This window comes from Streptomyces sp. NPDC058335 (assembly GCF_042723915.1).
In the GTDB taxonomy this organism is placed as follows: Bacteria; Actinomycetota; Actinomycetes; order Streptomycetales; family Streptomycetaceae; genus Streptomyces.
Map to the genome: position 1 here is coordinate 160,175 of NZ_JBHXHX010000014.1, position 56,639 is coordinate 216,813.

A 56,639-nucleotide genomic window follows, 5' to 3' on the forward strand; every position below is an offset into this window, starting at 1 on the left:
TGCTGGCGGCCGGCTGACGCGAACGGGCCGCTCCCACCGCTGTCAGGTGCGGTGGGAACGGCCCGTTCTGCCCAGGGGGACCCGGTGCCGAAGAAGCGGCCTAGTGGTGCCGGGCGCCGACCGAGAGGGCGCCCGTCACCTTTGCCGCGCCGGTCAGGTCGTACACGACGGCGCCCGTGGACTTCTTCCAGATGGTGATGCGGAAGGTGTCCGGCGCGTCCGTGGCGGTGACGCGGAAGGCGTAGCCGGCGGTGCCGGCGACGGTGCCGGAGCCCTCGAGGACGGCCCGGGAACCCGTGACCACCAGCCAGTCGAGCGCGGTGGAGCGGAACTTCAGCCGGGCCGGGCCGAAGTCGAAGGTGACCCGGCCGGTCGGCGTGGTGGCACCCGTGCGGTAGTCGGCGGCCAGGGAGAAGGCCGCCTTGCCGGCGAGCGCCGCGTCGGCCGGGTAGGCCCCGGCGGGGGAGGCGACGAGGCCCGCGCCGGCCGCGGGGCCCGCTGCACGGTCGTACACGATCAGCTCGGGGAGCGTCGTGCTGTCCGAGGCGCCCTCGTCGTCCGTGACCGTCACCACCGGGCGGTGGATGCCCGCCGCGGTGTAGACGTGCGCCGCCCGGCAGCCCGTGTCGGTGACCGTTCCCGGCACCGGCTTCGTGCCGTCGTCGAAGTCGACCACGCAGGTGTGGCCGTCGGAGGTGCCCGGGTCGGTGAAGCCGACGGTGACGGCGGCCCGCTGGCGGACGCTCACCGGTGACGTGGGCCCGGCCGCGGACGTGATCGCCGGGGCCGCGTTGGCGACGGTCACGGTGGCCGAGTCGGTGCCGCGGCCACCGGTGAGGGTCACCTCGTAGGTGCCGTCGTCGGTGCAGGTGACGGTGGTCTTCGCCGACTTGGCGTCCGCGAAGGCGCAGGGGGCGTCCTTCTCGGCCGTCCACTCGGCGGTGCCCGCGCCGGAGATCGTGCCGTTCAGACCGATCTTGTCGCCTTCCTTGCCGGAGGCGTCCGGGCCGGCGCGGACGATGCTGACCGGGTCGATGCTCCCCAGGGTGGGAACAACCTTCTTCAGCAGGCCGTCGGCGTCGAACTCCAGCTTGTCGATGGTCGTTTCGCGGTGCGTGCCGTCACCGCCCGGGATGGCGAAGCGGTGGTAGGCGACGTACCAGTCGTCGGTGTTCGGGACGTGGACCACCGAGTGGTGACCGGGGCCCTTGATGCCGAGTGAGAGGTCCTTCTGCAGGATCACGCCCTGCTTGGTCCAGGGACCGGTGGGCGAGGAGCCGGTGGCGTAGGCGACCTGGTAGTTCTCGTCACGTGTGTCGTTCTCCGACCACATGAAGTAGTAGGTGCCCTTGCGCTTGATGACGAAGGTGCCCTCGTTGTAGCCGCTCGGGGTGATGTCGGTGACCTTCGAGGCGTCGAAGGAGATCATGTCGTCGTCGAGCGGCACCACGTAGGCGCGGCCGTTGCCCCAGTACAGGTACGACTGGCCGTCGTCGTCCGTGAAGACCGCCGGGTCGATCATCTGACCCCGGTGGTCGCCCGCCTTCAGCAGCGGCTTGCCGAGCGCGTCCTTGAACGGGCCGGTGGGCGAGTCGGAGACCGCGACACCGATGTTCGCGTCGGCGCAGAAGTAGAAGTAGTACTTGCCGTTCCGCTCCTCCATGGCCGGCGCCCAGGCCCTGCTGTCCGCCCAGGAGACGTCCGGACCCAGGTCCAGGATGACGCCGTGGTCCTTCCAGTGGACGAGGTCGGTCGAGGAGTACGCCTTGAACTGCGTACCGCTCCAGCCCTCGAAGCCGTCGGTGGTGGGATAGAGGTAGAAGGTGTCACCGAAGCGGACGATGTTCGGGTCGGCGTTGAGGCCGGGGAGGACCGGACTCTTCATGATCACGGCCGAGACCGTCCAGGTGCGCTTCTTCCCGTCCGAACCCGTGACCTCGTACGTCACCGGCTCGGTGAAGTCGTGCAGGGTGCCGGAGGCGGGGCTGATGCTCGCGCCGTGGGCCAGGGTGAACTGCGGTGCCAGGGCGGTGACGTCACTGCCCTCGGTCAGCGGCAGGACGACCTTGTCGTCCTTGTCGTTGATCAGCGCGTCCACCTTGAGCGCCGGGTGGGTCGCCGCGGCGATGCCGGTGGTGTTGCCGCTGAGCTCCAGAACCTCGGCGGGCGTCAGGGCCCGGTTGTAGATCCGGAAATCGTCGACCTCGCCACCGAAGTACGGGTCCGGGGAGTACATGGACTTGCCGATGTAGCCCGTGTGGTCCTTGGCGGAGTCGTACAGCTCGGACGGCTTGATCGTGACGCCGTTCACGCGGGCCGCTTCGGCGCCGTCCACGTAGAGGATCGCCGTCTCGGTCGTCCCGTTCAGCGTGACGGTGATGTGCTTCCACTCACCCTGGGTGAGCTGCGAGCCGCCGATCATCTGCTTCTCCCCGGACCACGTGGCCTTCGTGATCGCGGAGAACAGCTTTCCGCCACCGTTGGAGGGGGTGGCGAAGAGGTACTTGTCGCTGTCGGGGCCGAGCCCGAACAGCCACTGGAAGTTGTCGCCGCCCTTCCACTTGACGTAGGTGGAGACGGTGACGCCGGCCGCGCCCTTCAACACCCCGTTGGGGATCTTCACGTACGGCGAGGCGGAGCTGCTGGAGCCGCCGGACATCTTGAACGAGCCGCCGTCCACGCCGGTCCCGAAGTCGGGCGTACGGACGTAGGTGCCGTGGTAGCCGTGGCCGCTGGAGTCGCGGGCGATGTTGCCGCCGGTCTCGTCGAAGCCGTAGTGCAGGAGCAGGTCGGCCGGGACGTCCGGCCCCTCGGCGGAGACCGTGACCTCGGCGCTGACCTCGATCGCCGCGTCGCCGGGCAGATCGCCCGTCACCGTGAAGGTGCCGGCCTGCGCGTACTGCGACTCGGCCACGTCCTCCCAGGTGACGGCGACGGGCCGCTTCGCGCCGTCCGCGTACTCGGCGATGACGGTGGCGGGCAGGACCGGGGCGTCACCGATGCGCGTCTCGACCTTGACGTCCTCGGCGCTCGTGACGATCTGGTCCGGCTGGTAGGTCGTCAGCAGCCGGTCGTACTCGGCCTGGGTGACCGGGAGCACGGTGCCGTGCCGGGGTTTGGACGGCAGGTCGTAGCCGGTGGACGGGGTCCATACGCCGGAGTCGAGGTCGGTCGTCTCGAAGGGTATGTAGCCGCGGCCTCCGAACTCGTCGAGGAACGCGTACCACTTCTCCTCGGTGTTCGACTTGAACACCAGCGGCCCTTCGGCGGCGCTCATGGCGCCCTTGCCGATGCCCTCGGCGACGGCCGTCCAGGAGGTGTCGAGGAGCGAGTCGCTCTTCTCCTCGAAGACGAACTTGCTGTTGGGGGTGGAGGAGGTGTTGTTCCGTTCGTCCTTGGAGAGGCGGAAGTACGTGCCGTCGTGCTGGATGACGGTGGAGTCGATGACCGAGTAGCCGCGGTCGATCCAGACCTTGGGCTCGCTGAAGGTGTAGAAGTCGCGGGTCGTCGCGTACATCATGCGGTTGTAGGTGTCGCCGGAGTGGTCGGCGTTCGCGTACAGCTTCGAGGCCCAGAAGACGACGTACTCGCCGAGCTGCTCGTCGTAGTAGGCCTCAGGGGCCCAGGTGTTGCCCGCCGAGTCGGGGGAGACCTTGACCAGGCGCTGGTCGGTCCAGTTCACCAGGTCGGTGGACTCCCAGACCATGATGGACTTGCTGCCGGTGCGCTGCGAGGCGTCCCAGTCGCCGTTGCCGTAGATCCGCAGGTCGGTCGCGATCTGGTAGAACTTGTCGCCCTCCGGGGAGCGGATGATGAACGGGTCGCGCAGGCCCTTCTCGCCGAGCGTGGAGGTCAGGACCGGCTTGCCGTCGTTCAACTCCCGCCACTTCAACGGGTCGTTGCCCTTGCTGAGGGCCGCGTAGAGCTGCTCGCCGTCCGAGGTGCCCTCGCCGGTGAAGTAGCTGAACATGTAGCCCTTGTAGGCCTGGGTCGCGGGCAGCTCGGGCACCTCGGCCGTGAAGGCGCGGGTGGTCTTCGCGTCGCCCTTGGTGACGGTCGCGGTCAGCTCGACGGTCGTGGCGCCGGCGCCGTGCGCCGGGCGGTGGACCCTACCGTCGTCGGCCACGACACCAGCGTTCGCGGAGGACCAGGCGACCTTGGTGCCGTAGGCGCCCGTGGCGGGCAGCGTGAGGTTGCCGCGTACGTCGTCGAGGTTGCGCACGGTGAGCGCCTCGGCGGCCTGCTCGGTGGCGGTCGTGTCGTCGAAGGCCGCCGGGATCGTGACGTCGAAGGTCTTGGTGTCGCTGACGGTGCCCTTCCGCAGGGTCGCCGTGAGCGTGGCCCGGCCGTCCGGTTCACCGGCGGCGGGACGGGTCACCGCGCCGGAGTCCGACACCACGGAGGGGTTGTCGCTCTTCCAGGCGATGGCCGAGCCGCCGGCCGTGCCGGTCTTCGGCAGCGTGAGGTCGGCGGTGACGCCGTCGGTGTCCCCGAGGCTGAGGGCGGCCTTGTCGTCGGCGACGCCCCGCACGGCCACGGGGAGCGCGAGCTGCTCGACCTCGGAGCCGGCCAGCGCCCGGTCGTAGACGCGGAAGTCGCGCATCCTGCCCTTGAACAGTTTGTCGCCGGAGTAGACAGACTTGCCTATCGCGTTGGCGGTGGTGGTGCCGGAGCCGATGGCGCCGGGGGTGATGGTGACCGCCGTGTTGCGGGCGACCTCCACCCCGTCCTCGTAGAGCACACCCGTGCCGCCGGTCTGGGTGTACGTGACGTGCTTCCACACCGCGCGGGTCAGGTTGTGCGAGTCGGCGGGCCTGGTCGTCTGCTCGGTCGACCAGTTGCCGGTCGCGACGGACGTGCGCAGGGAGTTGCCGGTGGTGAAGAGGTAACCGTTTCCGTTGCCGCCGCTGGAGTTGCCGAAGCCGTAGAGGAAGTAGGGCGTGCTCTGGGCCGCGTCGATGAGTACGTCCATCGAGACGGAGATCGAGTTCAGGCCCTTCATCACGTCGTTCGGCACCTTGACGTAGGTGTCCGAGCCGTTGAAGGCGAGCCCCTGGCCGGCGGCGGACCAGTCGGCGGTGCCCTGGACGGTGCCGTCGCGGCCGTGCCCGGAGGAGTCGGTGACACCGGCGGGCCCGTCGAGCGCGTACCGCAGGACGAGTCCGTCCGTGATGTCGGCAGCTTCCGCCGCCTGGGTGGAGGTCGCGGTGCCGGTGAGACCGAGCAGCAGGGAGGCGGCGGTCAGTCCGGCGAGGCGGCCCGCCCACCGTCTCGCGTGGCTGCGATGTCGTGGGGTGTGCGTCATTGTCGGCCCGCCGTTTCCGCTGTGTGACGTGGTGTTGCGAGAGTGTCAAACGGGGATCGGCACGGCGTCAATAGATCTCGAACAATGTCCGACAGGTCGAACATGGGGGTGCGGGGCACCGCCCGCCGCCTCGAGAGCCGTTGGGGACCCGCGCCGCAGTCCGCACCTCCGTGCGGGAGTTGAGCACCCGTGCGAGCCGGGGTCCCTCACCCGAGTGGCGTACGGGCCGCCATCGTGTGAGTGCGAGTGCAAAGGGCAGGCCTTCTGCGACGGTACGCGCGAGGGCGAGGAGCACGCCGGTGACCGACGTCTGTTTCAGGGCCGACTTCGCCTCGGCCCGCCAGTGGGCCGCGGGCCGCTCGTGGGCCTATCCCGGGGGCGGGCCCGTCAACCCCGACGACGACAAACTCGACCACCTGGTGGCCGACCCCGCCTACGCGCGCACCGGCACCTTCCGGGCCACCCGGCGCGCCGACGGTCTCTGGGACACCGGACTGCTCACCACGGAGGGCAGCGAGGAGGGCTTCACGGCCCGCACCGGCGACCGGCTGGAGGCCACGGTGCGGCTGCCCGTCGAGACCGGAGCCTGGCCCGCCATCTGGACCTGGCGCGACGGCGGCGAGGAGATCGACGTCTTCGAGTACCACCCCGACAACCCGGACCTGCTGGAACTGTCCAACCACGTCCGGGACACCCACCGCTACCACCGCGACGACGCCGTCCGCCCCGGCGGCTGGATCGACCTGGCCGTCGAGTTCGGCGCCCGCGACGTCGTATGGTCCCTGAACGGCACGGCCGTCTTCGCCGACCGGCGGGGCGTGGGCCGGCACTGGGAGGCCCACCTCATCGTCAACCTCTCGGTGTGCGCGGGCCGTTACCACCCGCCGCCCGACCCGGAGGTGACCGAGATGTCCTTCGAGGTGGCCGCGCTCACCGTCCGCCGGGACCCCTGCGCCTGACATCCCGGCGGCCCGGCCGGCGCGCGGGTCACGGTCCCACGGCCCGCGCCGGCCCGCCACCCGGGCGTGGCGGTCGGGGTACCGACTCCCCCGAATGGCCCGCCCCGGCGGGACGCGGGGCGGCCCGCGCGGTCTTCTGGAGGCACGCCCGACAGAAGGGACGAGCCGTGTACGAGATGAAGGTGGGCCTCGCGTCGGGTGGCGGTGAGCATGTGTGGCATGTGGTGGTCCCGCACCAGGGGACGAGCCTGTGCGGCACCGATGTCACCGCCACCGGCGCGACGGCCACGAACACCACCGACCGCCACTGCACCCCCTGCATGCTCCATTTGCAGACGCTACTGGACGCCGACCGGCACTGAACCGGCCGGCTGTCCCGCGGGACCTCCCGCGTCGCGCTTCCTCCCCCCGGGCCCTGCCGCCCGGGGGGTGCGGCCGACGGAGGGACGAAAAGGTGCGGCCACCCGCGACAGCACATCAGATGGGAGGCATGCGAAGGCCCATGACAGCGGCGTTCGGCCGCCTGCGTCTGTACGCGACCGGACTGCCGGTCGCCCTGTCCATACTCCTGTCCCTGCACCAGCCGATATCCCCGCCGTCCCCCGGCGAGTCACCCGGCACCCCGGCCCGCGGCACCGCCCACATGGGCATGGGCGTCGCCCTCCACGACGGCCGGACCGGCTCCCCCGACACCCGGGCGGCCGCCCAGCCCGAAGGCGTCGACGTCTCCAGCCACCAGCGCGAGGTCGCCTGGCCCACCCTGTGGGCCTCCGGAGTGACCTGGGCCTACGTCAAGGCCACGGAGGGGACCTACTACACCAACCCCTACTACGGCCGGCAGTACAGCGCTTCCCGCGCCGTCGGCATGATCCGCGGCGCCTACCACTTCGCGACCCCCGACACGACCGGCGGCGCCGCACAGGCCGACTACTTCGTCGACCACGGCGGCGGCTGGACCCACGACGGCACCACCCTGCCCGGCGTCCTCGACATCGAGTGGAACCCGTACGGCGACGCCTGCTTCGGCAGGACCCGGGCCTCGATGATCTCCTGGATCGCGAACTTCCTCGCCCGCTACAAGGCCCGCACCGGCCGCGACGCCGTCATCTACACCGCCACCAACTGGTGGACGCAGTGCACCGGCAACTACGCCGGATTCGGCGCCACGAACCCCCTGTGGATCGCGCGGTACGCCTCGACGCCCGGCACCCTCCCGGCCGGCTGGCCCCGCCACACCTTCTGGCAGTACACCTCCACCGGGCCCACCGTCGGCGACCACGACCGGTTCAACGGAACCCCGGACGGACTGCGGAAGCTGGCCACCGGCTGACCGCGCCGGGCCGGCGAGGCCCGCCGTCCAGAGCCCGACGACCCGGACCGGGCCGGGCATATCCGGCCCGGTCCGGGGGACAGGCGAGAACATGCACAGGCACGAAGACGGACCCGACCGCGACCACCGCCGTCCCGAAGGGGTGAGCGGTGACACCGTGAAGGCCCTGGGCGCACTGTCGAAGGCGCTGGAGACGACGGAGCGGGCCAGAGGCCACCTCTACGCCTTCCACCAGCTGACCGGCACCGCGGACTTCCAACTGGACGAGGCGGTCACTCTGCTGCGCGGCGCGGGGCACGAGGAGTGGGCCGAGAAGGTCTCCACCGAGATCCTCGGCCGCAACGTCATCCCCGGCCACTGGACCTTCCAGATCGTCGAGGCCTACGACCGCACGTACTACCAGTCGTTCAGGCGACTGGAGCGAGCTGCCGTGGACGAGCTGGCCGAGGGCAGGGACCACCTCTACGAGGCCGAACTGAAGGAAGCACGCCGTACCGCCGGTCATCCCGACCACACCGCTCGCCCGGAAACGGGCGAAACGTGAGGGTGAGTGGCCCGACTCACATGGCACTCCGGTGACGGCACCGACACCATGGTCCCGTCACCGGCAGGCTGAAGGGATCCAGGATGTTCCGCAAGGTGCTGGTCGCCAACCGTGGTGAGATCGCGATCCGGGCGTTCCGCGCCGGCTATGAGCTGGGCGCGCGCACCGTCGCGGTGTTCCCGCACGAGGACCGCAACTCGCTGCACCGGCTGAAGGCCGACGAGGCCTACGAGATCGGGGAACCGGGCCACCCGGTCCGGGCGTACCTGTCCGTGGAGGAGATCGTCGGCGCGGCACGCCGGGCGGGCGCGGACGCCGTCTACCCCGGCTACGGGTTCCTCTCCGAGAACCCCGAACTGGCCCGCGCCTGCGAGGAGGCGGGCATCACCTTCGTCGGGCCCGACGCCCGCACCCTGGAACTGACCGGGAACAAGGCCCGCGCCGTCGCCGCCGCCCGCGCCGCCGGCGTACCCGTCCTCGGCTCCTCGCAGCCCTCCAACGACATCGACGAACTGGTCCGGGCCGCCGAGACCGTCGGCTTCCCCGTCTTCGTCAAGGCGGTCGCCGGCGGCGGCGGACGCGGCATGCGGCGCGTCGAGGACCCCGCCCAACTGCGCGAGTCCATCGAGGCCGCGTCCCGGGAGGCGGCGTCCGCGTTCGGCGACCCCACCGTCTTCCTGGAGAAGGCCGTCGTCGACCCCCGCCACATCGAGGTGCAGATCCTCGCCGACGGCGAGGGCAACGTCATCCACCTCTTCGAACGCGACTGTTCGGTCCAGCGCCGCCACCAGAAGGTCATCGAACTGGCGCCCGCCCCGAACCTGGCCCCGGAACTGCGCGACCGCATCTGCGCCGACGCCGTCCGCTTCGCCCGCGAAATCGGTTACCGCAACGCCGGCACCGTCGAGTTCCTCCTCGACCGCGACGGCAACCACGTCTTCATCGAGATGAACCCGCGCATCCAGGTCGAGCACACGGTCACCGAGGAGGTCACCGACGTCGACCTCGTCCAGGCCCAGCTGCGCATCGCCTCCGGCGAGACCCTCGCCGACCTCGGCCTGTCGCAGGACACGGTCACCCTGCGCGGCGCGGCCCTCCAGTGCCGTATCACCACCGAGGACCCCGCCAACGGCTTCCGCCCCGACACCGGCCGCATCAGCGCCTACCGCTCACCGGGCGGCTCCGGCATCCGGCTCGACGGCGGAACCACCCACGCCGGTACGGACATCAGCGCGCACTTCGACTCGATGCTGGTCAAACTCACCTGCCGGGGCCGGGACTTCCCGACCGCGATCAACCGGGCCCGGCGTGCCGTCGCCGAGTTCCGCATCCGCGGAGTGTCCACCAACATCCCGTTCCTCCAGGCCGTCCTGGACGACCCCGACTTCCAGGCCGGGCGGGTCACCACCTCGTTCATCGAAGAGCGCCCGCACCTGCTGACCGCCCGCCACTCCGCCGACCGCGGCACCAAACTGCTCACCTACCTCGCCGACGTCACCGTGAACAAGCCGCACGGCGAGCGGCCCGACCTGATCGACCCCACGACCAAACTGCCTCCGGTGCCCGCCACCGAGCCGCCCGCCGGCTCCCGGCAGCGACTGGTCGACCTCGGCCCCGAGGGCTTCGCCCGCCACCTGCGCGAATCGCCGACGCTCGGCGTCACCGACACCACCTTCCGCGACGCCCACCAGTCGCTCCTCGCCACCCGCGTGCGCACCAAGGACCTCCTCGCCGCCGCCCCGGCCGTCGCCCAGACCCTGCCCGAACTGCTCTCCCTGGAGTGCTGGGGCGGCGCCACCTACGACGTCGCCCTGCGGTTCCTCGCCGAGGACCCCTGGGAGCGGCTGGCCGCCCTGCGCGAGGCCGTCCCCAACATCTGCCTCCAGATGCTGCTGCGCGGCCGCAACACCGTCGGCTACACCCCGTACCCGACCGAGGTCACCGACGCCTTCGTGCAGGAGGCCGCCGCCACCGGCATCGACATCTTCCGCATCTTCGACGCCCTCAACGACGTGGGCCAGATGCGGCCCGCCATCGACGCCGTACGCGCGACGGGCACCGCGATCGCCGAGGTCGCCCTCTGCTACACCTCCGACCTGTCCGACCCGAACGAACGCCTCTACACCCTCGACTACTACCTGCGCCTGGCCGAGCAGATCGTCGAGGCCGGCGCCCACGTCCTGGCCGTCAAGGACATGGCGGGCCTGCTGCGCGCCCCGGCCGCCGCCACCCTCGTCTCCGCGCTGCGCCGCGAGTTCGGCCTGCCGGTGCACCTGCACACCCACGACACCGCGGGCGGCCAGCTCGCCACCTACCTCGCCGCGATCCAGGCCGGTGTGGACGCCGTCGACGGGGCCGTGGCCTCCATGGCCGGGACGACCTCCCAGCCCTCGCTGTCGGCGCTCGTCGCCGCGACCGACCACTCCGACCGCACCACCGGCCTCGACCTCCAGGCCGTCGGCGACCTGGAGCCGTACTGGGAGGGCGTCCGCCGGATCTACGCCCCCTTCGAGGCGGGTCTCGCCTCGCCCACCGGCCGCGTCTACCACCACGAGATCCCCGGCGGACAGCTGTCCAACCTGCGCACCCAGGCCGTCGCGCTCGGCCTCGGCGACCGCTTCGAGGACATCGAGGCGATGTACGCCGCCGCCGACCGCATCCTCGGCCGCCTGGTGAAGGTCACCCCGTCGTCCAAGGTGGTCGGCGACCTCGCCCTGCACCTGGTCGGCGCGGGCGTGTCCCCGCGGGACTTCGAGGCCGACCCCGACACGTACGACATCCCGGACTCGGTCATCGGGTTCCTGCGCGGCGAACTGGGCACCCCGCCCGGCGGCTGGCCCGAGCCGTTCCGCACCAAGGCCCTCCGGGGCCGCGCCGCGGCCAAGCCCGTCACCGAGCTGACCACCGAGGACCGGGAGGGCCTGGAGAAGACCCGTCGCACCACCCTCAACCGGCTGCTGTTCCCCGGCCCGACCCGCGACTTCGACACCCACCGCCAGGCCTACGGCGACACCAGCGTCCTGGACAGCAAGGACTTCTTCTACGGACTGCGGCCGGGGAAGGAGTACGCCGTCGACCTCGAACCCGGCGTGCGGCTCCTGATCGAACTGCAGGCCGTGGGCGAGGCCGACGAGCGCGGCATGCGTACCGTGATGTCCTCCCTGAACGGCCAGCTCAGGCCCATCCAGGTCCGCGACCAGGCGGCGGCCTCCGACCTTCCGGTCACCGAGAAGGCCGACCGGTCCAGGCCCGGCCATGTCGCGGCGCCGTTCGCCGGCGTGGTGACACTGGCGGTCGCCGAGGGCGACGAGGTGGCGGCCGGGGCCACGGTCGCCACCATCGAGGCGATGAAGATGGAGGCGACCATCACCGCCCCGCAGGGCGGCCGGGTCAACCGGCTGGCCATCAACCGGATCCAGCAGGTGGAGGGCGGCGACCTGCTCGTCGAGGTGGGCTGAGCCGGCCGGGGCGGGCGCGGTCCGCCCCGGCCCGGCGGCCGGTCACTCCCCGGCTGACACGTACCGCCAGTGGTCCTCGGCGTCCGCCTCCTGGCGGTCGTCGAGGTCCACCCGCACGCCGGACGGCTCCAGCGCCTCGCGCAGGCGGCCCGTCATCGGCTCGGACAGGTAGTGGTGGTGGAGGTCGAGTTCCGCCAGGTGCGTCAGGGGCTGTCCGCCGAGCAGTGCTTCGGCGCCGACGTCGCCGAGGGTGCCCAGGCTCAGCCGCAGCGTGGTGAGCCGGGCCACGACGGGGGCGGCGGCGACGGCCGCGGCGACCTCGTCCTGGATGTCGGCGTTGCGCAGGCCCAGGTCGCGCAGGGCGGGCAGCCGGCCGCCGTCCAGGATGGGCGCGAGATCGGCGACGGAGGCGTCACGGCCGTAGTCCTCCGTGCCGAGCCACATGTCCAGCCGTTCCAGGGCGGGCAGATCCGAGGCGGCGACACCGCGGGCCACCGCGGCGGGCAGACCACCGTTCTCGAAACGCAGCGTGCGCAGATGCTCGTGACGGATCGGCGTGAAGTCCAGCCCCGGCTCGCCGTCGAACCCGCCGTTCGATCCGCGCACCGCGAGTTCCCTCAGCCGCGGGTAGGCGGCGAGGATCGGGGTCACGTCGTCCTGGACGATCCAGGACAGTTCGCACTCCTCGAAGGTGAGGTCGGCGAGGTAGAGGGCCTCCAGCCGGGTCAGGCGGCCGGCGGCGTCGGCGAGCCGTTTCACCGTCGTCGCGGGGTTGGCGGAGTCCAGCTCGCTGCCGTAGGCGCCGGCCCCCAGCACCAGGGCCCGCACCCGCGAGGGGTCCACGGTGTCCAGGAAGCGCTCCCAGCCCTCAGCGAACGGCTCACCGCCCCGGTCCTCGTCCATGGACAGCCGCCAGGCGACCGTCTCCGCCGCCGGTAACGTCCCCGCGTCCTGCCCCGGGGCCGGGAAGTCGTGGACGGGCAGGCCGTGCAGTTCCGCTACGTGGTCCATGCTCAAGAGCCTCCGGCTCGGCCGACGGCCGACGTGGTGCCGGCCGGGGCGCCCTTTCTAGCAGGGACCACGGACAGCCCTACGCGTCGGAGGTGCCACTCGGCCGGACCAGCCCGCTCTCGTACGCCAGGATCGTCGCCTGTACCCGGTCGCGCAGCCCCAACTTGGACAGCAGGGCGTTCACATGGGTCTTCACCGTGCCCGTGGTCACACCGAGCGCGGCACCGATCTCGGCGTTGGCCAGACCCGCCGCGATGTGCAGCAGGACCTCCTTCTCGCGGGGCGTGAGCGCGGACAGCGCACCGGTGACGGAGGGCGGCCGCGGCGCGCCCTGCGCGAAGGTGTCGATCAGCCGGCGGGTCACGGTCGGGGCCAGGATGCCCTCCCCGGCGGCGACGACCCGGATCGCGGACAGCAGTTCCTCGGGATGGGCGTCCTTGAGCAGGAACCCGGACGCCCCGGCACGCAACGCCTCGTACACGTAGGCGTCCAGGTCGAAGGTGGTCAGCACCAGCACCCGCGGGCCGTTCGGCGCCGCGGTGACGAGACGGGTCGCGGTGAGGCCGTCCATGCCGGGCATGCGGATGTCCATCAGCACCAGGTCGGGCCGCTCGTCGGCGGCCAGCGCCACGGCCGACGCCCCGTCACCGGCCTCGGCGACCACGGTCAGATCGGGCTCGGCGCCCACGATGGCGGCGAATCCGGCACGGACCACCGCCTGGTCGTCGACGACCATCACACGCGTGACGACGGGGCCACCTCCTGAACGGGCCCGGACTCGCCCGGACCGACAGCAACACCGGTACGATACCGGGCCGTTCGAGCGGGCTGCACCGCGCAGGGAGGCAGGCGTACGGCGCGGAGGGTCAGGAGGCCGAGACCCGCGGGCCGGTGCCGGCCGGGTCGATCCCGTCGAGGAACGCCGACCAGGCCGCGGGGGAGAGGGCCGGGCTGCGGGGACCGGCGTCCTTGGTGCCGCCGCCCTTGGTGCCGGTGTCCTCGGTGCCGGTGTCCTCGGTGTCGCGGACGAGTACCCGGCCCGGGGCCTCCGCGCGGACCTCCGCGCAGGCCTCCTCGCGTTCGGAGGCGGCGCGAAGCCTCCTCACTCCTCCCCGGCCCGTCGCTCCGACGCGCTCAGACCGTGCAGGAGTTCGCGCATGGCGGTCAGTGCCGAGCGGGCCTCGGCGGCCACCTCCTCCAGCCGCCCCTGCCGGGCCCGCTCGACCAGAATGGTCGTGCGCTCCAGCACCGCGTCACGCAACTTCGCGGCCAGTCGCCACCGTTCGGCGTCCGCCGCCCGCTCCGCGTGCCACAGCGAGGTGGTCAGCTCGTGGTCGTCCACGGCCAGGATCCGCAGGCGCCGGCGGCGCACGGCCAGCCCGGCACCCCACAGGGCGGCCAGCACCCCGACCGCCACGACGACCAGTGGCACGAACACCACCACGGCGGTGAGCCGTACCGAGCCCGCCCCCGTCAGGTTCCCCTCCGCGGCGGCCGTCGCCACGAGAACCGAGGAGAGCGACACCGCCGACACGATCCAGGCCGGCCAGGTGCGGTCGGCGCCACCGCCGTAGACCCCGATCGCGTACACGGCCAGCAGCTCCGTGAGGACTCCCGCGTCGAAGAACTCGGACACCCGCGCCGGTACGGCGCCCAGGGCGACCGCCGGCGGCCACAGCCACGACGTGGCCAGCACCCCGAGGAGCGCCGCCCACGGGGCGCGCCGACGCCACAGCAGCGGCAGCGCGTGGACGGTCAGCAACGCGGCCAGGACGAGCAGACCGGGCAGCGCGCCGCGCAGGCTCGCGGGCGTCCACTCCTCCGCGACGACCAGGGCGAACGCCAGGGGCAGCACCGCCCCGGCGAACACCAGGGCCGGATCGGCCAGCCGCTGCTCCCGCAGCAGGTCCGGCCGGTCCGCCCTCTCGGGCGGTCCCCAGGGACCGGTGACGTCGGGCAGTGTGGCCCGGACCCGCCAGCCGCCGTCCGGCCGGGGACCGGCCGTCAGCTCCCCGCCGACGGCCGCCGCCCGCTCCCGCATCCCCGCGAGCCCGCGCCCCGATCCGAGACCGCCCACCCCGGACGCCACGCTGCCGCGCGGCGGGGCGTTGTCCACGGTCAGTTCCAGGACGCCGGCCCCGCGCCGGACACCCACGTGCGTGGCACAACCGGGCGCGTACCGCAGGGCGTTGGTGAGCGCCTCGCGGACGATGCCGTGCACGGCCTCCGCCGCCGGACCGGCCAGGTCGTCGGGGAGATCGGCCTCGATCGGCCGCCCCAGCCGCCCGAACCCGGCGATGAGTTCCTCGATGCGCGCGGTCATCGGACGGGCGTCGGCACCGTCGGCGTCCCGCATCAGTCCGACGAGCCGCCGCAGCGAGGTCAGGGTCTCGATGCCGGTGCGTTCCGCGAACGACAGAGCCTCTGCCGTCAACTCGGGTCTGCGGCCGCCCAGTCGGCGGGCGGCGTCGGCGGTGATGACGACGGATGTCAGATGGTGGGCGCTCACGTCGTGCAACTCGCGGGCCAGGCGCCGCCGTTCGGTCTGGGCCGCGCGCCGCCGCGTCTCCTCCGCGCCGGCCAGCCGACGGGCCGCGGCCGCCCGCCCCCTGACCCACTGGCGGCGGGCCTCGCCGAGCCCCGCGCACGCCACGTACACCAGCGCGCCGAGCGCCCATTCGGTGGCGAGCGCCGGCCGCACCCCGAGGCGGACGAGGGACAGCAGCCACTCGACGCCGACGACCGCGGCGACCGCGCGGAGGGTCACGGGCACGGGCCGGCGGACGCCGACCGAGTACAGCGAGACCAGCGCGCCGAGCCCGAAGTAGTCCTCGTACCCCGCCACTTGGCCGAACACCAGCGTGCCGAGCGTCCAGGCCAGGGCCGGGACCGGGGCCTGCCGTCGGCGGCCCAGCGCGACGGTCTCCACGGCCAGGGCGACCAGGACGGCGGCGAGCCGAGCCGACCCGGGCACCTCCTCGCCGGCCAGATCCGCACCGGCCCACAGCCAGGTGATCTGTCCGGCCGCGAGCAGGGCGGGGAGCAGCCAGTTGCGTATCGTCTCCATGTCGCAGCGAGCGTAGGTCGCGCCACGACCGCGCTGCACCCGTCCCCGGTACGAGGCCGCTCTCCACCCTGCGATGGAGGTGCCCTTCCTGCGCCGGACCGATGACCGGGCACGGGCGGTCGGCGAGGCTTGCCGTCATGACGAACCCGTCCGCCACCGCGCCCCCGCCGTACCTTCCCGGATCCCTTCCCGCCCCGCCGCCCGGCTATCTCGCCGAACCGCTCGGCTACCACCGGCTGGCCCGGATCTCGGCACGTCACCGATGGTGGCGGCCCGTGCTGGGCACGCTGTTCGTGGCGGTGGCGTACACGGTGACGGTCGGGCTGCTCTACGCCCTGGTCTCCGCCGTGGGAGTGGCACGGGGCCACCGCGAAGGCCCGGACGGCACCGTGGAGTTCGGGCCGGTGACGACCACCGCCGTCGACCTGACGATGCTCGCCGTCGCCATCCCCCTCGTGCTGCTCGCGGTCCGCTGGATCGGCCGCCGCCCGGCCGGCACGGTCTCCTCCGTGACGGGCGGACTGCGGTGGCGGTGGCTCGGCCTGTGCCTGCTCGCAGCGCTGCCGATCCTCGCCGTGACCGCCGGGGCGATGCTCCTGCTGCCCGCGGAGGACGGGCCCTCGGAACAGTGGGCGGGCTGGGAGGTCTTCGGGCCGGCCCTGGCCATGCTGGTTCTGCTGGTGCCCCTTCAGGCGGCGGCCGAGGAGTACGTCTTCCGCGGCTGGCTCACCCAGGCGGTCGGCGCCTTCCTGCGCTCACCCTGGCCGGCGATCGTGCCTCAGGCGGTGCTGTTCGCCGCCGCCCACGGCTGGGGCACCCCCTGGGGCTTCGCTGACCTGGTGGTGTTCGGGGCCGTCGCGGGCTGGCTGACCGTGCGCACCGGAGGCCTGGAGGCGGCCATCGGCCTGCACGCCGTCAACAACCTCCTCGCCTTCGCCGCCGCGGCCTCCGTCGTCGACGGCCTCAAGAGCGACGACACCGCCGCCGACGCGCCCTGGGAACTCGTCGCACTCGACCTGACCGGGGTCGCCCTGTACACCGCCGCCGTCCTGTGGCTGGCCCGCCGCCACCGGCCCGCCCGCTCCGCCCCGGCACCGCTTCCTCCGGTCCCGGCACCCTTCCCGCCCGCCCCGGCCGGACACGCCCACGCGCCGGTCCCCGGCTTCCCCGTCCCCTACGGCGCCCGCCCGGACGCACCAGGTCTGCCCCCGGGGACACCTCCCGCTGCCTCCCCGTCCGGTGACTGCGCCCGCTCCCCGCGCTAGCGTCCGCCCGTGAACACGAGCAACTCCCCCCGACGGCCGGTCACATGAACGAGAACGGGGCCGTCGAGACGCGCCATGACGGCCCGGAGGAGGGCTCCGCGGGAGAGCGGTCGCCCGGCGTCACCGCGGATCCGGCCGCCCCCACCCCGCCGCAGCCCGCCCCCCGCCCCCGCCGACGCGGTCCCGGACCCCTCACCTTCCTGGTGCTGCCCGGTCTGCTCACGCTGTCCGCGGTGGCCGGTCTCCTCGCGCTGACCGGAGGGCTGCCTTCGGACTGGACGCCGGGTACGGACGGGCAGCAGGTCACCGTGCCCGGAGTGAACGAGACCTACGTTCCGTGGCTGCGCAAGGCCGCGGCCGGCTGCACCGTCGTCACGCCGTCCGTGCTCGCCGCGCAGATCGACCAGCTCTCCGGCTGGCGGGACGACACCGGCCGGCTCTCCGGCGAGCAGGGCATCGCCGGGTTCACGGACGCGGAGTGGCGGACCTGGGGCAAGGACGACGACGGCAACGGGAACTCCTCGCCCCGTGACCCCGCCGATGCCATCATGGCGCTCGGCCGCCAGGACTGCGCCCTCGCCGGGGAGGTCACCGACCTCAGGACCGACGGCACCGTCACCGGCGACCTCGTGGACCTCACCCTCGCCGCGTTCGCCGTGGGCGGCCGCGAGGTCGCCGCGGCCGGACGCGTGCCCGCCGGGGCCCGGACCTACCTCGCCGAGGTGAAGCAACTCCTGCCGCGTTACGAGGCGTTCGACCGCGAGACCCCGACCGGCGGCGGCCCCGCCGACGTGATCCTGGCCCCACCCGTGACCACCCTCGTCATCACCTCCCCGTACGGCTCCCGCCAGCACCCCCTCACCGGCGTGACCAAGCTGCACACCGGAGTGGACTTCGGCGCGCCCCAGGGAGCGCAGGTCGCCGCCGCACGCGACGGCCGGGTCGTCTTCGCGGCCATGACCAGGGCGTACGGCAACCGCGTCGTCATCGACCACGGCACCGTCGACGGCAAACGGCTGGAGACCACCTACAGCCACCTCTCCGTCCTCGGCGTCACCGCCGGGCAGAGCGTGCGGACCGGCACCCCGATCGGCCGGGTCGGTTCGACGGGCCTGTCCACCGGCCCGCACCTGCACTTCGAGGTCGTCTACGACGGCTACTACGCCGACCCGCGGCCCTGGCTGTCCCTGGAGGACTGAACCGGAGGGAGGAGGAGTGCGCTCACGTCAGTACCGCCTCCCAGGTGTCGACGGCGTAGTGCACGGTCATCCCGTTGCGTGCGTACAGCTCGGGTGCGCCGGTGCCGTTCGAGGTGTCCACGCCCAGGCCCACCGTGTCCCGGCCCCGCGCGGCGAACGCCGCGAAGGCGTGCCCCAGCAGCAGCCCGGCGAGTCCGCGGCCGCGGGCCTCGCGCACCACACCGATGCTGCGGATCCAGCCCATGGCCTCACGGTCGTCGCGGGCCAGCAGGAAACCGGTGTCGCCGAGTGCGTCCGTGGCGGCGATCCACACCAGCGACCAGTCGAGGCCCTGCGCGTCGACGTCGTGCAGCCACTGCTCGTAGCCGCGCGGCTGGAAGTCGAAGTGGTCGGCGAAGCTCGCCTGGTACAGCTCGTGCACCCGCCTGCGGTCGGCCTCGTCGGCGCAGGCCCGCACCCGCACGCCCGCGGGCGGCACGGGCACGAGGTCGGCGGCCCGGTCCAGGGGGCGGCGCAGCACGTGGTAACGGCGTACGACGGACCAGCCGCGGCTGCGGATCGCCTCGGTGTCGAGGGTGGGCCGCACATTGAGGTGCAGGTGGACCACCGCTCGTGCACAACCGTTTTCGTGGGCCTTGCGCAGCGCCCTGGCCTCCATCGCCTCCAGCAGGAGCCGGCCGGCCTCCTGGTGCTCGGGCAGGACGTAGTGGTCGATGTCGATGCGCTCGCCGGACGACTCGTCCCACAGCAGGCCGTAGGCGACCAGGCGATCTCCGTCGAAGGCGAGCCAGGAGTCCTGGGCGAGGTCGGTCTCCGGGTGCTTCAGATCGGCCTCTACGGTGTGCAGGTCCGTCTCGGGACGGCCGATCTCGATCAGGTCGACCGCGTTGAGCAGGTCGGTGACGGCGGGTGCGTCGGCGAGCGTGGCCGAACGAAGGACGTAGGACATGGAGGCAGGGTCCGGGGCGGAGAAACAGGCCGCAACGGATTTTCCGCGCCACCCACGGTCGGCACGCCCGGCCGGCGTCCACAGCCGGTTCCACGGCCGCCACCCACACGAGGGGCGCACACGGCGCGTCAGTGAGCCCTGTACGCGCCCCCACGGGCCTGGGCAGAATGCGCTCTGCCAGTGATCACATGGCGGAGGCGTCGGTTCCGCACCGCCAACTTCCCCGGGAAGGCAGGTCGGTCGCCGTGTTGTTGCGTCTTCCCACCTCCATATCCGAAGCGCAGGAATGCCTCGCTGAGGGTGCTGTACCGATAGGCGGGGCCACTCTCGTGTGGGCCACCTGGCAGCGGGACGGTTTCCCTGAAATGGCCATGTCCTTGCGTGACTTGCCCGCGGCCAACGCGGTCGGGCCAGGGACGCTGGGCGCCGCCGTGGTGCTGCACCGCATCGACGGCGAGGCGCCGGAGGTGCTGCGCCGGGCGGCCTCCACCGTCGGCACCGGAGCCGTACGCAGGACCGCCACCGTCGGCGGCAACATCGTCGGCAGCACCCTGCGTTGTCTGCTGCCCGCCGCCCTCGTCCTGGACGCGCGGGCCACGGTGCTCGAACCCGACCGGGTGTACGAGACCGATCTCGCCGAGGTCGTGGCCAAGCGCCACCTCATGCTCGGCCTGCGCTGGCGCGAACCTGTCGTGAGCGGTTACCACAAGGTTCCCGCGGACGCGGGCGGCCCGCCGCCCTTCGTCGTGGCGGCCGCCGTCCACGCCGACGGCGACGGCCGCAGGCTGCTGCGGGTCGCCGCCCGCGACGGCTACGAGGTGCTCAACGAGAGCGTCCCGTGCGAGGCCGGCCCCGACGAGGCGCTGCGCGCCCTGGACCGCACGGAGTTCGGCGCCCTGCCCGCCGAGGCCAGGGAGGTCGTCCACGGGCAGGTCACGGACGTCCTGGCCCGTTCCGCCGAGCGCTGAGCCGGGGTCCTCGGTGGCCTGAGACCCGGTGGGGCCTGCCGGTACGGCAAGGCGTCTGCCGTACCGGCAAGCGGTTACCGCCCTATCTCACGGGAACTGCGTGATCTTGGACGGGATGGTGTCCGACCCCGAGGTCGGCGCGCCCGTGTCGTTGACGACGTGCGCGTACTGGCCCTTGCCGCCCAGGGAGACCACCTGGAGGTTGTGCAGCTTCACACCGGGTTTCACCGGGACCTGGAAGCCGTGGTGCTGCACGATCGAGGAGTCGGACGTGAAGTTGCAGTAACTGCCCAGCCCCCAGGCCTCGTGCTCGTTCACCGTGTCGGCCACCTTGTAGGCCGCGTATCCGACGATGCCGTCGTGGGTGACGGCGGCCGCGTTCGGGACGTCGTACGCCTTCTCGTTCTGGAAGAAGATCGTCCGCCCGCGTTCGCCGTTCCAGACGACGTCGTACTTGTTGAAGTGCTCCACGAACAGGCCGGTGGCGAGGACGTCGTCGCCGTTGACCCGCAGGCCGTAGTCGGCCCGGTTGGTCTCCCAGCCGACGCCTTCACCGTGGTCGGCGCGCCAGATCCAGGTGTGGTCGATGACCACGTCGTCACTGTTCACCACCACCGAGTCGGTCGCCAGGCCGGGACCGGCCCCGCCGATGCGCACGAACACGTCCTGCATGGTGGTGGGGTTGGCCGCGTGGTCGGCGTTCGAACCGGCCGGACCGATCCGCAACAGTGCGTCGGAGCGGACCGCGCCCGCGTCGATGAGGAACCCGGCCAGCCGGACGCCGTCGACGTCGGCCACGTGCATCGCGTCGACACCGCCGTCGGGCACGAGCGTGGCCAGGCCGAGACCCAGGACGACCGTGTTGGCGCGGTTCACCTCGATCGCGCGGTCGAGGTGGTAGACGCCGGGCGTGAACAGCAGGTGCAGGCCCTGGGCGAGCGCGGCGTTGATGGTGGCCGCCGTCGCGCCCGGCTTGACGACGTAGAACTGGCTCAGCGGGATCGAGGTGCCGCCCGCGTTGGCCGGCCAGGACACCCCGCGCGCGTTCGTCCGCTTGGCCGGCACGAACACCTTGTACTCGGAGCCGTCCAGGTACAGGAACGGCTTCTCGCGGGAGACCGGCGTGGTGTCCAGCGTGGTGTACGGGCCGGTGTCGAAGTTGGTCGCCGGGGCGCCCTGGACACCGGTGAACGTCATGTTCCACACACCGTTGGTCCAGCCGCCGACGGAGCTGTCGCGGGTGTACCACTGCTGCTGGGAGTACGGCCCCACGGTGCCGTCGATCTTCGAGTCGGCGATGTATCCGCCGGAGGCCCAGCCGTAGCCGTTGGGCGCGAGGTTGAGGCCGCCCTGGACGTGGATCCGGCGGAACGGCGCGGCCTGCGCCACCGCCCACCGGTCGGTGCCGTTGACGGGGCGGATGGCGAGGTTCTCCGCCGAACGCCAGAAGTTCTGGGTGGCGTTGCCGTTGAACCAGCCCGCGTCGACGGTGATGTCACCGTTGATCTGGGTGTCGTCGGGGTTGAGCCCGAGCCCGGAGATCGAGGTGTAGAAGCCGAGTTGGGCGTTGATGCCGTTGTACGTGCCCGGCTTCAGCAGGAACTGGTAGCGCTGGGAGCCGAACTGGTTCGACTCCTGCTGGGCGAAGACCTGGTCGAACTTCTGCTGGAGGTTCGCGGTGCCCGGGTCCACGACGATGACGTTGGGCCCGAGATCACCGCCGCCCTCGATCGGGGGCGTGCCGCCGGTTCCGGTGTGGACGGCGACCTCCCACAGTGAGTAGCCGTACGGCGTGGCGCGGGCGGTCCCGTTGATCCGTACGTAGCGGCCCGAGCCGCTGACGTCGTAACTCGCCGTGCCGCCGGTCGCGTTGGTCACGCTCCGCAGGGTGTTCCAGGTCTGCCCGTCCGCGGAGGCCTGGATCTGGAAGTCCTTCGCGTAGGCGGCCTCCCAGTTCAGGTCGATCTTGCACAGGTCCCGCACCGAGCCCAGGTCGACCCGCACCCACTGCGGGTCGGAGGCCTGGCTGGACCAGCGGGTGCCGGCGGCGCCGTCGAACGCGGCGGAGGCGGGGGTCCCGGCGTTCTCCGTCGAGGAGGCCGAAGCGGGCTTGCCCTGCGCGGCATTGGCCGTGTCGCAGGTGGTGGGAGTGGTGGAGCCGGAGGTGCCGAAGACCTGGAACTCCCAGAGCGAGTAGCCCCAGGCGGTGGCCCGCTGCACGCCCTGCATCCGGACGTAGCGGCCCTGGCCGGACACGGCGTGAGTGTCGGTGCCGCCGTCGCCGCCGGTGACCGTCCTCAGGTCGGTCCAGGTGCTGCCGTCCGGGGAGATCTGGAGCCGGTAGTCCTTTCCGTAGGCGGTTTCCCACTGGAGCACCACCTGGGTGACGGTGGCGGTGGCGCCCAGGTCGACCTGGAGCCACTGCGCGTCCGTGGCGGCGGAGGCCCACCGGGTACCGGTGTTCCCGTCCACCGACAGGGCGGCGGCGGTGCCGGCGTTCTCGGTCGAGGACGCGGTGGCCGTCCGGCCCTGGGAGAGAAGGGTGTCGGCCGCTGCCGCGGGTTGCTGGGTCGTGGGGAGGGTGAGCAACGCCGCCGTGGCGGCGAGCGCGACACCCAGGGATCTGAGTCTCATGCGGGTCCCTGCGGGGGTGAGTGCGGGTGGTACGGACGCGTGCGGATGACGTGCGGTTGACGCGGGTGCGGTGGGACGTGAACCGGCGAGGTGGAACACCGCTTAGTTCACGACTTGATTTAACTGATGACTTCTCTGGTCCGGCAAGCCCCGTGAAGCAGGAAACTTTTCAAGCGGTGACCACGGCCGACTCGCCGCGGTCACCGCTGTGTTCAGAGGATGACGCCCGCGGGCCCGCCCGCTGGAGCCGGCCGGCGCACTGTTCAGGACCTCGACCATTCACCACCGGCTCGTCGCCGTCCAGGTCGGTCCGCCACAGGATGCCCGCCTCGTCCCGGTGCAGAGACTGCGCGCCGGAGTCGGCGAGACCGACGCAGACCGTAGGGGCACCCCACTGACAACGATCCCGGCACAGGCCCCCGGCCGCCGCCCCGCCACCGGCCCTGTCAGTGCCTGTTGGTAGAACTGCGGTCACACGGAACGCATCCTCTTCCTCCCCAGGAGCAGCCGCATGACCATCGGTGACCACCTCGACGCGCTGTACCGGCTGCCCGCCTACACCTTCCCCGGCCCCGACGCGCGGACCGACGACCTGCCCGAGCCGGACGCCTTCGCCTGGCGGATCAGCGGCGGCGTGTACGACGCCGAGGAGGACTGGACGCAGGCCTTCGCCCGCTTCTGCGACGCCGTCGACACGACCCGCGTGCGCGCGCTGATCGTCGGCGCCTGGGAGGAGGCGTACGACAGCGATCCCTCGGCCGTCGTCGAGGCGCTGGTGTCGGCCCGGAAGCGGTTCCCCGCCCTGCGGGCGCTGTTCGTCGGGGACATGGTCATGGAGGAGTGCGAGATCTCCTGGATCAACCAGACCGACCTGACGCCCCTCCTCGCCGCCTACCCCGAGCTGGAGGAGTTCGGCGTCCGCGGCGGCTCGGGCCTGCGCTTCCCCCCGCTCGAGCACAGCGCCCTGCGTCGCCTCACCATGGAGGCCGGCGGTCTGCCCGCGGAGGTCGTGCGCGGGGTCGGCGCCAGCGACCTGCCCGCGCTGGAGCACCTCGACCTGTGGCTGGGCACCCCCGACTACGGCGGCGACAGCGAGGCCGCCGACCTGGAGCCGATCCTGTCCGGCGCCCGCCTGCCGCGCCTGCGCCACCTGGCGCTGCGCAACAGCGAGATGCAGGATGCCGTCGCCGCCGCCGTGGCCTCCGCGCCGGTGGTCGCCCGCCTGGAGGTCCTGGACCTCTCCATGGGCGTCCTCACCGACGAGGGTGCCGCCGCACTGCTCGCCGGACAGCCGCTCACCCATCTGAAGAAGCTCGACCTGCACCACCACTACCTCAGCGAGGCCCTCCAGGACCGGATCCGCCGGACCGTCGAGACCGAGGGCGTCGAGGTGGACCTCGACCGCGACGACGCCGACGAGGACCAGGACGACGACGGCACGGTGTGGCGGTACGTGGCCGTGGGGGAGTGAACACCCCCTGAGCACGCCCCCGAACCCCTCGCCACCGCGCCGACCCCCGAACGCCCCACGAGAGGACGCCATGCAGCGGCCGGCCCCCCACCGGCGGCCACGCTTCGCGGTCGTCGGCAACCCCGAGAACCGCCGCGTCACCCTCTTCGCGGAGGCCGTGCGCGCGGCCGGTCTCCCCGCTCCGCGCGTCGTCGCCTGGACGGACGTCCTGCGCGCGGGCGGGGCCGAGTTCGGCCCCGACGAGATCGTCCGGATCGACTCACCGGGGGAGAACGCGCACGTGGACCGGCTGCTGCGCGGCCCCGGCGACCCCACCCGCGTCGAGGGTTCGGCCCGTTGGTACGCCGGGTTCACCGCCGCACTCGCCGGACTGCGCGGTGGCATCCGGCTCGACGACCCGGACGACCTCCCCGTGCTGTTCGACAAGCGGCGCTGCCACGCCGTCCTCGACTCGGCAGGCGTACCGGTGCCCGCCTCGCCCACCTCGGGCCCGTCGGCCGCCCCGGTGCACGGCTGGGACGACGTACGGGCGCTGATGCGGGAGCACCGGATGCCCCGGCTGTTCGTCAAGCCCGCGCACGGTTCGTCCGCGTCCGGGGTGCTGGCCGTGGAGACGGGCGGACCGGGGCGGATCAGGGCCACCACCTCGGTGGAACTCACCGCCGACGGCGGCCTGTTCAACTCGCTCAGGGTCCGCCGCTACCAGGACGAGCGGGACATCGCGACCATCGTCGACGCGCTCGCCCCCGACGGCCTGCACCTGGAACGCTGGCTGCCGAAGGCCTCCCAGCAGGGCCGCGCCGCCGATCTGCGGGTCGTCGTCGTGGCCGGCCGGGCCACCCACGCGGTGGTCCGCACCAGCCGCTCACCCCTGACCAACCTCCACCTCGGCGGCAGCCGCGGCGACCTCGGCACGGCCCGGCAGGCCGTCGAGGCGGCCGGCGCCCGCTGGTCCGACCTGCTCGACGTGTGCGAACGGGCCGCCGCCTGCTTCCCCCGCACCCTCTGCGTGGGCGTCGACCTGCTGCCGGCCGTCGACTGGCGCAGAGCCGCCGTCGGGGAGGTCAACGCCTTCGGCGACCTGCTGCCCCGGCTCACCGGCCTCCCCGGCAGCGGCGCCGAGGGCCTCGACACCTACGCCACCCAGGTGGCCGCAGCCCTGGGCGGCGCCCCCGCCCGGCACAGAACAGGAACACCCCATGCGTGAGCCGGACATGAGCCAACCGCACGGAGACGAGCCGGACATGAACGAGGTGGTGGGCAGTCACGACCTGCTGCTCGTCACCCTCGACACCCTGCGCCACGACGTCGCCGCCGAACTGGCCGCCGCCGGCCGGCTGCCGAACCTGGCCCGGCACCTCCCCGGCGGCCGCTGGGAGAAGCGGCACGCCCCCGGCAGCTTCACCTACGCCTCCCACCAGGCGATCTTCGCCGGCTTCCTGCCCACCCCGGCCGCCCCCGGACCGCACCCCCGCCTGTTCGCCGCGAGCTTCGCCGGCAGCGAGACCACCGCCGACAAAACCTTCGTCCACGACACCCCCGACCTGGTGTCCGGCCTGGCGAAGGCGGGCTACCACACCGTGTGCGTCGGGGGAGTGGGCTTCTTCAACAAGCAGGGCCCGCTGGGCTCGGTGCTGCCCGGCCTGTTCCACGAGTCCCACTGGGAGACGGAGTTCGGCGTCACCTCGCCCCACTCGTTCGAGAACCAGGTGGCCCGCGCCGAACGCGTCGTACGCGAACTCCCCGCCGCACAGCGGCTGTTCCTGTTCGTCAACGTCTCCGCGCTGCACCAGCCGAACTGGTTCCACCTGCCCGGCGCGACCCGCGGGTCCGGCGACACCCTCGAGACGCACGCCGCCGCACTGGAGTACGTCGACCGGCACATCGGGCGGCTGTTCGCGGCGGCGAGCAGCCGGCGCCGCTGCTTCGCGATCGTCTGCTCCGACCACGGCACCGCCTACGGCGACGACGGCTACACCGGCCACCGTCTCGGCCACGAGTCCGTGTGGACCGTGCCCTACGCCCACTTCTTCCTCGACCCCGCAACCGACTCCGCAGCCGGCCCCACGGCCGAGCCCGCAGCCGACCCCGCACCCAGTCCGACGGAGGCCACCCGATGACCACCGCCGAGCCGACCACCCGCCCCAGCCCCTACCAGCACTACGTCTACGCCTACCCGCACAAGACCGCCTACCGCACGCTCCCCGACCGCCCCCCGCTGAGCACCCTGTGGGCGGCCGAACCGAAGGACGCCCTCTCCCTCTATCTGCACATCCCGTTCTGCGAGGTCCGCTGCGGCTTCTGCAACCTCTTCACCCGCATCGGCGCCCCCCACGGCCTGACCGGCGCCTACCTCGACGCGCTCGAACGCCAGGCGGACGCCGTACGCGCGGCGCTCGGGGACACCGACGAGGTCCGCTTCGCCACCGCGGCCTTCGGCGGCGGCACCCCCACCTTCCTCACCGCCGCCGAGCTGGACCGCCTCTGCGACATCGCCGAGCACCGCATGGGTGCCGACCTGCGCGCGGTCCCGCTGTCCGTGGAGGCCTCGCCCGCCACCGCAACCGCCGACCGGCTCGCCGTCCTGGCCGGCCGCGGTGCCACCCGGCTCAGCCTCGGCGTGCAGAGCTTCGTCGACTCCGAGGCCCGCGCCGCCGTACGCCCGCAGCGGCGCGCCGATGTCGAGGCCGCCCTCGGCCGGATCCGCGACGCCCGCATACCGGTCCTCAACATCGACCTGATCTACGGCATCGACGGCCAGAGCGAGGACACCTGGCGCCACTCCCTGGACGCGGCCCTCGCCTGGCGCCCCGAGGAGCTGTACCTCTACCCCCTCTACGTCCGCCCCCTCACCGGCCTCGACCGCCGCCGCACCGGCCCCGACCCCGACTGGGACGAACAGCGGCTGCGCCTGTACCGGGCGGGCCGCGACCACCTCCTCGGGCACGGCTACGTCCAGCGGTCCATGCGCATGTTCCGCCGCGCGGACGCCCCTTCCCAGGGCGCCGACGACTACGCCTGCCAGACCGACGGCATGATCGGCCTCGGCTGCGGCGCCCGCTCCTACACGGCCCGCCTGCACTACTCCTTCGACTACGCCGTCGACATGCACGAGATCCGCGCGATCATCGACGACTACGTCACCACCGCCGACTTCTCCCACGCCGAGGTCGGCCACGCCATGGACGCCCACGAGGCGCGCCGCCGCCATCTCCTGCAGTCCCTCCTCCAGGCCGACGGCCTGCGCACCGACGACTACCGGGCCCGTTTCGGCGCCGCCCCCGCCGACGACTTCGGCCCCGAACTGGAGCGCCTCGCCGAGCACGGCTGGCTGGCCGGCGACCCGGCCGTCCTCCGGCTCACCCCGGAGGGCCTCGCCCACTCCGACGCGATCGGCCCCGCCCTGTTCTCCCCGGCCGTGCGGGCCGCCATGGCCGCCTACGCGAGGAAGTGACCACCCGTCATGGACCTGACGCTCCTCTACCGCGGCCCCCTCGCCTCCTGCGACTACGACTGCCCCTACTGCCCGTTCGCCAAGCGGCGCGACACCGGAGCCCAACTGCGCGCCGACCGCGCCGCCCTGGAACGCTTCGCCGACTGGGCCGCACGGCAGACCGACGACCGGCTCTCCCTGCTGTTCACGCCCTGGGGCGAGGGCCTGGTCCGCTCCTGGTACCGGCGCACCCTCGCCGACCTGTCCCGCCTCCCGCACATCCGCCGGGTCGCCATCCAGACCAACCTCAGCTGCCGCACCGACTGGCTCGCCGAGGCCGACCCCGACACCCTCGCCCTGTGGTGCACCTACCACCCCGGCCAGACCCCCTACGACCGCTTCCTCACCAAGTGCCGCGACCTCACCGCGCGCGGCATACGCTTCAGCGTCGGCGTCGTAGGTCTGCCCGAACACCTCGACGCGGCCCGCCGCCTGCGCGGCGACCTCCCCGAGCACGTGTACCTGTGGATCAACGCAGCCGAGGGCCACACCTACAGCGACGCCGACGCCGCCCGGTGGACGGACCTGGACCCGCTGTTCCCGTACAGCCGCCACCCGCACACCAGCGCCGGCCTGCCCTGCCGCACCGGCGACTCGGTGATCTCCGTCGACGGCGAGGGCACCGTCCGCCGCTGCCACTTCGTCCCCGCCCCGCTCGGCAACCTCTACGACGGTACCTACCGCGCCGCCCTGCGCCCCCGCGCCTGCCCGCTGGCCGTCTGCGACTGCCACATCGGCTACGTCCACCTGGAGACGCTGCCCCTGTACGACGTCTTCGCGGGCGGGGTCCTGGAACGGATCCCGGCACCGGCCCCCGCACAGCACTCCGCCCGCATCACGACGATCGCGATGCGGGCGGAGACTGCGGACCGACAAGGGGCTACGGAGTCACGTCCGTCACCCTCCAGCGCTGGTTGGAGCCGGAGTTGGGCTGCCAGGTGGTGACGGCGGCGCCCTCGTTCGTCGCCTGGCCGCCGACCTCCAGGACCCGGCTGGTGGCCGGGTTCACCAGGGTCCAGGTGCCGTCACCGGTGGTCGACATGACCCACTCGGTGGCGGGATCGCGCTCGCCCGTGTCGGGCTCGACCACGGGCACGTTGTCGCGGACGGCCAGCCGCTTGCCCTCGGCCGGGTTGGCGAACACGTAGCGCTGGCGGGCGCCGGTCTCGCCGTACCGGGCGTCGAGCTGCCACTGCTGGGCCGCGGTGCCGTTGCCGGTGCCGAGGACCAGGCTGGTGCCGTTCGCGGCGACGGTGACCGCCTTGCCGCTCTGCACGCCGGTCAGCGTGTAGGTGTGGCCCTTGCGGATCAGCGGGGCGTCCTTCGCGACGCCGGACACGCCCTTCACGGCGAAGGAGGTCACCGACTGGGCGGGCACGGTGAAGGTGGCCTCGCGGTCGCTGACCGCGATCGGCGCCTGCGGCTGGAGCTTGCCGTCGGCGCTGGTGACCACCGGGGTGACGGTCGCGTTCTTACCGACCTTGCGGAACTTCGACAGGTCGATCGTGACCGTGCGGGCCTCGGTCGTGCTGTTGACGTGGACGAGCGAGGCGCCCTTGCCGTCCGCGGTGACGGCGGCGGCGCTGGAGGTGTCGTCCACCTTGATCAGCTTGTCGCCGGGCTTGATGAAGTGCGTGAAGTTGCGCGCGGTGTCGAACTTGGTGTTGGTGAGGATGGGGCAGGACTCAAGGGTGTCCGTCGAGGTGCAGCTGAACGGGAGCTGGATGCTGCCCCAGTTGCCGCCCTTCGCGGACTCGCCGCCCGGCTTCATGTTGTCGAGGTCCTCGACCGGCTGCCAGAACACCCAGGCCTTGGGCTCCAGTTCGCGCAGGTCGTTCACCATCTGCTGGGCGAGACCGAGACCCGGGCGCATGTCGGTGAAGCTCTGGCCGTCGCCCCAGTCGCCCTCGACCTCGCTCATCCACAGCGGCTTGTCCGCCGCCTTGGCCAGGTCCCGGACGGTGGTGCGCTGCCCGGTGCCGTAGGTGTGGACGTTCATCTGGTCGACGAGGTCGCGGGAGGCCTGCGAGTAGGCGTTCCAGTTCGTCGCGAAGATGCCCGGGTTGGTCTCGTCCATCGCCGAGATCTCGGCCTTGACCTTGGCCTTCTTCAGCGCCGGCGCCAGGGCGGCGAGGACCTTCTGCTGGACCTCGGGGCCGATGTGGGCGCCCTCCTGACGGCCGCCGACCGGCTGGCCGTCCGCACCGAGACGGGTGCCCCAGTAGTTGGTGTTCGGCTCGTTGAACGGGTCGACCGTGTCGACCTTGATGCCCTCGGCCTTCTCCAGCCGCTTGGTCGCGCCCGCCATGTAGGCGGCGAAGTCGTCGACGGACTCCGGCTTCAGCTGTTCGGCACTGGAGTCGAACCCGCCGGAGACGTAGCCGCTGACGGTCATGAACCACGGCGGGGAGTTGCTGAACGTCTCCCAGTGGTCGATGTCGTTCTTGATCCGGTCGACCCACCAGCGCTGGTTGGCGTCGGCGTCCTTGTTCCAGTCCGCCGGGTCGTCGGCGCTCCACCAGTCGGTGTCCGTGCGGGTGGTGCCCGCGGGCGCCTTCCACCAGCCCTCGACCGCGCCGCCGGCGCGCAGGTAGTCCTTGACGTCCGGAGCGTTGCCGCCGCCGACGTTGTACCGGGCGATGTTGAGCGCCAGCCCGTCGTCGCCGAAGAGGAGCTTCGCCAGCTTCTCGCGTATCTCCGGCGGATAGTCGCCGGTCGCGTTGGCGAACCAGACCAGACTGGTGCCCCAGCCCTCGAACTTCTCCTGCTGGTACGACGGGTCGGGCTGCACGGTGACGGACGCGGCGGCCTCGGCCTGCGCCGGAACGGCGAGCAGGGCTGCCCCCGTGGCCAGCGCGGTCAGTCCGGCGGCCCCGAGGGTCCGTCTGGTGCGGGTACGGCGTGCCATCTGTTCTCCCAACTGCGGTGCGGTCGCTGCATGGGCCCCTCCCGCCAAGGGGGCGGGAGGGGATGGCCCTCGGCACGGGTGCGTGCCGTACCGAGGAGTCGTGTGGGGGGTGTGCGCGCCTTCCTGGGCGGGCGGTTCGTCCCGGCCGGCTCTCTGTCTCAGCCGGCGGGCTGGTGCAGTACGGCGACCTCGCGCGGTCCGAGGACCAGCGCGCCGCCGGTGCCGCCGGTGCCGACCAGGACGTCCCCGGCGAGTCCGGTCACGGGCACCGTGTCGTCGGTCCGGTTGACCAGGAACAGGAACCGTCCCGAGTCCCCGCGCCGGACGGTCAGTTCGACCCGGCCGCGGGCCTCCTCGGGAAGCTCGCTGCCGACCCCGGCCGGCTCCAGCAGCCGCGGCAGCAGCGACACGAGCCCGTCGACGCCGAGGCGGGTGGAGACGTAGGACGCCGAACCCTCGCCCGTGGGACGGCGGGTGACGGCGGGGCGGCCTGCCTGCACACCGGTGCGGTAGCGGGCCAGGACCTGCGTGTCGGCGTCGGCGGCGGTGATCTGGTCGGTCCACAGGGTGCCCGTGGTCCCGTCGTCCAGCTCCACGCTCTCCCCGGCCAGCAGCGGCCCGAACTCCTCGACGCGGATGCCGAGCAGCTCGCGCAGGGCGCCCGGATAGCCGCCCAGCCAGACGTGGTCGTTCTCGTCGACGACGCCGGAGAAGTACGTGGTGATCAGGTGACCGCCCCGCTCGGTGTACCGGGTCAGCTCCTTGGCCAGCTCGGCGGGCACCACGTGCAGCACCGGGGCGATCAGCACCTGGTGGCGGGAGAGGTCGGCGCGGGTGGTGACGAGGTCGGCGCGGACGCCGAGGGCGAGGAGCGCCGAGTACCAGTCGAGCGCCTCCTGCCGGTAGTCGAGCAGGGAGGTGGGGTGCGAGTCCTGCTCGCTGGCCCACCACGACTCCCAGTCGTACAGGACGCCGACCCGGGCGGTCTCCCGCTCGGTCCCGGCGACCGGTGCCAGGGTCTTCAGAGTGTCGCCGAGCGCGGCCACGGCCCGGAACAGGTCGCTGTCCGCGCCGGCGTGCGGGACCATCGCCGAGTGGTACTTCTCGGCGCCGGCCGCCGACTGCCGCCACTGGAAGAAGCACACCGCGTCCGCGCCGTGCGCCACGTGCAGCAGCGCGTCACGGGCGAGGTCGCCGGGCCGCTTGGCCACGTTGACCGGCTGCCAGTTCACGGCGCTGGTGGAGTGCTCCATCAGGAACCAGGGCCGCCCGCCGGAGATCCCGCTCACGAGGTTCGCCGAGAAGGACAGCTCGTCGCGGTCCTGCGGGCCGGGGTGGACGTAGTGGTCGTTGGAGACGAAGTCGATCTCCTCCGCCCAGTCCGGGTAGTTCATGCCCTTGGTGCCGCCCATCACCATGAAGTTGGTGGTGACCGGGACCTCGGGCGTCAGCTCGCGCAGGACCTCCCGCTCGGCGCGCAGGTAGTCCTTCAGCGCGTCGGAGGAGAAGCGCTTGAAGTCCAGCTGCTGTGTCGGGTTGGGGTGCGAGGCGGTCAGCCGCGGCGGCAGGATCTGCTCCCAGTCGCTGTAGCGCTGCGACCAGAACGCCGTGCCCCACGCGTGGTTGAGGGCCTCCAGCGTGCCGTAGCGGGCGCGCAGCCAGCCGCGGAAGGCGCGGGCCGCGTCGTCGGAGTAGTCGTAGATGTTGTGGCAGCCCAGCTCGTTGGAGATGTGCCAGGCCACCAGCGCGGGGTGGTCCTTGTACCGGGCCGCCAGCTCCCGCACCAGCCGCAGGGCGTGCTCGCGGAAGACGGGCGAGGTGGGCCGCCAGTGCTGGCGGGCACCCGGCCACACCGTCTCGCCGCTCGCCGTCACCGGCAGGATCTCCGGGTGGGCGGTGGTCAGCCAGGGCGGCGGGGAGGCGGTCGCGGTGGCCAGGTCGACGCCTATGCCGCCCGCGTGCAGAAGGTCCATGACCTCGTCGAGCCAGCCGAAGTCCCAGGTGTCCCGGGTCGGCTGGATCCGGGCCCAGGAGAAGATCGCCACGGACACTACGGTGACGCCGGCCTCGCGCATCAGCCGTACGTCCTCCTCCCACACGTCCCGGGGCCACTGCTCGGGGTTGTAGTCGGCGCCGTAGGCCAGACGCGGGGCGGGGTCACCGTCCGCCCCGCGGCGGCGGGAGTGGAGGGTGGAGATCATGGCGGTCCTTCCGGGGTGCGGTGCACGGGGGCGACGCGGAGATCGCCCGCGCCGCCCTGCGTCTGCTGCTGTCCTACTTCTCGACGGTGAAGCCCTGCTCCTCGCCGTACTTCACCGAGGCGTCCTGCCACGACTTCAGACCGTCCGACAGCTTGGTGCCGGAGACGTAGGCCTTGCCCACGGTGTCGTTGAAGATCGAGTTGGCGTACTGCTGGAACGGCAGGTACGACCAGTCGTCGGCGACGTTCGCGGCGGAGTCGGCGAAGATCTTGTTCGCCTCCTGGCCCCCGAAGTAGTCGAACTTGGTGCTCTGGAACTCGGCGGACTGCAGCTCCGCCGTCGTCGCCGGGAAGGCGCCCTGCTTGACGCGGGTCTGCACGCCGTCACCGGAGTTCGCGTACTCGACGAAGGCGTACGCGAGTTCCTTGTTCTTGCCGAGCGACGGCAGGGTCAGCGAGCTGCCGCCGTTCTCCGCGCTGGCCTTGTCGCCCTTGGTCCACGCCGGCATCGGGGCCGCGCGCCAGTCGCCGGCCGCGTTCGGCACGCCGGTGACGAAGTTGGCGGGCATCCAGGCGCCGGTGGTGAGGGTGGCGATGGTGCCGTCGCCCAGACCCTTGTACCAGTCGTCGGTCCAGCCGTTGATCGGCGAGACGAGCTTCTCGTCGATGAGCTTCTGCCAGGTGTCCGTGTACTTCTTGGCACCCGCGTCGTTGAAGTCGATCTTCACGTTGGTGCCGTCGACCTTGTACGGCCGCGAACCGGCCTGCCACAGCATGCTGGTGGTGAAGCCGGCGTCACCGGCGTCGTTGGCGATGTAGACCTTGGGGTCGGCCTTGTGCAGCGCCCGCGCGGCGTCGACGTACTCGTCCCACGTGGTCGGGACGGCGATCTTGTACTTGTCGAAGATCTTCTTGTTGTAGAACATCGCCATGGGGCCGGAGTCCATCGGCAGGCCGTAGACCGCCTTGTCCTCGGTGACGGCGTTCCACGGACCCGGCGTGTACTTGGACGCCAGCTTGTCGGCGCCGAACGGGGCCAGGTCGGAGAGGCCCTTGGTGAGCGCGTACTGGCTCACCGCGAAGTACTCGACCTGCGCGACGTCCGGGACGCCCTTCTCGGCCGAGATCGCGTTCGACAGCGCGGTGTAGTGCTTGTCGCCGGACCGCTCGCTGACGAGGTTGATCTTGACCTTCGGGTACTTCTTCTCGAAGTCGGCGGCGACCGTCTTCAGCGTGGGCTCCCAGGCCCACACCGTCACCGTGCCGCCCTTCTTCAGGGCCGCCTGGATGTCCGAGGCGGAGACCGCCTTGCCGGCGGAGTCGTCGTCCGAGCCGCCGCAGGCGGTGGCGCCCAGGGCGAGCGTGGACAGGAGGGCGATGCCGCGAAGCAGGCGGCTGGTCTTTCTGCGCATGGAGGTGCTTCCACTTCTTCGTGGGCGGGACGGGGTGAGGGTGGTGGTGCGCGGTGTGGGGCTGAGGGGGCGGCCGCTGGGCCGAGGGGTCACTCCTTGACGCTGCCCGCGGCGAGACCCGACTGCCAGTACTTCTGGAGCAGCAGGAACGCGGCGATGAGCGGCAGGATGGTGAGCAGCGAACCGGTGATCACCAGGTTGAAGATGACGTCGCCGCCGATGGTCTCGGCCTGGGAGTTCCACACGCTGAGACCGAGCGTCAGCGGATACCAGTCCGAGTCCTTGAGCATGATCAGCGGCAGGAAGTAGTTGTTCCAGGTGGCGACCGTGGTGAACAGCAGCACGGTCACGATGCCGGGGGCGAGCAGCGGCAGGGCGACGGTGAAGAAGATCCGCGCCTCGCCGGCCCCGTCGATGCGGGCGGCCTCGAGCAGTTCGGTGGGGATGGCCTCGGTGGCGAACACCCACATCAGGTACAGGCCGAACGGCGAGACCAGCGAGGGGATGATCACGGCCCACGGGGTGTCGGTCAGGCCCATCTTGCTGAACATCAGGAAGGTGGGCACCGCCAGGGCCGTGCCGGGGACCGCCACCGCGCCGATCACCGTGGCGAAGATGCCGCGCTTGCCGGGGAAGTCGAACTTCGCCAGCGCGTAACCGCCCAGCACCGCGAGGAAGGTGGCCCCGCCGGCGCCCAGCACCACGTACATCAGGGTGTTCAGCAGCCAGCGCGTGAACACGCCGTCGTCGTAGGTGAACGTGTCGCGGATGTTGTCCCACAGCGCGAAGTCGTGGGCGAACCACATGCCTGACGAGTCGGCCAGACCCGCCTGCGTCTTGGTGGCGTTGATGGCCAGCCAGATCAGCGGTACGACGGTGTAGATGACGATCAGCGAGGTCAGCACCGTCAGCAGCACGCTGCGCTTGGGCTTTCCGGCGGAGGGCTTGCGCGGCTTGCGCAGCCGCGGGGCGTTCCGGCCGGGACCTGAGGTCTTCGCGGGTACGGAGGGGGAGGCGGTGGTGAGAGGGCTGCTCATCGGGTCACGCTCCCTTGCGCATGCCGCGCAGCTGCACGACGTAGGCGATCACCATCGTGATCAGGCCCATGATGATGGCCACCGTCGCGGAGTAGTTGTGCTGCTGGCCGTTGAAGGACAGCGAGTACGTGTAGAAGTTCGGCGTGTAGTCGGTGGTGATGGCGTTGCGGGCCAGCGGCCGCAGGATGTTCGGCTCGTTGAACAGCTGGAAGCTGCCGATGATCGAGAAGATCGTCGCGATGACCAGGGCACCCCGGATCGCGGGCAGCTTGATCGCGGTGATCACGCGGATCTGTCCGGCGCCGTCGATCTCCGCGGCCTCGTACAGCGAGTGCGGGATGACGCGCAGCGCCGAGTAGAAGATCAGCATGTTGTAGCCGACGAACTCCCAGGTGACGATGTTGCCGATCGACGCCAGCACCAGGTCGGGGGAGAGCGGATCGGGCAGCGAGACGCTGAACGCCTCGTTGATGTCGCCCACCAGGCCGTACTTCGTGCCGTACATGAAGCCCCACATGAGGGTGGCGACCACGGCGGGCACCGCGTACGGCAGGAAGATCGTGATGCGGAAGAAGCTCTTGCCGTAGAGCCGGCCGCTGTCCAGCGCCAGCGCCACCAGCAGGGCGATGCCCAGCATGATCGGCACCTGGATGGCCAGGAACAGCGACACCCGCCCGAGCGCGCCCCAGAACTGGTCGTCCTTCAGCGCCTGCGTGTAGTTGTCGAAGCCGACGAACTGCGTGCCGCCGATGAGCTGGTCGCGGAAGAGGCTGAGGTAGATCGAGTACGCGATCGGGGCCAGGAAGACCAGGGCGAACACGGCCACGAAGGGACCGATGAAACCCCAGCCCATCCAGGAGCGGCGGTCCCGGTTCGCCGGAGGGGGCGCCGGCCGCGGCTCGGCGGCCACCGGCGGTTGCAGCGTCGTCATGTCGTTCCTCGCTCATCCAGTCCTGGAACCCGCGGTGTCGCGCCGACGTGCCGTGCGCACCGCCACGATGTTTACGCAAACATCAGCCACTGCGAAGAGGCGGTGGGCTGTTATGTTTACGTAAACATCTGATGGCGGCATGTCTACACTGCCCCGATAACCATGGTCAAGGGTCATCTGCGGAGACCCTGAAAGCTGCGGCGACAGAAAGATGGGGGCAACGCGTGGAGATGGCTGAAAGAGCCCCGGCGAACGGAGCCGGGACGGCCATGGGCCCGGCCGGGGGCGCTCAAGGCCCGGACGGCGCGGCACGACGGACTCGCGGCCGAGGCCGGACCACGGCCTCGATGGCGGACGTGGCACGCCTCGCCGGCGTGTCCTCGCAGACGGTGTCGCGCGTCTCCAACGGTTACGCCGGTGTGAACGAGGAAACCCGGCAACAGGTGCTCGCCGCCATGAAGGAACTGGGCTACCGGCCCAACAGCGCGGCCCGCGCCCTCAAGCGCGGAGAGTTCCGCACGATAGGCGTGATCACCTTCACGCTGTCCACGACCGGCAACGTGCGGACCCTGGAGGCCATCGCGACCTCCGCCGCCGCCGAGGGGTACGCCGTGACGCTGCTGCCGGTCGCCGTGCCCACCCAGGACGAGGTGCGCGGCGCGTTCTCCCGCCTTGAGGAACTCGCCGTCGACGCGGTGATCGTCATCATGGAGGTCCATCTGCTGGACGCGGCGACCGTCACCCTGCCACCGCACGTCCAGGTCGTGGTCGTCGACTCCGACGCCGGCAGCCACTACACCGTCGTCGACACCGACCAGTCCGGCGGCACCCGCACGGCCGTCCAACACCTCCTGGACCTCGGGCACCTGACGGTCTGGCACCTGGCGGGACCCGAGGACTCCTTCGCCGCCCAGCGCCGCGCCGACGCCTGGCGCGGAGCGCTCACCGACGCGGGCCGCCCCACGCCGCCCCTCGTCCGCGGCGACTGGTCGGCCGAGTCCGGCTACCACGCCGGCCTCGAACTCGCCGCCCACGAGGACTGCACCGCCGTCTTCGCGGCCAACGACCAGATGGCCCTCGGCCTGCTGCGCGCCCTGCACGAGCGCGGCCGGCGCGTCCCCGAGGACGTCAGCGTGATCGGCTTCGACGACATCCCCGAAGCGGGCTCCTTCCTGCCCCCGCTGACCACCCTCCACCAGGACTTCGCCGAGGTCGGCCGTCTCTGCGTCCAGGCCGTGCTCCGCAAGATGCGCCGAGACGGCCCCCAACGCGGCACGACCCTGGTTCCGACCCGCCTGGTGCTGCGCGACAGCACGGCACCGCCGCCGGGGGGCCGACGCGGGCCGGCGCCGGCCGGGGGAGCGGGGGAGGGCTGAGGCCGATGGGGCGGGGGCTCGTGCGGCGCCCCGGGCCAGGATGCGGACTCCGGTCGGGGCGGGCTCCGACCGGGGCGAGGGCCCAGTGGCCGGGCCTGCCGACTCGGGTCGGCTGCGAGCAGTCGCAGGTGGAGGTCAGGGGGCCGGAGGACCGGAGGCCGGCGGATGGGCCCTGGTGGACCGACCCGGCCCGTGCGGTCGGACGGAGTGCCGGGGCGTCGGCGAGACCTTCGGGCGGTCCTCACGGGACCGGGCCGGCGAAGCCGCGGAGTCGGCGAGTTGGGGCAGCTCGCCGCCGGGCCCCGTAGACCTTGCTCCTATACCAGCCGCAGTTCCAAGTCCCGTTCCCCTACCGCTCGGGCCGCTGTGCGCCAGGCGACCGTGACGGCGGTCCGGGCCGCCGCCGTGCCGGTGTGGGCCTCTGCGGGGAGTCGTTGCGGGGCGCCGACGTGGACGTGGCAGTGGGGGCGGCGTACCGGGGCGGTGAGGGCACCCGCCACCTGCTTGGCCGTCGAGCCCGAGGTGATCCGCCGGGCGCCGGCGTGGCCCACCGGCACCACCAGCGCGCCGGATACCTGCGCGAGCCGGGCGAGTCCGGTGCGGAACGCCTCCGGCGGGCCGGGCGCCGCGTCTGTGCGGTCCGGCAGCCCGCCCTCGCCGTAGAGCAGGACGTGCCGTCCCCCGGCGAGGGCCTCGGCGGCGGCGTCGAGGGCGTACGCGGCGCGTGCCGAGCGGCGGTGGACGGGGATATGGCCCTCGCGGGCCAGCGCCCGCCCGAGCACGGGCACCCGCCAGAGTCCCGCGGTCGCCATCACGACCGGCTCCACGCCGAGCCCGCGCAGCGCGGCCAGCACGACGGCGGGGTCGGCCAGGGAGTCGTGGTTGGCCGCGAAGATGGTCCCCGAGGAGAGGCGCATCCGGAGTTCACTGGTCACGGTGAGGCGCCCGAACAAGGGCACCAGGACGGAGGCGGCACGCGTCAGCACGGCGGGCCCTTTCCGATCGGGGCGGGGTGAGTGAGCCCAGTCTGGCGGCGGCGCGGCGACCGCGCCTGAGTACACCTACTCAGACACCCGTACGACCTCCTACGGGTTCCGCGGTGTTCGCCGCCCGGTCGGGGGCATCCGGAGAACGACTGACCCGAACGAGCCGACACCCGCAGCCACTACTACCCCCGAAGGGACGGACATCGTGCTGGCCATCATCGCGGCGGTGGGGTTCTTCATCGCCTTCCTGATCAACGCGGCGGAGATCTCGACCAACGACACCTTCACCTCCACCAACATCATGCTGCTCGGCCTGACCCTGCTCGCCCTCCACGTCGCCGGCATTGGCGCCGGCTGGTCGGCGCGCGGCCGCAGACGCTGAGGCGAATGGCGGGCCCGCCCCCGGTGATCCGGGAGCGGGCCCGCTCAGGTGTGTGCGCGCACCGGTCGGACTGACCAAGCGATCGCTCCCGGAGGCCAGTGCGGTCCCGGTGCACGACAGGTGGAGCCGCTCCGCGGCGGAGTCGGTGACGGTGACACGGGCGTCCGGCCGGGGCGGAGTCGCGGTGACCGGCCGGGCGGCGGGCCGGCCGACGGCCGCGTCACGGGCGGAGAGGGCGTCGGCCGGGATGTGGTCGATGTAGCGCGGGCCGACGCCGACGGCGGCCCGGAGAGGAGCGGTCCGGGCACCCGCAGCCGACGCGCTTCGGCCGGGACCGTGCCACGTGTGGCTCGACGTCCGCGCAACGCCCGCCGGCCGGCGGGTTCGGCCGCTTTCCGATGAGCGGGCGGGAGTCGGGGTAGGCGGCAGGGAACCCAGGAAAGGATCGTCATGACGACCTACGTGATCAGTGTCCCCGGCACCTTCACCACCGACGTCGACGCGGACACCCGGTCCCGGATCAGCCGCTCCCTGAGCCCGGCCGACCCGCACCGCACACAGATGGGCAACAGCGAGGGCCTCGACGCCCTCTCGCTGAACGACGACGACACGTTCACCATCCGGCTGACCGTGGAGGCGGACACCGCGCCGCACGCCGAGGAGAGCGCGCGGCTGCTCGCGCAGTCGGCCCTGCGCGAGTCCGGGCTGGACGAGAGCGACGCGCCGCTGGGGCCGGCGGCGGTCACCGGCATCGATTCCGACGTCTGATCCCGGCCGCGGGTGCGGAAAGGCGGGTAACCGCTGTCGGAACGCTTCAGTGAGCGGAAACTCCGGGAACCGCTTTCAGTAACCTTCCGCGCGGGAAAACGTCGGAAACCGTTTTCCGAAGACGCTCGCACGAGCCGACACGACGAAGCCGCTTGCCGAAACGCCTGCCGTGAGCCGCACCGGGCACACGCAGGAACACAGGAACGAAGGAACACAGGAACACAGGAGCGCAGAAGCACCGAAGCACCGAAGCACCGAAGCACCGAGCACAACCCCAGGGAGGACACCGTGAGCGAGTACCGAGGGCACACCGTCCCGACGGCCGGGCACACTCCGGACGACGATCTGACCGGGTATCAGGTGGACGCCAGGGACGGCCGGGTGGGCAAGGTCAGCAAATACACCAGGGACCTCGATCGGCTGCACCTGGTGGTGCACACCGGGATCTGGTTCCTCGGCAAGGACGTGGTGCTCCCGGCGGACGCCGTCATGGGCGTCGACCACCAGGCCCGCATCGTGCAGGTCTCCCGGACGAAGGACGAGGTGCGGTCGGCGCCCGTCTTCGACCCGGAGAGGTACCTGGGCGACCCCCGACACCGTGACCAGCTCGGCGGCCGGCACGGTCCGGGACACTGACCCGCGCCGCCCAGGACCGCGGCGAACACCGCCGCGGACCGGGGCCCCCTCGCGGACCGGCCGCCTGACGAGGAAAGATGGGACGGCGAGCGACGGATCAACCCATGCGGAGGAACGGACCATGCAGCACGAACGAGCGGGTCGGCCGGCCGGCCCCGAGGACCTCGTCGACGTGGCCCGACTGGTCACCGCGTACTACGCGCTGCACCCCGACCCCGCCGACCCGGCCCAGCGGGTGGCGTTCGGCACGTCCGGGCACCGCGGCTCCTCCCTGAACACGGCGTTCAACGAGGACCACATCGCCGCGACCAGCCAGGCCATCTGCGAGTACCGCTCCGCCCAGGGCACCGACGGCCCCCTCTTCCTGGGCGCCGACAGCCACGCCCTGTCCGAGCCCGCCCGGGTCACCGCGCTGGAGGTGTTCGCCGCCAACGACGTTCGCGTGCTCATCGACAGCGCCGACGGCTACACGCCCACCCCGGCCGTCTCGCACGCCATCCTCACCCACAACCGGGGCCGCACCGGGGGCCTCGCGGACGGTGTGGTCGTCACCCCCTCGCACAACCCGCCCGGCGACGGCGGTTTCAAGTACAACCCGCCCAGTGGCGGTCCGGCGGGCTCCGACGCCACCTCCTGGATCCAGGACCGCGCCAACGAGATCATCGCGGCCGGCCTGAAGGACGTACGGCGCATCCCCTACCGCCGGGCGCTCGCCGCCCCCGGCACCGGCCGTCACGACTTCCTGGGCGCCTACGTCGCCGACCTGCCGGCCGTCCTGGACCTGGACGCGATCCGTGCCGCGGGCGTCCGGATCGGCGCCGACCCGCTCGGCGGGGCCTCGGTCGCCTACTGGGGCCGGATCGCCGAGGAGCACCGCCTCGACCTGACCGTGGTCAACCCGCTCGCCGACCCGACCTGGCGGTTCATGACGCTGGACTGGGACGGCAAGATCCGCATGGACTGCTCGTCGCCGTACGCGATGGCCTCGCTCATCGGGCAGCGGGACCGGTTCGACATCGCCACGGGCAACGACGCCGACGCCGACCGGCACGGCATCGTCACCCCGGACGCGGGCCTGATGAACCCCAACCACTACCTGGCCGCCGCCATCGCCTACCTCTGCGCCCACCGTGAGCAGTGGCCGGACGGCACAGGCATCGGCAAGACCCTGGTGTCGTCCTCCATGATCGACCGGGTGGCCGCCGATCTGGGCCGCCGTCTCGTCGAGGTGCCCGTCGGCTTCAAGTGGTTCGTGGACGGGCTGGTCGACGGCTCGCTCGGCTTCGGCGGGGAGGAGTCGGCCGGCGCGTCCTTCCTGCGCCGCGACGGATCGGTGTGGACCACCGACAAGGACGGCATCATCCTGGCGCTGCTCGCCTCCGAGATCACCGCGGTCACCGGAAAGAGCCCGTCGGAGCAGTACGCGGCCCTGACGGCACGTTTCGGCGAGCCCGCCTACGCCCGTATCGACGCGCCCGCCACCCGAGAGGAGAAGGCGCTGCTCGCCAAGCTCTCGCCCGCGCAGGTCACCGCGGACACCCTGGCCGGGGAACCGGTCACCGGCGTCCTCACCGAGGCGCCCGGCAACGGCGCGGCCATCGGCGGCATCAAGGTGACCACCGAGAACGCCTGGTTCGCCGCCCGCCCTTCCGGCACCGAGGACGTGTACAAGATCTACGGCGAGTCGTTCCTGGGCCCGGACCACCTGCGCCAGGTGCAGGAGGAGGCGAAGGACGTCGTGATGACGGCCCTCGGCGGCTGACCCACGCAGGGAGTGCCGCGGCTCAGGCGACGGTGAAGCGGAACGCGCCGTCGCCCGAGCCCAGCGTCAGCCACACGTGCCGTTCCTCCCGCACCAGCCGCAGCGCCACGTACGCGCAGCCGGGGCAGCGGGCGGTGAGGCCGGGCTCGGGGCCGTAGACGTGCAGCTCCGCGAGGGGCCCGGAGCGGGCGCACTCCGGGCAGCGCCACCAGGCGGCGGTGGGCTCCACGGCGAGGATCTCCGAGAGCGGTCCGGCAAGGCAGTTGCCGTCGCGATGAGGGGCCGGGTCGGTCACGGGGGCCTCCAGGGTCGGGGTCAGCCGAAGCGTTCGGTGCGGATGGTCGCCGGGTCGCGTCCCAGCCCGGTCAGCAGGTCGCCGACGGTCTCGACGAATCCGGTGGGGCCGCAGACGTACACCGGAGCGGCCGGCGGCAGCCCGTCCGACGCCTCCGCGAGGTCGGCGGCGGTGACCCGGCCGGGAGCACGGGCGCTGCCCGGAGGGGCCTTGCGGGTGTAGAGGAGGCGTACGGCGAGGTCCGGGTGTCCGTCGGCGAGTTCCTCGCGGTACCAGACGTCCTCGGCGCCGCGCACGGAGTACAGCAGACGGAAGGGGCCGCGCGCGAGCGACTGCCGGTGGGCGCGCACCATCGCGGTCAGCGGTACGGCCCCGGATCCGCCGGCCACCAGGAGCACCGGCTCGGTCCGTCCCGGCCGCCAGACGAACCAGTTGCCGAGCGGCCCGCGCACCTCCACCTCCGCCCCGACCGGCAGACCGTCGGCCAGATACGGCGAGACCTCGCCGTCGGGCACGGCCTGCACGCCCAGTTCGAGGCGGTTGCCGTCGACGGGCGCGGCCAGGGAGTAGCTGCGTACGGCCTGATAGCCGTCGTCGGCGGTCAGGCGCACGTCGACGTGCTGGCCGGGCAGATGGCCGGGCCAGCCGGGGACGGTGAGGATCAGGGTGCGGGCGGTGGCGTTCTGCGGGCGGCGCTCCACCAGCCGGGCCCGGCGCCAGACGACGGCCACGCTCAGTCGCCCCAGTTGCGCTGCTCGCGCCACGGGTCGCCGTAGTTGTGGTAGCCGACGCTCTCCCAGAAACCGGGCTCGTCCTCGTGGGTGAGCTGGATGCCCCGCACCCACTTGGCCGACTTCCAGAAGTACAGGTGGGGCACGAGCAGCCGGGCCGGGCCGCCGTGCTCCGGCGACAACGGATAGTCGTCGAACGAGTGCACGATCCAGGCCTGGCCGTCGAGGAGGTCCTCGAGCGGCAGGTTCGTGGTGTATCCGCCGTAGCTGCTGACGACGACGTGGTCCGCGGCCGTCTCCACGTCCTCGAGGAACACGTCGAGGGACACACCGCGCCACCGGGTGTCGAACTTGGACCAGCGCGTGACGCAGTGGATGTCGTGCACGGTGTCCTGCTGGGGGAGGGCCATCATCCGGTCCCAGTCCCACGCGTGCGTCTCGCCGGTCTCCGTCGTGACGGTGAACTGCCAGGACTCGGTGGGGATCTTCGGCGTGGGGCCCGCCGAGAGCACGGGGAACGACTCGGTCGGATACTGGCCGGGCGGCAGTTTGTCGGCCATCCGCTTGCCGCGGCCCCGGAAGCCGGGGGAGAAGGAGTTCACGGTGTCATCTCCTGGGCACGTCCGCCGGGGAGCGTGCGGGGGTTCGTAGTCAGTGTCGGGCGGCGGCGGCCCCTCCACCAACCGGAGGCCGGTCGGGCCGGGCGATTCCCTGCGCCGAGATGTCCGTCCCGCCGGGGTGCCGTCGTCGGCGTCGCACAGGCTAGGGCGCCCGTGCGGGGGCGGCTTGCCCGCGCGTGCACCACGGCCGGTGCGAGGGTGCACGGGTTCTGGGGCCCGGGTGTCGCCGTCGGCGCCCGGCGCGGTCGTGCACCCGGGGGACGGCGGTCGTGCGCTCCCGGACTACCTGCCGTGGCCGGCCGCTCCGGAATCGCCCCGTGCGGGGGCGGCTTGCCCGCGCGTGCACCACGGCCGGTGCGAGGGTGCACGGGTTCTGGGGCCCGGGTGTCGCCGTCAGCGCCCGGCGCGGTCGTGCACCCGGGGGACGGCGGCCGTGCGCTCCCGGACTACCCGCCGCTGCCCGCCGCTCCTAGCATCGCCCCGCCCGGAACCACCGGCTCCGCACCATCTGGGGTTCGTATGCGCAGCACACCGAAGACCGCGAGGACTCCGCGGCCCGACTCGCCCTGGGCGCCTCTCGCGGCGCGCCTCTTCCGAGCCCTGTGGATCGCCCAGCTCGTCTCCAACGTCGGCGGCTGGATGCAGACCGTGGGCGCCCAGTGGCTGCTGGTCGGGGAGAACGCGGCGCTGGTCACGCTCGTCCAGACCGCCTCCAGCCTCCCCGTGGTCCTGCTGGCCCTGCCCTCCGGTGTGGTGGCCGACCGCTTCGACCGGCGCTGGGTGCTGCTGACCGCCCAGTTCGCCATGGTGGCCGTCTCCGGCGTGCTCACCGCGCTCGCGTTCGCGGACGCCCTCGGCCCGGCCTCCCTGCTGTCGCTTACCTTCCTGTTGGGATGCGGCACCGCTCTGATGGGTCCGGCCTGGCAGGCCGTGCAGCCGGAACTGGTCGAGCGGGAGCGCCTCGGCCAGGCGGCCGCGCTCGGCGCCGTGAACATGAACCTCGCCCGTGCCGTCGGCCCCGCGCTCGGCGGAGCGGTCGTGGCCGCGGCCGGAGCGGGCTGGGTCTTCGCGTTCAACGCCGTCTCCTACCTGGGCACCGCCGCCGTCCTGCTCCTGTGGCACCGCCCCGCCACCCCCGCCCGTCCCGGCGGCAGGGAACGCCTGTTGCCCGCCCTGTACGCGGGCCGCCGCTACGTGTGGAACGCCCCCGGGGTCCGCCGTGTGCTGCTGCGCACGCTGCTGTTCGTGCCGGGCGGGGCCGCCCTGTGGTCGCTGCTCCCGGTGACCGCGGACCGCACCCTGGGCCTCGGCTCCGGCGGCTACGGCCTGCTGCTGGGCGCGGTGGGCGTGGGCGCCGTGGCGGGGGCGTTCGTGCTGCCCCTCATCCGCCGCACCCTGGGCGCGAGCGGCACCCTCGCGGCGGGCACCGTGGTCTTCGCGGGTGTCCTCGCGGTGCTGGCCGCCACCCGCTCGCCCTGGCTGGTCGCGGCCGCCCTGCTGCCCGCGGGACTGGCGTGGATCGGTGTCCTGTCCACCCTGAACGCGGCCGTGCAGACCAGGCTCCCCGGCTGGGTGCGGGCCCGCGGCCTCGCCGTGTACCTGCTCGTCTTCCAGGGCGGTCAGGCCTGCGCGGCCCCGCTGTGGGGTGTCCTCGCCGACCGGCTGGGGCTGACCACCGCCTACGTGATCAGCGCCGCCCTGATGGTGCTCGGCGCCGGGACCGTACGCCTGTGGCCGCTGCGTGACACCCAGGGCATCGACCCGTCGCCGTCCAGCCACTGGCCCGTGCCGCCCCTGGTGTTCGAGCCGGGTCCGGCCGACGGCCCCGTCCTGGTGTCCGTCGCCTACCGCGTGCCGCCGGGCAACCGGGCCGAGTTCACCGCCCGCATGGCGCACGTCGCCCGGTCGCGGCGCCGTACCGGCGCCCTCGCCTGGGGCCTCTACCAGGACGGCAACGACCCCGAGCGCTTCCTGGAGCACTATCTCCTCGGCTCGTGGAGCGAGCACCTCGCCCAGCACGGCGACCGGCTCACCGTCACCGACCGCCGCCACGAGCAGCGGGCCCGCGCACTGCTCGTACCGGGCAGCGCGCCGGAGGTCACGCACGCCTTCGACGCCACGGCCGGCCCGCTGATCACGGCCCCCGACGGCTCCACGCCGTCAGCGCCGACAGATATGTCGGTATCATCCAGTAAACGTAAAATGTGAGGTTCGCCCCGAAGGGGCTACCGTCCTCTCCGGAGTGAGGCCATGTCCCGCAAGCGCCCGATGGACGACGGCGACGAGCTGCTGGCCAGGCTCGGTTCGCTGACCGCCCAGGCGCGCGAACGCGCGGAACTGCAACGCTCCCGCGTCGAACTGGCCCTCGCCCTCCAGCGCGGCATGCTCCCCAGGGACCTGCCCACCGCGTCCGGCTACCGGATCGCCGTCCGCTACGCGCCCGCCTACCACGGCCTCAACGTGGGCGGTGACTGGTACGACGCCTTCCGGATGTCCGACGGCCGTATCGGTCTGTCCATCGGCGACGTCCAGGGCCACAACATCGAGGCGACCGCCTTCATGGGCCAGGTCCGCGTCGGCCTGCGCGCCCTCGCCTCCGTCACCAGCGAGCCCGGCGAACTCCTCGCCCTGACCAACGACCTGCTGATCTCCCTCGGTGGCGATCTCTTCGCCACCTGCACCTTCATGCGCCTCGACCCGGCCACCGGCGTGGTGGAGAGCGCCCGCGCCGGTCACATCCCGTGCGTGTGGGCCACCGCGGACGGCTGGTCCGGCGTGGCCGAGGACGAGGGCGGACCGCCGCTCGGCGTCCAGGAGGGGATGGAGTACCCGGTCACCCGCTACCGGCTCACCCAGGGCGGGGTGTTCGTGCTGCTCACCGACGGCGTCGTGGAAGGGCCGTCGATGAGCGTCGAGGAGGGCCTGGACCAGGTCGTGCGCCTCGCCGGCATCGCCGCCGTCGCCGGCCTGGAGGCCCACGCCCTCGCCACCGCCGTGATGAAGGGCGCCGAGCGCGTCGGACACGAGGACGACGCGGCCGTCCTGGTCGTCAGGCACGACGGCATCGTCGGCGGGTAGGAGCGGCGTGTTCAGCCATAGGGCCGGTCCGGGCGCCTCCCGCCTCGCCGTCGGCACGGGCCCGGTGTCTGATGGCTGCTGTGGTGGGTACCAGCGATCTGCGTCGGCCGGCCGTCCTCGCCGCGGAGACGGCGGCGGTCGCGGCCGGCTACTACGCGGCCGGAAAGCTGGGGCTGCTGCGCCGGCTCGTCGTCGAGGGCGCCATCTTCACCCCCATCTGGCCGCCCTCGGGCGTCGCCGTGGCCTGCCTGCTGATCCTCGGGCTCCGCTGCTGGGCGGGCATCGCCCTCGGCGCACTGCTCGTCATCCTGTCGCTCACCTCGCTCAGCCCGTCCGTCGTCTTCAACCTGGCGGGCAACACCGCGGCCCCCGTCTGCGCCTACCTCATGCTGCGCAAGGTGGGCTTCCGCAACGATCTCGCCCGCTTACGCGACGGTCTCGCCCTGGTGTTCCTCGGGGCGCTGACCGCGATGCTGCTCAGCTCGACGGTGGGTGTCGGGGTCCTCCTCGTCACCGACCAGCTGCCCGCGCACGCCTTCTGGCCCGTCTGGCTGGCCTGGTGGGTCGGCGACGCGATGGGCGTCCTCATCGTCACGCCCGTCCTGCTCGTCGTGCACGCCGCCCGCCTGCCGCCGCCCCTGACCCGCTGGAAGGAGGCCGCGGGCATGGCCGTCATCGCCCTCGCGCTCATCCCGCTGGCCACCTACAGCCGCGTCAGCCTGCTCTTCCTCGTCTACCCGCTGCTGATCTGGTCCGCCCTGCGCTTCCAGCTCGCCGGCAGCATGCTGTGCGCCCTGGTCACCTCGGTCCTGGCCACCGTCGCGGCCACCGACGGGGTCGGCCCCTTCGCGGATCTGACCCGCATCGAGGTCATGAGCAAACTCCAGGCCTTCAACGGCACCATGGCCCTGACCGCCCTGCTGCTCTCGGCCGTCATCACCGAACAGCGCAACACGCGCAGGTCGGTGGAACGGGCCTGCCAGGAACTGGTCGAGGTCCTGGAACACCTCACCGCGGGCGACGCACCGTACGGCCGGCCCCCGAAGGACACGGAGGACGATCCGCCCGGCAGCAAATAGGGGATTGCCGACATTCGGCGCGCGAGGGTCCAGATGGATGACTAGCGTGAGGAACCGGACACCAACAGCTCTCACCGGAAAGGGCCGTCACCATGGCCGTGCAACCCCAGGGAACCCCTTGCTGGGCCGACGCGATGTTCAGTGACGTCGAAGGGGCCAAGCGCTTCTACGGCGACGTCCTCGGCTGGACCTTCGGCGAGTCGTCGTCGGAGTACGGCAACTACACCCAGGCCTACGCGGACGGCAAGGCGGTCGCCGCCGTCGTACCGCCGATGCCCGGCCAGGAGGGCCAGTCCGCCTGGTGCCTCTATCTCGCCGCCGAGGACGCCGCCGCCACCGCGGCGAAGATCCGCGAGAACGGCGGCGAGGTGCTGATGGAGCCGATGCAGGTCGGCGAGTTCGGCAGCATGTGCCTGGCCCGCGAACCCAGCGGCGCCGTGTTCGGCGTGTGGCAGGCCGGCAGCCACGAGGGCTTCGAGGCGACGGGCGTGCCCGGCGCGTACGCCTGGGCGGAGGTCTTCACCCGCGAGCCGGAGAAGGCCGACGCCTTCCTCTCCGCCGTCTACGGGTACGGACAGAAGCAGCTGGAGGACGAAGGGGTCGACTTCCGCCTCTACGACCTGGGCGAGGACCCCGTCCTCGGCCGGATGACGATGGGCGACGACTTCCCGCCGGAGGTCCCGTCCTACATCAACGTCTACTTCACCGTCCCCGACTGCGACGACGCCGTCGCCAGGGCGACCAAGCTCGGCGGACAGCTCCGGTTCGGCCCCATGGGCACGCCGTTCGGCCGGTTCGCCGCCCTCACCGACCCGCAGGGCGCGAACTTCTCGGTCATCGACGTCACCACCACCGAGGGCGAGATGCCGCAGACCAGGGACGTCTCCTAGGCCGCGACGGGCCCACCGCCGGGCCATGGCATGATCGTGCGCATGCGTGAACGAGTGGTGGCCGCGTGCGACGGGGCCTCGAAGGGAAACCCCGGTCCGGCGGGCTGGGCCTGGGTGATCTCCGACGCCTCCGAGGCCCCGGACCGCTGGGAGGCGGGCCCGCTCGGCAAGGCCACCAACAACGTCGCCGAACTCACCGCCCTGGAACGCCTGCTGGCGGCGGTCGACCCCGACGTGCCGCTGGAGATCCGCATGGATTCGCAGTACGCCATGAAGGCCGTCACCACCTGGCTGCCCGGCTGGAAGCGCAACGGCTGGAAGACCGCCGCGGGCAAGCCGGTCGCCAACCAGGACCTGGTCGTGCGCATCGACGAACTGCTCGGCGGCCGCACGGTCGAGTTCCGTTACGTGCCCGCCCACCAGGTCGACGGCGACAGGCTGAACGACTTCGCGGACCGGGCCGCCAGCCAGGCGGCGATCGTGCAGGAGCCGGCGGGCAGCGCCCTCGGTTCGCCCGAGCCGCCGCCGGCCCCCGACGTCCCGGCGAAGGCCGCCGTACGCCGCAAGGCCACCGGGGGCACGGGGGCCGGCGGGGGAACGTCGCCACGGCGGACCGGCGGTTCGTCCGCCCGCACGATCAAGGCCAAGTTCCCCGGCCGCTGTGTGTGCGGGCGCCCCTACGCGCAGGGCGAGCCGATCGCCAAGAACGATCAGGGCTGGGGCCACCCGGAGTGCCGTACCGCGGCCGCCGGGTGACCGTGGCCCGTACGGCGGCCGTACGGGCCACGGCGGCGGCACCGGTCAGACGACCACGCCGCGCCAGCCGCCGGTCTCGAGGCCGCGCTCCTCGATGAACTCCTTGAAGCGCTTGAGATCGCCCTTGGTCTGCCGCTTCACGAAGCCGAGTTTGTCGCCGACGGTCTCGGCGAGGCCCTCCGGCTCGAAGACCATCTGGAGCATGACCTTCGTGTGATCGTCGTCGAGACGGTGGAAGGTCACCACGCCGGACTGCCGTGCCTCGCCGCCCACCGTCGTCCAGGCGACCCGCTCGTCCGGGATCTGCTCGGTGATCTCCGCGTCGAACTCCCGGTGCACCCCGTTGACGTCCGTGACCCAGTGGGTGAGTGTGTCGGTGCGCTGTTCGACGCGCTCCACCCCGCCCATGAACTCGGGGAACGTCTCGAACTGCGTCCACTGGTTGTAGGCGGTGTGCACCGGGACACCCACCTCGATGGATTCCTCGACCTGCGTCACGGTCGCTCTCCTCCTCGCTCTCCTCGGGTACGTGGCGCCCGGGTACCCGAGGCCTCGGCGGCCAACCCGGCTCCGGTCAGGCGGTGTCGAAGGTGTAGTGCGGGGTGTGGTCGAGCAGGTCGGCCGGAGCGGTGTCGTTCCACGGCTTCATGGTCTCGTGCAGGTCCACCACGTCCGGCGTCCCCGCCGCCGGGAGGTACCCGGCCGCCGGGTGCCGCCGCTGCCACTCGGCCCACAGCTTGTCGATGTAGGCGTGGTGCAGCCAGAACACCGGGTCGTTGGGGGAGACCCCGGTGGCCATCTGGCCACCGACCCAGACGTGCACCCGGTTGTGCAGGTTGACACCCCGCCACCCCTCCAGATGGTTGCGGAAACCGTCCGACCCGCTGTTCCACGGCGCCATGTCGTACGTCGGCATCGCCAGCACCGAGTCGACCTCGGCCCGCGTCGGCAGCTCCCGCACGCCGGTTCCGAGCGCGCGCCGCAGGAAGGTCCGCCCGTCGACGCGCACCTCGATCGGCCAGTTGCCGGCGGACGCGGCGAACGGGCCGTCCGTCACCCGCCCGTCCCGGCTGCGCCCGGTGCCGCCGAGGAAGTCCGGCGCCCACAGCGAGGAACGCGGCGACCGGTCGACGGACCAGTCCCAGTAGGGCAGCGCCACCGAGGGGTCCACGGACTGGAGCGCCCGCTCGAACTCAAGCAGGAATCTGCGGTGCCAGGGCAGGAAGGACGGTGAACGGTGGCCGGTGCGCTCGCCGTTGTCGGTGTCACCGATGATGAAGGCGTTGTGCGTGGTGACGAAGGCGTCGTAGCGGCCGCTGCGCTTGAGTTCGAGGACGGCGGCGACGAAGCGGCGCTTCTCGTCGGCGGTCAGGGACGCCTGGTTCTTGCGGACGGTCATGTGTGCGGTGCTCCAAGTGTGCGTGCGGGGCGGTCAGTTGGTGGGGAACGGCAGCAGCCGGGCGCCCTGTAGCTCGTCGACCGCGGCGCGGGCGGCGGCCCGCGGGGTCGGCACCGGGTCGTAGTGACTGACCACGCTGATCCAGCTGCCGTCGGCGTTGCGCATCACGTGCAGCTCCACACCGTCGACGAACACCGCGTAGCCGCCGCCGTGGTGACCGCCGCCCTGCTGACCGCCGCCGTGGTGCCCGCCCCCGGCAGTCGGCCGGCCCTGTATCCGGCGTCCCTTGTAGACCTCGTCGAAGGAGTCGCCGGGCGAGTGGGACGGGGTGGCGCCCGTGGAGTGCGCCGCGGCCGTCCCGGTGGCGGTGGCGGCCGCGGCGAGGGCGGCCGCGGTGGTGAGTGCGCGACGACGGCTGAGTTCCGGCATGCGGGACCTCCTGGGGTGCGTTCGGTTGACGACCCCGCATGCCTATCGGCCGACCGGAGAACGGGAGAAATCCCTCAGGACGGGTTGGCTGCGATCCGGACAATCAATAACAAGTCGTGCAATGTTGAAGTAAGATGATCTTGCTCGTGGGTGAGTGTCCCGCGAGGCGGAACGGGCAATTCCTTTCCCTGGGAGGGGCCCTTTCGGTGATCTTTCGCGCGCGACCACTCCACCGGTGGTGTGGCTCACGTGGAGAAAGTGACGGAATCACGAAGAAGGGCCGACCGCGACCACCCCTTCCCGCTGCTACCCTGCGTCGTCAACCGAACACAGTTCGTCATTCCTGGGAGTGTGCGTGAAGGTCGCCTGCGTCGGCGGCGGGCCCGCCGGCCTGTATCTCTCCATCCTGCTCAAGCGGCAGGACCCGTCCCACGACATCACCGTCCACGAACGCGACCCGGAGGGCTCGACCTACGGCTGGGGCGTCACGTACTGGCGCGGACTCCTCGACGAACTCCACGCCCGCGACCCCGAGTCGGCGCGCGCCGTCGCGGAGCACTCCGTGCGCTGGAACCAGGGCGTCGCGCACGTACGGGACCTGGTGACCCGTCAGCCCGGCGACGAGGGCCACGGCATCGGCCGCCACAAGCTCCTGGAGATCCTCACCGCCCGCGCCCGCGCACTGGGCGTACGCCTGGAGTTCGAGCACGAGATCACGCCCGACGACCTGCCCGAGGCGGACCTGGTCGTCGCCGCCGACGGTGTGCACAGCGCCCTGCGCGCCCGCCACGCCCGGCACTTCGGTGCCGAACTGACGCCCGGCCGCAACCCGTACGTCTGGCTCGGCACCACCAAGGTCTTCGACTCCTTCACCTTCGCCTTCGTGGAGACCGACCACGGCTGGATCTGGTGCTACGGCTATCCGTTCAGCTCCGAACGGAGCACATGCGTCATCGAATGCGCCCCCGAGACCTGGACCGGCCTCGGCCTCGACCGGGCGAACGACGCCGACAGAACGGCACAGTTGGAGAAACTCTTCGCGCACATCCTCGACGGCCGCCCCCTGATCGGCCGTGCCTCCGGCGACGGCGGCGCCCCTTGGCTGACCTTCCGCACCCTCACCAACCGCACCTGGTACCGGGACAACGTCGTCCTCCTCGGCGACGCCGCCCACACCACCCACTACTCCATCGGCGCCGGCACCACCCTCGCCCTGGAGGACGCCTTCGCCCTCGCCGACGCCCTGCGGGAGGGCCCCGGCCTGCCGCAGGCCCTCGCCCGCTACGAGCGCGACCGTACGGCGGCCCTGCTGACCCCGCAGAGCGCCGCCCGCCACAGCGCCCAGTGGTACGAGAACCTCACCCGCTACATCGACCTGCCCCCGGAGCAGATGTTCGCCCTGCTCGGGCAGCGCCACTCGCCCCTGCTGCCGTACGTCCCGCCGCAGCTGTACTACCGGCTCGACAAGGCCGCCGGGCGGCTGGCGACCCTGCGCAGACTCAAGCGCTGGCTCGGACCGAGACTCGCCAGGACCGCACAGACCGCACGGACCGCGAGAACCGTGCCGGCCGAGGCCTCGGCCTCCCGGAAGTAGCGGCATCGCCCGCGGCGCCGAGCCGAGAACGGCCCCCACCGAGGAGAGTCACCGACCGCTGCGGCCCGACGGTGCAGGCAGACCTGACCGGCCGGCGGGCGCGCGGACGAACCGCAGGTGGCGGGCCGGACCGGCCGGTTCCGCACCCGGCCGGAACGGATGACAGACTGCCCCCATGGACGAGCGCGAATTCGGCAGGTCTGGTCAGCACGCATCCGTCATCGGTCTCGGCACCTGGCAACTGGGTGCCGACTGGGGCGACGTCGACGACAAGGAGGCACTGGCGGTACTGGAGGCGGCCGCCGAGTCGGGCGTCACCTTCTTCGACACCGCCGACGTGTACGGCGACGGCCGCAGCGAGCAGACCATCGCCACCTTCCTCAGCGGACGGCCCGACCTGCATGTGCTGGTCGCGACGAAGATGGGCCGCCGCGTCGATCAGATCCCCGAGAACTACGTCCTCGACAACTTCCGCGCCTGGAACGACCGCTCCCGCCGCAACCTCGGCGTCGACCGCATCGACCTCGTGCAGCTGCACTGCCCGCCCACCCCCGTCTACTCCACGGACGAGGTCTTCGACGCCCTCGACACCCTGGTGGAGGAGGAGCGCATCGCCCACTACGGCGTCAGCGTGGAGACCTGCGCCGAGGCCCTCACCGCGATCGCCCGGCCGGGCGTGGCCAGCGTGCAGATCATCCTCAACCCGTTCCGCATGAAGCCGCTGTACGAGGTGCTCCCGGCGGCCCGCGAGGCCGGCGTCGGCATCATCGCGCGTGTGCCGCTCGCCTCCGGCCTGCTGTCCGGCAAGTACACCAAGGACACCGTCTTCCCGGAGAACGACCACCGCACCTACAACCGGCACGGCGAGTCCTTCGACCAGGGCGAGACCTTCTCCGGCGTCGACTACGCCACCGGCGTCGAGGCCGCCGCCGAGTTCTCCGCCCTCGCCCCCGAGGGCTGCACCCCGGCCCAGCTGGCGCTGCGCTGGATCGTCCAGCAGCCCGGTGTGACCACGGTGATCCCCGGCGCCCGCTCGCCCGAGCAGGCCCGCGCCAACGCGGCCGCCGCCCGGCTGCCCGAGCTGTCCGAGGAGACCCTGACGGCGATCCGGGACCTCTACGAGCGGCGGATCAAGGAGCAGGTCGAGGGCCGCTGGTAGTCCGGCCCACGACCAAGGGGGAGAAGAACGCCGATCAGCGGGTACTCGCCGGGGAGAACATTTACTCGAACCGGGGAGGGCACGTGGTCACCGCAGTGGGGGACGAGCGTCGCAGGGGTCGCAACGAGACCGAGGAGGAGAGAGCCGACCGGATGTGGGGTGAGCTGATCCAGGAGGTCCGCGTCGCCCAGACGGGCGTGCAGATTCTCTTCGGTTTCCTGCTCACCGTCGTCTTCACTCCGCGCTACGCGAGCCTCGCGGACACCGACAAGGCCATCTACATCGTCACAGTCGTCCTCGGTGCCTGCGCGACCGGCGCCCTGATAGGCCCGGTCTCCCTGCACCGTCTCGTCTCCGGGCGTCGGGTGAAGCCCCAGGCGGTCACCTGGGCCTCCCGGATGACCTTCGTCGGCCTGATGCTGCTGCTCGCCACGATGACCTCGGCACTGCTGCTGATCCTGCGGGTGGCGACCCACAACGGCTTCGTGCCCTACCTGGTCACCGCGGTGGTCGTGTGGTACCTGCTGTTCTGGTTCGGGGTCCCGCTGTGGACCCGGCACCGCTACACGTCCCGCTGAGCAGCCACTCGCACGGCGGCGGGCGGGCGGGCCACGAGTACGGCCGCCCTCCCGCCCGCCGTCCGGCGGGTACGGCTCACTCCGTGGCGCGAGCCCCGCGCAGGGCCGCGATGCAGCTGCCGATCGCCTGCTGGAGCTCCTCCAGCTGCTGCACCATGTCGTCCTCGTAGAAGTCCTGCGCGTCGTCGAAGGTCAGCTCCTCGAACACCTTCGTCGCCTTCTGGAGCCCGCTGTAGAACTTCGTGCGCCGCTCCTGCACCCGCAGCTCGGGGTCGGCCTCCACGGCCTCCACGACGAGGGTCTTCAGCGTGTCGTACGCCTCCGTCGCCCACTCGCCGGAGTCCTCGCCCTCGTCCAGTTCGTCGAGCAGCGACAGGTGCCTCTCGGCCTCCTGGCGCAGGTCGGCGGGCGCGTCCACCGTCTGCCCGGCGGGCGTCCTGATCTGCCCCGACTCGGCGATCTGACGGACGTAGCCGATCCGGTCCGCGGAGCGGCTCTCGCTGGCGACGGCCTTCTTCAGGTCGTCGGTGCGCACCACGTCCCGCGCCAGCTCGGTCTGCAGCTCCGGGTCCTCCTTGATGCGGTCCAGGAGCGCGGCACGGGCCGCCCGCGCGGTCGACGGATCGGCGAGGATAGCGGCGCGCAGGGCCGTCGGGTTCTCGGCCACCTCCAGCGCCTTGGTCGGCCTGATGCCCTCGGCCTCGGCGGCCTGCGCGATCGCGGTGCCGCGCTCGGAGGAGGCACTGGACCGGGACACGTAGTAGGTCAGCCACACGTCGGCGTCCGGCAGCTCGGCCTCCTGCCCCGGCGCCAGTTCCTCGAAGTGCGGGACGAGACCGTCGTCGGCGGCCCGGTCCCAGGCCTTGTAGTAGCGCATGACGCGCTCCGCGGAGCAGCCGGCCAGTTCGGCGAACTCCTTCGCCGACACCTTCGGCGTCTCCTGCGCGCTCTGCCCGCCCGGCCGGACGCTTCGCGCCACCATCAGCCCGAAGGCCCACCCACCGGTCCGCGCGTACGCGCCGAACTCGCGGGCGTCGCGCGCCACGAGGTCGGACAGCGGCGCGGGGGACGCCGCCGCGGCGGACGTCTCGGACGGGTCGATCGCTACGGTCACGGATGACTCTCCTGTGCAGACTGCGGACACCGCACACCCCGGAACGGGACGTACCGACCGGCAGCCTAGGACAAGCACGGGTGTCGCCCCTGCCCGTCACGCCCATGGCCACGCCGGCGGAGGTCAGGCGAAGGCGTCGCGCAGGGCGGGCAGCAGCGTCTTCTCCGACCAGTCCAGAAACGCCGGCTGCGCGTCGCCCCCGATCTGCACCAGGGCGATCTCCGTGAACCCGGCCTGCGCGTACGGCCGGACCGCCTCGACGAAGTCGTCCGGGTCGTCGCCGCACGGGATCGACGCGGCCACGTCGTCCGGGGTGACGAACTGGGTCGCCGACTCGAAGGAGTCCGGATGCGGCAGCTCGGAGTTCACCTTCCAGCCGTTGCCGAACCAGCGGAACTGTGCGTGTGCCCGTTTCACCGCCGTGTCCCGGTCGGGGTCGTAGGAGACCGGCAGCTGGCCCACGCGCGGCTTGCCCGCACCGCCGTGCCGGTCGAAGGCCTCCAGCAGCCCGGACTTCGGCTCGGTGGCGATCACCAGGTCGGCGAGGCGCCCGGCGAGCGCGCACGACCGCTCCCCCGAGACCGCGATGCCGATCTCGGGCGGCGCGTCGGGCAGGTCCCACAGCCGGGCCGAGTCGACGTCGAAGTGCGTGCCGTGATGCGTCACATGGCCGCCCTCGAAGAGCGCGCGGATGATCTCCACGGCCTCCTCGAGCATCTCGTGCCGCACGTCCACGGACGGCCAGCCACCGCCCACCACATGCTCGTTGAGGTTCTCCCCGGAGCCGAGCCCCAGCCGGAAGCGCCCCTCGGACAGCAGCTGCACGGTGGCCGCCTTCTGCGCCACGATCGCCGGGTGGTAGCGGA

Annotated in this window: 48 protein-coding genes (2 of these 48 running past the window's edge); 27 read left to right on the forward strand and 21 right to left on the reverse strand. The window is 72.1% G+C overall.

Features of this window, described 5'->3' with window-relative positions:
* A protein-coding gene (locus ACFWJX_RS26750; RefSeq protein ID WP_383248057.1) for a hypothetical protein crosses the window boundary here: on the forward strand, positions 1 to 17 show its end. It extends 2,782 nt beyond the left edge of the window; only the last 17 of its 2,799 coding nucleotides appear in the window; its start codon lies beyond the left edge, outside the window; the stop codon is at positions 15 to 17.
* A gap of 83 nt (positions 18 to 100) precedes the next feature.
* Here ACFWJX_RS26750 and ACFWJX_RS26755 read toward each other — a convergent pair whose 3' ends face one another.
* Positions 101 to 5,305: a family 43 glycosylhydrolase gene (locus tag ACFWJX_RS26755; protein WP_383248059.1), complete on the reverse strand. Its 5,205-nt coding sequence runs from the start codon at positions 5,303 to 5,305 to the stop codon at positions 101 to 103.
* Between the two features lie 299 nt (positions 5,306 to 5,604).
* Here ACFWJX_RS26755 and ACFWJX_RS26760 point away from each other — a divergent pair, with 299 nt between their 5' ends.
* The 5 genes from ACFWJX_RS26760 to ACFWJX_RS26780 all read left to right on the forward strand — a co-directional run bounded on the left by ACFWJX_RS26760 (position 5,605) and on the right by ACFWJX_RS26780 (position 11,596).
* A complete protein-coding gene (locus tag ACFWJX_RS26760) occupies positions 5,605 to 6,264 on the forward strand; it encodes a beta-glucanase (protein ID WP_383248061.1) in 660 nt (219 codons plus the stop codon).
* 167 nt (positions 6,265 to 6,431) lie between these two features.
* The gene (locus ACFWJX_RS26765) at positions 6,432 to 6,626 is read left to right on the forward strand and encodes a hypothetical protein (RefSeq protein ID WP_383248063.1); all 195 of its coding nucleotides are present in this window, start codon (positions 6,432 to 6,434) and stop codon (positions 6,624 to 6,626) included.
* A 128-nt stretch (positions 6,627 to 6,754) separates the two neighbouring features.
* A complete protein-coding gene (locus tag ACFWJX_RS26770; protein WP_383248065.1) occupies positions 6,755 to 7,594 on the forward strand; it encodes a lysozyme in 840 nt (279 codons plus the stop codon).
* Between the two features lie 91 nt (positions 7,595 to 7,685).
* On the forward strand, positions 7,686 to 8,138 hold the full coding sequence (locus ACFWJX_RS26775; RefSeq protein WP_383248067.1) for a hypothetical protein: 453 nt from the start codon (positions 7,686 to 7,688) through the stop codon (positions 8,136 to 8,138).
* Between the two features lie 83 nt (positions 8,139 to 8,221).
* A complete protein-coding gene (locus tag ACFWJX_RS26780) occupies positions 8,222 to 11,596 on the forward strand; it encodes a pyruvate carboxylase (RefSeq protein ID WP_383248069.1) in 3,375 nt (1,124 codons plus the stop codon).
* A gap of 42 nt (positions 11,597 to 11,638) precedes the next feature.
* On the opposite strand, the gene ACFWJX_RS26785 is transcribed toward ACFWJX_RS26780, so the two are convergent.
* The 4 genes from ACFWJX_RS26785 to ACFWJX_RS26800 all read right to left on the reverse strand — a co-directional run bounded on the left by ACFWJX_RS26785 (position 11,639) and on the right by ACFWJX_RS26800 (position 15,674).
* Positions 11,639 to 12,607, reverse strand: a complete 969-nt coding sequence (locus ACFWJX_RS26785) for an STM4015 family protein (protein ID WP_383248071.1) — start codon at positions 12,605 to 12,607, stop codon at positions 11,639 to 11,641.
* Positions 12,608 to 12,686: 79 nt separating this feature from the next.
* On the reverse strand, positions 12,687 to 13,343 hold the full coding sequence (locus tag ACFWJX_RS26790; protein WP_383248218.1) for a response regulator: 657 nt from the start codon (positions 13,341 to 13,343) through the stop codon (positions 12,687 to 12,689).
* Positions 13,344 to 13,473: 130 nt separating this feature from the next.
* A complete protein-coding gene (locus ACFWJX_RS26795) occupies positions 13,474 to 13,713 on the reverse strand; it encodes a DUF397 domain-containing protein (protein WP_383248073.1) in 240 nt (79 codons plus the stop codon).
* A complete protein-coding gene (locus ACFWJX_RS26800; protein ID WP_383248075.1) occupies positions 13,710 to 15,674 on the reverse strand; it encodes a sensor histidine kinase in 1,965 nt (654 codons plus the stop codon). Before ACFWJX_RS26800 ends, ACFWJX_RS26795 begins: the two co-directional genes overlap by 4 nt.
* A 137-nt stretch (positions 15,675 to 15,811) precedes the next feature.
* Here ACFWJX_RS26800 and ACFWJX_RS26805 point away from each other — a divergent pair, with 137 nt between their 5' ends.
* Positions 15,812 to 16,939: a CPBP family intramembrane glutamic endopeptidase gene (locus ACFWJX_RS26805; RefSeq protein WP_383248077.1), complete on the forward strand. Its 1,128-nt coding sequence runs from the start codon at positions 15,812 to 15,814 to the stop codon at positions 16,937 to 16,939.
* Positions 16,940 to 16,983: 44 nt separating this feature from the next.
* Positions 16,984 to 18,138 carry a M23 family metallopeptidase gene (locus ACFWJX_RS26810; protein WP_383248079.1) on the forward strand — a complete coding sequence of 385 codons (1,155 nt, stop codon included), beginning with the start codon at positions 16,984 to 16,986 and terminating at the stop codon, positions 18,136 to 18,138.
* A 22-nt stretch (positions 18,139 to 18,160) separates the two neighbouring features.
* Here the strand turns inward: ACFWJX_RS26810 and ACFWJX_RS26815 are convergent, their stop codons facing one another.
* Positions 18,161 to 19,087: a GNAT family N-acetyltransferase gene (locus tag ACFWJX_RS26815; RefSeq protein WP_383248081.1), complete on the reverse strand. Its 927-nt coding sequence runs from the start codon at positions 19,085 to 19,087 to the stop codon at positions 18,161 to 18,163.
* A gap of 245 nt (positions 19,088 to 19,332) precedes the next feature.
* On the opposite strand from ACFWJX_RS26815, the gene ACFWJX_RS26820 reads away from it, so the two are divergent.
* Positions 19,333 to 20,055 carry an FAD binding domain-containing protein gene (locus ACFWJX_RS26820; protein ID WP_383248083.1) on the forward strand — a complete coding sequence of 241 codons (723 nt, stop codon included), beginning with the start codon at positions 19,333 to 19,335 and terminating at the stop codon, positions 20,053 to 20,055.
* Between the two features lie 87 nt (positions 20,056 to 20,142).
* Here ACFWJX_RS26820 and ACFWJX_RS26825 read toward each other — a convergent pair whose 3' ends face one another.
* On the reverse strand, positions 20,143 to 22,689 hold the full coding sequence (locus ACFWJX_RS26825) for a discoidin domain-containing protein (protein ID WP_383248085.1): 2,547 nt from the start codon (positions 22,687 to 22,689) through the stop codon (positions 20,143 to 20,145).
* 511 nt (positions 22,690 to 23,200) lie between these two features.
* On the opposite strand from ACFWJX_RS26825, the gene ACFWJX_RS26830 reads away from it, so the two are divergent.
* The 5 genes from ACFWJX_RS26830 (at position 23,201) to ACFWJX_RS26850 (ending at position 28,598) form a co-directional block, all read left to right on the forward strand.
* Positions 23,201 to 24,160, forward strand: coding sequence for an STM4015 family protein (locus ACFWJX_RS26830; protein ID WP_383248087.1), 960 nt, complete (start codon positions 23,201 to 23,203; stop codon positions 24,158 to 24,160).
* A gap of 70 nt (positions 24,161 to 24,230) precedes the next feature.
* Positions 24,231 to 25,367 carry an STM4014 family protein gene (locus ACFWJX_RS26835; protein ID WP_383248089.1) on the forward strand — a complete coding sequence of 379 codons (1,137 nt, stop codon included), beginning with the start codon at positions 24,231 to 24,233 and terminating at the stop codon, positions 25,365 to 25,367.
* A 37-nt stretch (positions 25,368 to 25,404) separates the two neighbouring features.
* On the forward strand, positions 25,405 to 26,280 hold the full coding sequence (locus tag ACFWJX_RS26840; RefSeq protein WP_383248220.1) for an STM4013/SEN3800 family hydrolase: 876 nt from the start codon (positions 25,405 to 25,407) through the stop codon (positions 26,278 to 26,280).
* Positions 26,277 to 27,614 (forward strand): STM4012 family radical SAM protein, encoded by a 1,338-nt coding sequence (locus ACFWJX_RS26845; protein ID WP_383248091.1) that lies wholly within the window; start codon positions 26,277 to 26,279, stop codon positions 27,612 to 27,614. Before ACFWJX_RS26840 ends, ACFWJX_RS26845 begins: the two co-directional genes overlap by 4 nt.
* A gap of 9 nt (positions 27,615 to 27,623) precedes the next feature.
* Entirely contained in the window at positions 27,624 to 28,598 is a 975-nt protein-coding gene (locus ACFWJX_RS26850; protein ID WP_383248093.1) for an STM4011 family radical SAM protein, read from the forward strand.
* Here ACFWJX_RS26850 and ACFWJX_RS26855 read toward each other — a convergent pair.
* From ACFWJX_RS26855 to ACFWJX_RS26875, 5 genes are all read right to left on the reverse strand, one after another.
* On the reverse strand, positions 28,534 to 30,561 hold the full coding sequence (locus tag ACFWJX_RS26855; RefSeq protein WP_383248095.1) for an RICIN domain-containing protein: 2,028 nt from the start codon (positions 30,559 to 30,561) through the stop codon (positions 28,534 to 28,536). The genes ACFWJX_RS26850 and ACFWJX_RS26855 overlap by 65 nt on opposite strands.
* Before the next feature lie 158 nt (positions 30,562 to 30,719).
* Entirely contained in the window at positions 30,720 to 32,762 is a 2,043-nt protein-coding gene (locus tag ACFWJX_RS26860; protein ID WP_383248097.1) for a beta-galactosidase, read from the reverse strand.
* Between the two features lie 73 nt (positions 32,763 to 32,835).
* A complete protein-coding gene (locus tag ACFWJX_RS26865; RefSeq protein WP_383248099.1) occupies positions 32,836 to 34,173 on the reverse strand; it encodes an ABC transporter substrate-binding protein in 1,338 nt (445 codons plus the stop codon).
* Between the two features lie 89 nt (positions 34,174 to 34,262).
* On the reverse strand, positions 34,263 to 35,210 hold the full coding sequence (locus tag ACFWJX_RS26870; protein ID WP_383248100.1) for a carbohydrate ABC transporter permease: 948 nt from the start codon (positions 35,208 to 35,210) through the stop codon (positions 34,263 to 34,265).
* A gap of 4 nt (positions 35,211 to 35,214) precedes the next feature.
* The gene (locus tag ACFWJX_RS26875; protein WP_383248103.1) at positions 35,215 to 36,141 is read right to left on the reverse strand and encodes a carbohydrate ABC transporter permease; all 927 of its coding nucleotides are present in this window, start codon (positions 36,139 to 36,141) and stop codon (positions 35,215 to 35,217) included.
* Positions 36,142 to 36,488: 347 nt separating this feature from the next.
* Between ACFWJX_RS26875 and ACFWJX_RS26880 the strand changes: the two genes are divergently transcribed.
* Positions 36,489 to 37,517 carry a LacI family DNA-binding transcriptional regulator gene (locus ACFWJX_RS26880; protein WP_383248105.1) on the forward strand — a complete coding sequence of 343 codons (1,029 nt, stop codon included), beginning with the start codon at positions 36,489 to 36,491 and terminating at the stop codon, positions 37,515 to 37,517.
* Between the two features lie 317 nt (positions 37,518 to 37,834).
* On the opposite strand, the gene ACFWJX_RS26885 is transcribed toward ACFWJX_RS26880, so the two are convergent.
* Positions 37,835 to 38,503, reverse strand: a complete 669-nt coding sequence (locus tag ACFWJX_RS26885) for a lysophospholipid acyltransferase family protein (protein WP_383248107.1) — start codon at positions 38,501 to 38,503, stop codon at positions 37,835 to 37,837.
* Positions 38,504 to 38,708: 205 nt separating this feature from the next.
* Between ACFWJX_RS26885 and ACFWJX_RS26890 the strand changes: the two genes are divergently transcribed.
* From ACFWJX_RS26890 to pgm, 4 genes are all read left to right on the forward strand, one after another.
* Entirely contained in the window at positions 38,709 to 38,885 is a 177-nt protein-coding gene (locus ACFWJX_RS26890; protein ID WP_383248109.1) for a hypothetical protein, read from the forward strand.
* Positions 38,886 to 39,335: 450 nt separating this feature from the next.
* Positions 39,336 to 39,653, forward strand: coding sequence for a hypothetical protein (locus ACFWJX_RS26895; RefSeq protein WP_383248111.1), 318 nt, complete (start codon positions 39,336 to 39,338; stop codon positions 39,651 to 39,653).
* Positions 39,654 to 39,941: 288 nt separating this feature from the next.
* Positions 39,942 to 40,289 (forward strand): PRC-barrel domain containing protein, encoded by a 348-nt coding sequence (locus tag ACFWJX_RS26900; protein ID WP_383248113.1) that lies wholly within the window; start codon positions 39,942 to 39,944, stop codon positions 40,287 to 40,289.
* 121 nt (positions 40,290 to 40,410) lie between these two features.
* Positions 40,411 to 42,051: a phosphoglucomutase (alpha-D-glucose-1,6-bisphosphate-dependent) gene (gene pgm, locus ACFWJX_RS26905; protein ID WP_383248115.1), complete on the forward strand. Its 1,641-nt coding sequence runs from the start codon at positions 40,411 to 40,413 to the stop codon at positions 42,049 to 42,051.
* Positions 42,052 to 42,073: 22 nt separating this feature from the next.
* Here pgm and ACFWJX_RS26910 read toward each other — a convergent pair whose 3' ends face one another.
* Genes ACFWJX_RS26910 through ACFWJX_RS26920 form a run of 3 tightly spaced genes read right to left on the reverse strand, consistent with a single transcriptional unit; the run spans position 42,074 to position 43,679 of the window.
* The gene (locus ACFWJX_RS26910) at positions 42,074 to 42,346 is read right to left on the reverse strand and encodes a DUF6510 family protein (protein WP_383248117.1); all 273 of its coding nucleotides are present in this window, start codon (positions 42,344 to 42,346) and stop codon (positions 42,074 to 42,076) included.
* A gap of 20 nt (positions 42,347 to 42,366) precedes the next feature.
* Entirely contained in the window at positions 42,367 to 43,110 is a 744-nt protein-coding gene (locus tag ACFWJX_RS26915) for a ferredoxin reductase (RefSeq protein ID WP_383248119.1), read from the reverse strand.
* Positions 43,080 to 43,679, reverse strand: coding sequence for a sulfite oxidase-like oxidoreductase (locus ACFWJX_RS26920; RefSeq protein WP_383248121.1), 600 nt, complete (start codon positions 43,677 to 43,679; stop codon positions 43,080 to 43,082). Before ACFWJX_RS26920 ends, ACFWJX_RS26915 begins: the two co-directional genes overlap by 31 nt.
* A 537-nt stretch (positions 43,680 to 44,216) precedes the next feature.
* On the opposite strand from ACFWJX_RS26920, the gene ACFWJX_RS26925 reads away from it, so the two are divergent.
* The 5 genes from ACFWJX_RS26925 to ACFWJX_RS26945 all read left to right on the forward strand — a co-directional run bounded on the left by ACFWJX_RS26925 (position 44,217) and on the right by ACFWJX_RS26945 (position 49,500).
* Positions 44,217 to 45,905 carry an MFS transporter gene (locus ACFWJX_RS26925; protein WP_383248122.1) on the forward strand — a complete coding sequence of 563 codons (1,689 nt, stop codon included), beginning with the start codon at positions 44,217 to 44,219 and terminating at the stop codon, positions 45,903 to 45,905.
* Positions 45,906 to 45,947: 42 nt separating this feature from the next.
* Entirely contained in the window at positions 45,948 to 46,775 is an 828-nt protein-coding gene (locus ACFWJX_RS26930) for a PP2C family protein-serine/threonine phosphatase (RefSeq protein ID WP_383248124.1), read from the forward strand.
* 80 nt (positions 46,776 to 46,855) lie between these two features.
* Positions 46,856 to 47,854, forward strand: coding sequence for an MASE1 domain-containing protein (locus ACFWJX_RS26935; RefSeq protein ID WP_383248125.1), 999 nt, complete (start codon positions 46,856 to 46,858; stop codon positions 47,852 to 47,854).
* A 92-nt stretch (positions 47,855 to 47,946) separates the two neighbouring features.
* Positions 47,947 to 48,744, forward strand: a complete 798-nt coding sequence (locus tag ACFWJX_RS26940) for a VOC family protein (protein ID WP_383248127.1) — start codon at positions 47,947 to 47,949, stop codon at positions 48,742 to 48,744.
* Between the two features lie 30 nt (positions 48,745 to 48,774).
* A complete protein-coding gene (locus ACFWJX_RS26945; RefSeq protein ID WP_383248129.1) occupies positions 48,775 to 49,500 on the forward strand; it encodes a ribonuclease H in 726 nt (241 codons plus the stop codon).
* Between the two features lie 45 nt (positions 49,501 to 49,545).
* Here the strand turns inward: ACFWJX_RS26945 and ACFWJX_RS26950 are convergent, their stop codons facing one another.
* From ACFWJX_RS26950 to ACFWJX_RS26960, 3 genes are all read right to left on the reverse strand, one after another.
* A complete protein-coding gene (locus ACFWJX_RS26950) occupies positions 49,546 to 49,998 on the reverse strand; it encodes an SRPBCC family protein (protein WP_383248131.1) in 453 nt (150 codons plus the stop codon).
* Positions 49,999 to 50,074: 76 nt separating this feature from the next.
* Positions 50,075 to 50,899: a tyrosinase family protein gene (locus tag ACFWJX_RS26955; RefSeq protein ID WP_383248133.1), complete on the reverse strand. Its 825-nt coding sequence runs from the start codon at positions 50,897 to 50,899 to the stop codon at positions 50,075 to 50,077.
* 33 nt (positions 50,900 to 50,932) lie between these two features.
* Positions 50,933 to 51,328, reverse strand: a complete 396-nt coding sequence (locus ACFWJX_RS26960) for a tyrosinase cofactor (RefSeq protein ID WP_383248135.1) — start codon at positions 51,326 to 51,328, stop codon at positions 50,933 to 50,935.
* A 349-nt stretch (positions 51,329 to 51,677) separates the two neighbouring features.
* Between ACFWJX_RS26960 and ACFWJX_RS26965 the strand changes: the two genes are divergently transcribed.
* From ACFWJX_RS26965 to ACFWJX_RS26975, 3 genes are all read left to right on the forward strand, one after another.
* A complete protein-coding gene (locus tag ACFWJX_RS26965) occupies positions 51,678 to 52,922 on the forward strand; it encodes an FAD-dependent monooxygenase (RefSeq protein WP_383248137.1) in 1,245 nt (414 codons plus the stop codon).
* A 175-nt stretch (positions 52,923 to 53,097) separates the two neighbouring features.
* On the forward strand, positions 53,098 to 54,081 hold the full coding sequence (locus ACFWJX_RS26970; RefSeq protein WP_383248139.1) for an aldo/keto reductase: 984 nt from the start codon (positions 53,098 to 53,100) through the stop codon (positions 54,079 to 54,081).
* Between the two features lie 152 nt (positions 54,082 to 54,233).
* On the forward strand, positions 54,234 to 54,659 hold the full coding sequence (locus ACFWJX_RS26975) for a DUF6328 family protein (protein WP_383248222.1): 426 nt from the start codon (positions 54,234 to 54,236) through the stop codon (positions 54,657 to 54,659).
* A 76-nt stretch (positions 54,660 to 54,735) separates the two neighbouring features.
* Here the strand turns inward: ACFWJX_RS26975 and ACFWJX_RS26980 are convergent, their stop codons facing one another.
* Both ACFWJX_RS26980 and ACFWJX_RS26985 read right to left on the reverse strand, forming a co-directional pair.
* Complete coding sequence (locus tag ACFWJX_RS26980) at positions 54,736 to 55,773, reverse strand: hypothetical protein (protein WP_383248141.1); 1,038 nt, start codon at positions 55,771 to 55,773, stop codon at positions 54,736 to 54,738.
* A 123-nt stretch (positions 55,774 to 55,896) separates the two neighbouring features.
* A protein-coding gene (locus tag ACFWJX_RS26985; RefSeq protein ID WP_383248143.1) for an LLM class F420-dependent oxidoreductase crosses the window boundary here: on the reverse strand, positions 55,897 to 56,639 show its 3' portion. Its footprint extends 229 nt past the window's final position; only the last 743 of its 972 coding nucleotides appear in the window; its start codon lies off the right edge, out of view; the stop codon is at positions 55,897 to 55,899.

What these genes read in the sequence shown, in the direction of transcription:
- ACFWJX_RS26755 (WP_383248059.1), bottom strand. Translation starts at nt 5,305, where the DNA reads ATGACGCACACCCCACGACATCGCAGCCACGCGAGACGGTGGGCGGGC.
- ACFWJX_RS26770 (WP_383248065.1), top strand. Translation starts at nt 6,755, where the DNA reads ATGCGAAGGCCCATGACAGCGGCGTTCGGCCGCCTGCGTCTGTACGCG.
- ACFWJX_RS26775 (WP_383248067.1), top strand. Translation starts at nt 7,686, where the DNA reads ATGCACAGGCACGAAGACGGACCCGACCGCGACCACCGCCGTCCCGAA.
- ACFWJX_RS26780 (WP_383248069.1), top strand. Translation starts at nt 8,222, where the DNA reads ATGTTCCGCAAGGTGCTGGTCGCCAACCGTGGTGAGATCGCGATCCGG.
- ACFWJX_RS26785 (WP_383248071.1), bottom strand. Translation starts at nt 12,607, where the DNA reads ATGGACCACGTAGCGGAACTGCACGGCCTGCCCGTCCACGACTTCCCG.
- ACFWJX_RS26790 (WP_383248218.1), bottom strand. Translation starts at nt 13,343, where the DNA reads ATGGTCGTCGACGACCAGGCGGTGGTCCGTGCCGGATTCGCCGCCATC.
- ACFWJX_RS26800 (WP_383248075.1), bottom strand. Translation starts at nt 15,674, where the DNA reads ATGGAGACGATACGCAACTGGCTGCTCCCCGCCCTGCTCGCGGCCGGA.
- ACFWJX_RS26805 (WP_383248077.1), top strand. Translation starts at nt 15,812, where the DNA reads ATGACGAACCCGTCCGCCACCGCGCCCCCGCCGTACCTTCCCGGATCC.
- ACFWJX_RS26810 (WP_383248079.1), top strand. Translation starts at nt 16,984, where the DNA reads ATGAACGAGAACGGGGCCGTCGAGACGCGCCATGACGGCCCGGAGGAG.
- ACFWJX_RS26815 (WP_383248081.1), bottom strand. Translation starts at nt 19,087, where the DNA reads ATGTCCTACGTCCTTCGTTCGGCCACGCTCGCCGACGCACCCGCCGTC.
- ACFWJX_RS26825 (WP_383248085.1), bottom strand. Translation starts at nt 22,689, where the DNA reads ATGAGACTCAGATCCCTGGGTGTCGCGCTCGCCGCCACGGCGGCGTTG.
- ACFWJX_RS26830 (WP_383248087.1), top strand. Translation starts at nt 23,201, where the DNA reads ATGACCATCGGTGACCACCTCGACGCGCTGTACCGGCTGCCCGCCTAC.
- ACFWJX_RS26835 (WP_383248089.1), top strand. Translation starts at nt 24,231, where the DNA reads ATGCAGCGGCCGGCCCCCCACCGGCGGCCACGCTTCGCGGTCGTCGGC.
- ACFWJX_RS26840 (WP_383248220.1), top strand. Translation starts at nt 25,405, where the DNA reads ATGAACGAGGTGGTGGGCAGTCACGACCTGCTGCTCGTCACCCTCGAC.
- ACFWJX_RS26845 (WP_383248091.1), top strand. Translation starts at nt 26,277, where the DNA reads ATGACCACCGCCGAGCCGACCACCCGCCCCAGCCCCTACCAGCACTAC.
- ACFWJX_RS26850 (WP_383248093.1), top strand. Translation starts at nt 27,624, where the DNA reads ATGGACCTGACGCTCCTCTACCGCGGCCCCCTCGCCTCCTGCGACTAC.
- ACFWJX_RS26855 (WP_383248095.1), bottom strand. Translation starts at nt 30,561, where the DNA reads ATGGCACGCCGTACCCGCACCAGACGGACCCTCGGGGCCGCCGGACTG.
- ACFWJX_RS26860 (WP_383248097.1), bottom strand. Translation starts at nt 32,762, where the DNA reads ATGATCTCCACCCTCCACTCCCGCCGCCGCGGGGCGGACGGTGACCCC.
- ACFWJX_RS26865 (WP_383248099.1), bottom strand. Translation starts at nt 34,173, where the DNA reads ATGCGCAGAAAGACCAGCCGCCTGCTTCGCGGCATCGCCCTCCTGTCC.
- ACFWJX_RS26870 (WP_383248100.1), bottom strand. Translation starts at nt 35,210, where the DNA reads ATGAGCAGCCCTCTCACCACCGCCTCCCCCTCCGTACCCGCGAAGACC.
- ACFWJX_RS26875 (WP_383248103.1), bottom strand. Translation starts at nt 36,141, where the DNA reads ATGACGACGCTGCAACCGCCGGTGGCCGCCGAGCCGCGGCCGGCGCCC.
- ACFWJX_RS26880 (WP_383248105.1), top strand. Translation starts at nt 36,489, where the DNA reads ATGGCGGACGTGGCACGCCTCGCCGGCGTGTCCTCGCAGACGGTGTCG.
- ACFWJX_RS26895 (WP_383248111.1), top strand. Translation starts at nt 39,336, where the DNA reads ATGACGACCTACGTGATCAGTGTCCCCGGCACCTTCACCACCGACGTC.
- pgm (WP_383248115.1), top strand. Translation starts at nt 40,411, where the DNA reads ATGCAGCACGAACGAGCGGGTCGGCCGGCCGGCCCCGAGGACCTCGTC.
- ACFWJX_RS26925 (WP_383248122.1), top strand. Translation starts at nt 44,217, where the DNA reads ATGCGCAGCACACCGAAGACCGCGAGGACTCCGCGGCCCGACTCGCCC.
- ACFWJX_RS26930 (WP_383248124.1), top strand. Translation starts at nt 45,948, where the DNA reads ATGTCCCGCAAGCGCCCGATGGACGACGGCGACGAGCTGCTGGCCAGG.
- ACFWJX_RS26940 (WP_383248127.1), top strand. Translation starts at nt 47,947, where the DNA reads ATGGCCGTGCAACCCCAGGGAACCCCTTGCTGGGCCGACGCGATGTTC.
- ACFWJX_RS26945 (WP_383248129.1), top strand. Translation starts at nt 48,775, where the DNA reads ATGATCGTGCGCATGCGTGAACGAGTGGTGGCCGCGTGCGACGGGGCC.
- ACFWJX_RS26955 (WP_383248133.1), bottom strand. Translation starts at nt 50,899, where the DNA reads ATGACCGTCCGCAAGAACCAGGCGTCCCTGACCGCCGACGAGAAGCGC.
- ACFWJX_RS26960 (WP_383248135.1), bottom strand. Translation starts at nt 51,328, where the DNA reads ATGCCGGAACTCAGCCGTCGTCGCGCACTCACCACCGCGGCCGCCCTC.
- ACFWJX_RS26970 (WP_383248139.1), top strand. Translation starts at nt 53,098, where the DNA reads ATGGACGAGCGCGAATTCGGCAGGTCTGGTCAGCACGCATCCGTCATC.
- ACFWJX_RS26975 (WP_383248222.1), top strand. Translation starts at nt 54,234, where the DNA reads ATGTGGGGTGAGCTGATCCAGGAGGTCCGCGTCGCCCAGACGGGCGTG.